We start from the raw sequence: 57,259 nt of genomic DNA on the forward strand, positions 1-57,259 counted from the left end.
TTGATAGAAACTGCTTTTCTTTTATCACATATACCTTGCATTATTGATCCATTTTTTCTTGTTTTTCACAATAAAATCCCTTTACATCTTTAAACGTTTTATAGTAGGATAGTCAGGTTGGAGGTGAAAGAAATGCTAAAAAGTTACTATTTTATTCATACTAAAAATGAACAGGGGCAGTTTGTTGTACATACAGAAGATTGTGCATTTTTAGGTGATGCTGCAAGCCGTACGTTGATTGGCCTGCACATGGATGGTAAAGGCGCCATTGATGAAGCCAAACAAATGACGAATGAAACCGACTTTAATGGTTGTTTTTATTGCGCTTATTCTATTCATACAAAATAATTCATCTTGAGAAACTACCCATTTTGATAAATAGGTAGTTATCACGAACTAATAGTTCACTTTGTTTATATTTCATTCAGTCAATTCTTCTTATCATTCCTTCTATTGTTCATCACCCATCCCACTCATTTTTCGGCTGATACAATGCCAAGAATAAAATCATATAGACAATACAAGCTGTCCCTATCCATTGGAAAAGTCCGAATGGCTCTTTTAACCAGAAAACAGTCGTGACGACTGCTGCAAGGGGCTCAACACTTCCAATTAAGCTCGACTCTTTTGGTGATAAGTATTGCAAACTTTCTATGTAAAACCAAAAAGCGATCATCGTTCCAAATATGACCACAAACAATAAATAGACATACGCTTCAAAAGGTAAATGAGTGAGATTGACCTTCCATGGAGGATGGATCAAGCTAAGGGCGCCTCCTCCTATAAGCATCGCCCAGCCTACAACCACTAGAGAGTCGAATTGTTTTAACAGGCTGATCGGATATAACGTATAAAACGAGAGCGCCACAGCCGATAGTATTCCCCAAATCACTGCCACAAATGGAACGGTTAATGTTGAAATAGAACCATTCGTCAATAAGAAAAACATACCCGCTAAAGCCAATACTACTGTAACCAAATCTCTTCTAGTGAAGATCGATTGCCTGCGAATGACCAAATACACGATAATCATGACAGGGGCTGTATACTGTAGCAGCGTTGCCACAGCAGCATTTCCATGTTGAATAGATGCCATATAAGTATATTGAACAGCCAGCATACCCATTAGCCCAAATAGAAGGACTTGCATCGCTGTCCTCTTCTTTTGCCACACACCGAAAAGATGTGTTTTTTCTTTTGTCATCACATGAACAAATAAAAGCAATCCCCCTGAAATGAGCAGCCGAACCGTCACAAGCCAATTGACATCAATCCCATATTGCTGAAACAATTTTTGTGAAATTGTTCCTCCTACTCCCCAGCAGATAGCGCCTATGAGTACAAGTATAATTCCCTTTCTCCTATTCATTTTCATTCTCCTCAATTCTCAACAAATCATGATAATATAGTTGATAGTAGTTCACTTTCTTACATATTGATATATCAATTGAACATAAAAATAAAAGAATATTGAGGAGAATTATGCACAATCATCATTTTCTGATTGACTACAACCTGAAAGAATTAACGGAGCATTCTACGACAACATGGCCTATTGCTATTTATCATACAAAAATTCGTCATCATAGAAGCGGCTATATCCCTCTTCACTGGCATGACGAGTTTCAATTTGTCTTTATTTTAGAGGGGGAAGCTGAATTTCATATCAATGAAGAGACATTATGTTTAAAGCAAGGAGATGGCATTTTCATCAATAGTGGCTGCCTGCACATGGCAAAAGATGCGAATGGGACGGCATGTACTTATGTTTGTTTAAATGTTTCTCCCTATTTCATCACAGCAAATGAATTATTCACAACATTTGTCCACCCTTATATGCATGCGAGCCAGACACCTTATATTTTATTCAACCGAAAAGATCACTGGCCAAAGCAGATCTATCAATGCATTCAAACCATTCAACAATTAATTGATAAAACTCCGGTATATTATGAACTTGAACTCAATATTCAGCTTATCACCATTTGGAAAAGCTTATTACAAAATGGCTTCCAAATGAAACATGATGCGCGTAAACACGATAAAAATGAACGGATGAAACATATGCTGAATTGGATTCACCAGCATTATTATGAAAAGATCCTTCTCGAAGATATTGCTCGTGCAGGACAGTTAAGCCGCTCAGAATGCTGCAGATCCTTCAAAGACATTTTAAAGAAATCACCCATGCATTATGTAAATGAATATAGAATTCAGCAAAGCCTCATCCTGCTCCAAGAAACGGATTTCAATATCACAGAAATCGCTTACCAAGTAGGCTTCAACAGCACAAGTTATTTTATCAATTTGTTTAAAAGAATAAAAAATACGACACCTTTAGCATATAGAAAATTAAAACAGCTGGATTCTCTCCAGATAAAACGGATAGAAGAAAAATAATGCAGAAGGCGTCTTAAATGGCTTTTGTAAATACAAACGATGAGAATGGCTACATTTCAATCGCCCTCGACTAATGCAGACTAGGGCGTTTTTTATTGCTGTTTTTGTTCTTTTAGTTTCTTAAAAATCACAAATTGATATACTCCGAATAGTACGGTGAGGATCATAATTGCTGTAAATAATTGATCGGCTGGAAGCAAGAAATATACGACAACAAAAGATAAAAGCAACACAAGATAACCTATATTGAACGCTTTTTTGAATGTCATGATATTACCTCCTTTCATTAATAACTTATATACATACTATATAATCAACAGATATAGAATCAGTTGAAGTTTTTTGGGGGAGATTGGGGGGATTCGAACACACAAAATTTTTAACCCTCCATAATCCCTTTATACCAAAGGTTTTCTTTTTACAATATCTCTATTTGCAATTTACTAATAAAAACGTATAATTTATACTAAGCACAGGAAGACGAAAGACAAAGGAGAGAAAAAATGGACGATTATGCTCATACTAAAGACATAGAACCTACAGCAGAAAACATCGCAAAAGCCATTTATACTGTTAACCGCCATGCTAAAACCGCACCAAACCCCAAGTTTCTTTATCTTTTGAAAAAACGCGCGCTGCAAAAACTATTGCAAGAAGGTAAAGGAAGAAAAGTGGGCCTACATTTCTCTAACAATCCCAAGTATAGTCAACAACAGTCCGACGTGCTGATTGAAATTGGAGATTATTATTTTCACCTGCCACCAACGAAAGAAGACTTCGAATTTTTGCCACACTTAGGAAATTTAAATCAATCATATCGCAACCCGAAAGCGAATATGTCATTAAACCGAGCAAAGCAAATACTTCAAACGTATGTCGGTTTAAAAGAAAAACCTGCCGCCACAAAACAAAAATCACATTACACAAAGCCCGTCTTCAAACGACTCGGGGAAAGTTATTTTTAAACAGAAAAAACCACTCATGCCGAGTGGTTTTTTGTTTAAATAATAAAATGATCGACTTTTTCAATCAGCTGATGAATTTCTGGTTTACTGATTTGATCATCTGCACCGATCGTTTCCCCTTTATGACGCAAATCTTCAGTGATTAACGAAGAGAAAATAAGAATCGGAATGGAATTTGTTAAAGGATTGTCCTTCAGCAGTTTTGTTAGCCGATGGCCATCCATTTTAGGCATTTCAATATCCGTAATAATCATATCAATTTCTTCTGTCACACTGATTCCTTTGCTGACAAGATCCATGACATGATCATATGCCTGTTTGCCATCTTCAAAGGTCACAATGTTTTTATAGCCTGCTTCGGTTAGTTCATTTGTTAATAAACGCATGAGAAGCGGAGAATCTTCAACGACATACAGCTTCTTCCCTGTTCTTCTCTCGTCTTTCTCACCGTCAAACATATGATACGTATCAACACCTGAAGCGGATTCAATATCATAAATGATTTTTTCGTAATCTGGAAGGAAAATCATTTTTTCATCAAGCTTAATGATGCCCGTTAAATGACGGTCCATCCCTTGATTCAGTGCAGTCGGCTTTTCAATCTCTTCCCAGCTGACGCGGTGAATTTGTGATACTGTTCCTGTATGGAACACAAATTTCCGTTGGTTGAATTCAGTCACAATATATTTCTCTTGTTCCGACTGATCTGACTCGACATTAAAAAAGGAAAATAGATTGATGACTGGTAAAATCTCGCCTCGTAAACTAATCATCCCTTCTACATCTTGGTGAGAGTGCGGTACAACCGTCACCTCAACCGGCTGAATGATTTCTCTTACTTTCATGACGTTAATGCCGAATTGATTTGCACCAATTTCAAACTTCACAATTTCCAATTCATTGGTACCAGAGTCAAGTAAAATTTCTTGTTTGTTTAAAGCCACGGAAATCCCTCTATTCTTCAATATAAGATTGTACTTTTTATATCGGCAGCATAGGTAAAAAGTTGACGTTTCTTTACGCTTTCTCTCGAACGAATTGATGAATCACAAGTCCTATCGCTGCAAGGATGAGTAAAGACCCTAGTGCAAGGCGGCTTGCGAGGTTTCCGTGCTCTGCAAACAGCAGGGTAACTGAGCCATAAATGATGGGCCCGATAATGGAAGACACCTTCCCTGAGAATGCAAAGAGGCCAAAAAACTGTCCTCGCTTTTCCTTCGGTGTCAGCTCAATAATCAAGATTCGTGATGCTCCCCAGCTTGCGCCAAGTGAAATACCGAATAAACTGCCCGCTATCCAGAAAACCCATTCGGTTGTTGCTGTCACAGCCAGAATCAATGCAGCAATTAAAATGACATACACGACTGTAATCGATCGCTTTGCCCCTATCGCTTTTGTGATGTATCCAAACAGAAAAGAGCCAATGATACTTGAAATGGTCGACACAAGATAGAGCAAAATAAATTGCCCAGCTGTAAAGCCAATAATGATTTTGGCATAAACAGCCATCATCGCAATTGCTGTTTGTAAGGCATCATTCATAAAAAAGAAAGCGATCATAAAGATAAAAGCTGGCTTGTACCTTTTCATCTCTTTAAACGTGTGAATAATCTCTTTATACCCGCTGAAAAAAGATGTCTTTTTCTCTTGCTGAGGCAGCGGATGAGGATCTTTTACAAAAAAGAGAAAGGGTAGAAAAAAGAGAAGGAATAAAAGGGCTGTTGGGATAAATGCTTCATGAAACTGGTCATTGCCGACAAGTAAATAAACAGAGAGTCCGACAAGTGTTCCTAAATAGCCAACGGCGATACCAAATCCAGAAATAAGCGGTATTTCATCCTTTGTCCCAAGATCGGGCAAAATGGTGTCATAGAAAACAAGACTAGAATGATAGAAAAACTTTGCGATCACAAACAAGATAACCACGACCAATAAAGAAACAGGCAGCCCAAACCATTCACTTGAGAAATCAATCCCAGCAAAAATCCCCATCAACACCGTACAAGCAATACATATGAACGTAAACACCGTAATGTAGCGTTTCTTTTTTCCTGTACGATCAATCAGCACTCCGTATAAAGGTGTAAAAATGACGAGGAAAAAGCTGGCTAATGCGTTTGCATAAGAAATAAAGGTACTGGCGATCTGGTCCATTCTCGCACTGTCCCCGATCGTTTCCTGCAAGTAAAACGGGAAGAAAATGGTGATCATATTTGATGAAAAGATCGTATTTGCAAAATCATACAACGCCCAGGCTAACACAGGTGCTGCCAAAAACAGCCCGAAGCCTGCCCCTTTTTTCTGTGCGGTCTTTTTTCCTGTTCTCAATCGATTGTCTCCCTTCCCTGCCTCATTTTTCACTATCATTCTATTTTATGTGCTGTTTCCCTCTTCCATACAAGCGATCTATGAAAAAAAACACGGGACTGACCCTCGTTTTTGAGACATGGATCAAAACACCTTTATACAGCCAATTGCCGAGAGTTGATCGGTGATTGGATTGGTGGTTTAGTTTCGTTTGAATACGAATGTTGTTACAATTCGTTGTACTTTTTTAAAACTTCATTCTGTTGACTCAGATAGCGATTTTCTGCCTGCAGTCTCTCTAATTCGGAAGAGTACTCGGAACCCTTTCCATAGGTATATTGTTTTCCAACAGACTGTTCGAACCGGTGTGTATCCCCAGCCTTATGCCACCTCACCCATGTCTGAACCTGCGTCTTATTCTTCATATTCAATCCCTGCATGACCTCTTTCATAGATACGCCTGCCGATCTCATGGCTACATCCTTCTGTTTGACTTCAACCGGATAACTGATCCTTGTCCCCATAGAAAAAACACCTCCACGTTTTATTTCGGATTACAACGATCCGTTTTCAAACTTGAAGGTGTTTTTTATTTATCTCACTTTATGGGGTCAGTCCCCGTATAGCAGAGGTGCTTTTTTCATTATCTCTTCACAACAATGGTACTTGCAATCAAATCGTGAAGTGCTTGTTTTTTTTCTGTGAAAAACGCAATGATGTAGCCAATACATAAGATTGGAGACAAAAAGCCTTTTGCAAAAAAGCGGCCTGTCGCGCGCCCGAATGTTATTTTTTCACCCGTTACTTTTGTCACTTTAATTCCAAGAGCCATCTTGCCAAGAGTTCCTTGCAGCTTTGATGATTCCATGATCGCATAATACAGCCAAGTCACCGCGATACCGACTAAGATCGTTACGCCATAGAAAAAGAAAAAGCCCATAATGACAGCCCATTCTTCATCCGTAATCACCGTTGAAGAATAGTAATAGCTATCATCATACATTAAAAATGCCGCCTCAGGGCTTGAGACAAAAAAGAGTGTTGCCAGAATAAATACAATGAATGAAAATGGTACACTAATAATGATACCGTCCAAAAGATGTGCAAGAAAACGATAGCCTACGCCTGCTAACTCAGGATGCTTCTTTTCTAGAATGTGTGGTTCTGTTATGTTGGTTTCCATCCTATTTCTCCTTTATTATGTATGTTTTCTATAAATTTCTTATAATCATTCGTTATTATATCCTATGAATATAGCAAGATCAATGCAGCTTTACACTTTTACATACATTTTAGATCAGTTTGATCTAAATGATTTATGTGAATAAATACTGAAAATTTGTGAAAATCATGGCACTTCTAGTTCTTTTACCTCCTGATTTTTTAACATTTTGTGATATTTTCGTCTTGTTTCCATTCTTCTGTTGACAATGATTCTTCAAATGGTACAATAGTCAAGGATTTTTTAAAGAAAGGTGTTCATGATGGGAACTGTCGTATTATTAAAGAACAACGAAATGACTGTAATTGAAGATATTTGCGAAGCTGATTATTTAGATATGAAGCATGGTTTGTCAAACGATGACACAGCTTATATCTCTTGGTACGAAGACTACGATACTGCTTATGGATATTGATTTCATTTCATAGATGAAGCGTAAAAAAAGGCGATACAACCAGAGAATAGGTTGATCGCCTTTTTTACGTTTGTAAACTTCTTTCACTTTCAGGTTCCACATGAATAAAGATTTGCGCATGCGTAAATTCGAGCTGAATCTTCTCTTCAATTCGATCACATAATTGGTGAACATCTTCAATGGTTGTCTTTCCATCTACAATCAAATGGAAATCAATATATTCCTCTGCACCAGACCGCCTTGTTCGAAAGTCATGATATTCAATGAATTCTTGACTGAATCCTTGAATGATCGCTTCAATTGATTGTTCTTCCTCTGGTGTTAAACGAGCATCAACAAGCGGCGGGAAGGCTTCCTTCATGAGTTTAAACGCTTCACGCATAATAAAGAGGGCCAGAATCATTCCAATGATCGGATCTAGGAAATACCAGTCGGTTAATGCTACAAGCAATAAACTGAATGCCACCCCTAGTGACGTATACACATCCGTTAAAAGGTGCAATGCATTTGATTTCATGGCGACTGAATGTACTCGCTCAGCCTCTTTGTTCACAATCCTCGATACAACAAAATTGATGAGCGCGCCTAGCAGCATGACCACAATGCCAAGCACGGGTAGCTTAACTGGCTCTGGATGCATTAATTTGTGAACACATTCGTATATAATCCAAATGCCAGCAACGAAAATCAGCAGGGTCTCAATCGTTCCAGAAATATTTTCGACTTTTCCATGTCCATAAGGATGTTTAGAATCTGCTGGCTTTCTTGAAATACGAACAGAAATAAATGCAATAAACGACGCCATTAAATCGAGAAACGAATGAATGGCTTCTGATAAAACCGCAACAGATCCGGTTAAGAGACCCACAATGATTTTTAAGATGACAACAAATGTGTTGCTCAGCACGGATAGAAACGCGATTTTCGATGTCTTCGCTGATTGTTCCATCTATCGTCCTCCTTTAGGAGATCGTATGTCTATGAAAGCAATTCCCATGACCATGATTCTCACGTTCTTTCAGTTTACGCAGTTTTGCCGTTTTCTAATCATTCTCATCACAGCCTGTATTTTCTCTTGAGGTTACGCTATAATAAATGTTGCTCTTTCTTTAATATATCACTCATGCGGTGATGGATAGGAGAATAGACTACATATAACGATATCCAGTGCCTTTCGCAGGTGACATTTATGCAGTGAATGGTAAAATAGGATAAAAACATAAATTTTTAAGGTGATGAGAAATGGAGCATTTGCTGAATCCAAGAGTAAAGGATATTGAAATTTCAGGCATTCGAACATTTTCAAATCTCGTATCGTCATATGAGGATGTCGTTTCATTGACGATAGGCCAGCCCGATTTTTATACGCCGCATCATGTCAAAACAGCTGCCAAAGCAGCCATTGACGAGAATTTCACCTCATACACTCACAATGCTGGTTTCCTAGAGCTAAGACAAGCGATTTCGCATTATATCAAGAAGAAAGTGAATCTTGATTATGATGCAGAGTCAGAAATCATTGTGACAACAGGTGCAAGTCAAGCAATTGATGCTGCGTTTCGAACCATTTTAACAGAAGGCGACGAGGTCATTTTACCTGGACCTGTATACCCCGGATATGAACCGATCATTCGAATGTGTGGTGCCATGCCCGTACATATTGACACAACGAATGCCGGCTTTAAATTGAATGCCAAGCTGATTGAGGATGCATTAACGGAAAAGACAAAGTGTGTGGTTCTTCCTTACCCTTCAAACCCGACTGGTGTCACGCTTTCAGAAGAAGAATTGAAAGAAATTGCCCAGCTCCTTGAAGGAAAAGACATCTTTATTTTATCCGATGAAATTTACAGTGAGCTGACATTTGACCGGCCGCATCATTCAATTGCCTCTTTCTTAAAAGAACAGACCATTGTCATCAATGGACTGTCTAAATCTCATAGCATGACTGGATGGAGAATTGGCTTTTTATTTGCTTCAGCTCCAATTGCTAAACATGTATTAAAAGTACATCAATATAACGTGTCTTGTGCCTCGGCTGTCTCACAAAAGGCGGCACTTGAAGCTGTGACAAATGGTGTGGATGATGCACTGATCATGAGAGAGCAATATAAGAAAAGACTCGATTATGTATATGATCGGCTCATTTCTATGGGGCTTCCGGTGATTAAACCTTCTGGCGCTTTTTATATTTTTCCATCCATTGAATCGTTTGGGATGAGTTCCTTTGATTTTTGCATGGAGCTGTTAGAAAGTACAAGACTTGCGGTCGTCCCAGGCTCTGCTTTCTCTCCACTCGGCGAAGGGTATGTGCGCCTGTCTTATGCTTATTCACTTGAAACGCTGAAAGAAGGACTTGACCGGCTAGAACAATTTGTACTTGAAAAACGTTCCATTCATTCGCTAGATTGAAACAACGGCTCTCTTGCCGTTGTTTTTATTTTGCAGGAAACGTGATGTGAAATACGGTGCCCTTTTCAGGCTGACTATCCACACGGATCGTCCCGTTATGATTTTCTAAAATATTAAATGTGACCATAAGGCCAAGTCCAGTTCCTTTTTCCTTTGTGGTTAAAAAGGGCTCTCCAATCCGTTTCATCACCGCTTCTGGAATGCCGACTCCTTCATCACGAATGGTGACAAGTATTCCATCACTTTCTGCTTTGGCCGTGATGTCTACCTTTCCTCCGTCCGGCATGGATTCTACGGCATTTTTGATTAAATTGATAAACACTTGCTTGAGCTGATTTTGATCCCCGTTCATCAGGAGACCTTCCTCTATCTCACTTGTGTTCATTAAAATGCCATTTAAGTTCGCTTGTGTTTCTAACAAAGCCGTGACTTCGCTGATGATTTTTTTCAAATCAAGCGTCTGCATTGAGGACGTTTGCTGCGGTTTCGCCAGCATTAGCAGTTCACTCAAGATAATTTCTATTCGGCTCAGCTCAGAGAAAACAATCTCGAAGTATTGATCGCGATCCTTTGTTTTCGGTTTAATGAGCTGTAAAAAGCCTTTGATGGCGGTCAATGGATTTCTGATTTCATGTGCAATGCCAGCCGCCAATTGACCTGCGATCGATAATTTTTCAGAGCGGAGCATGAGCTCTTCTGTCTGCTTACGTTCGGATATATCTCTTAAAATAATTTGAACCGCTGTTTCTCCAAAGAATGTAGTTGGGATACATACCATTTCTGTATAAATCAGCTTATGCTTAAACGTATGACAGCTCATCGTGACAATCTCGGAATCTGATGCTCTTTCAATAATACGAGATAAGCTCTTTTTGACCTTCTGCTGATCACAGGAATGAATTTGATGAAAGATATCCTTTCCTATTAATTTATCGTAATGCTCGGCTTCAAATAATTTAATACCTGATTCATTCATAAACACCCATTTGTGATCATGGATGACTGCAATCGTGTCAATGGAGTTTTGAATGAGCAGCTGATACCTTTCCCGGCTTTTTTGAAGAACAGTTTGGAATTTTTTACGGGATGAGATGTCTACGAGCAGCAAAAGCTCTGCCCGTTGATTTTGATAAATCGTCGGTGATGACTTTACCTCAATATGAATACTGCTCCCATCTTTACGCTTCCATATCTGTTCAATCATTCCGACTGGAAGACCTTGCTGCAGCCTTGTTATCCGGCTTCTGACAATATCATGGTACTCTTCAGCAATAAAATCAAACGCGGACTTGCCGATCATGTCATCTCTTGCACTTACCCCCATTAATTGCAGCATCGCATCATTCGCATACACAATTTTCCCTAAAGTCGTAATACATAACGGATTTGGCAGCATGGCAATCAATTGTTCAGCTTCACTGACATTTTGGAAAGCCGGCAGACTGCCTAGCGACTGTTCTACTACTTTTGATGCTTCTTGAAATGCTGCTTTTTGGGGCTTAGTATCCAGCACCCTCATTTTCAGGATCATTTCTCTACTTACTTCGTTGTCTAACCCATCACAAGCAACAAAATCAATGCTTGCTTCGACCCATACAGCTGTCAGATCACTTCTTAGCAGTCTAAAGTGGCAAACCTCTAGCATGTGCTGATTGTAAAAATAACTTTCGACGAGAAATTGATCTTCGGTATGAACAAAGTCTTTCAAAAAACACCCTAGTAAATCCTTTTGTTCATAGAGCAAAAGCTGCTTACAGTTGGAAGAAATGTAGAGAAAGCGGCCATTAGAAGAAAGAACGGCATGTAAATCGATGTTCGAATACAATTGATTCGAATCTTTCATTTGTTGTTCCATCGTCGTCCGACCCTCCTTTTCATTTTTTAGGGTTGTCCTTAGATTGATGTATAAAAAAGATTCGCTAGAAAACCCGTATTTTCCTTCTGTCATCGAGGGAAACGTCCATATTTTCAGCAAAAAGGGAGCACTTTCTGCTGCTGTGCTCCCTGCGGTTTATTGTTTTTCATATTTCTTTTGTAATTCAACGTACTTATCCACAATTTTACTTGGGATGTTTTTAATGACAGGATCTTTATCTGAAACATAAGGTGTCACGACACTAAACGCCACCTCTGGATTAGAAGAAGGATAATATCCTCCAAAGGTTAAATTGTACGTGGCATTCCCCCACCAGCTGCGGTTGGCGCCATAGTAGAAGGTTTGCGCTGTACCCGTTTTTCCTGCGACATCATGCTGACCAAACCGGCCAGCGGCAGTTCCGCCTGTTGATGTGACCATTTTCAGTCCTGTTTTTACGCGGTCAATATCCGCTTTCGAGTTGTTAATCGTGTTCAGCACCTTCGGCTCATATTTTTTTACGACTGGGCCTACTTCATCCTTCTTCGTTGGAAGGTGTACGCTTTTCACTACTCTTGGCTGAATACGGCTGCCTCCGTTGGCGATCGTCGACATATATTGCGCAACTTGAAGCGGGGTATACGTGTCATACTGACCAATTGCTTCATCAAGCAAGAGTCCGCCGACCGTCTTAGGATGCGTCTGCATCCCGCTTGATTCCTGCGGCAGATCGATCCCTGTTTTCACACCAAGACCGAATTGCGCATAATAGTTTCTCATTTTTTGTAAGTGCTCAGGCCTTGCAGGTAACGGACCATCCTTTTGATAGGTGATGCCCGCCATTCTCATCGCTACTTGGAACATGTAGACGTTGGAACTTTTTTGGAGTGCCTGAATGTCGTTAACCCATCCAAGAACTTTGTAGGACCTCTTCGGTTTCCCCCCACTCCCTGCAAAATAGAGCGGTGTATCCATATAAGCTTGGTTGTGTGACATGCCGTCTTGATAACCGCCAAGTACTGTGGCTCCTTTGACAACAGAGCCCATTTCATACTGAGTCGTAAATGTTCCGATCGCATAATCTGTGACGTCTCTGCCGTCCATTTTCTTGCCCGACATGGCGAGAACATCCCCTGTGTGTGGATCCATCATGACGACAAAGGCACGATCCATCATATAGTTTCTCGCGCTGGCCGATCTAAGCTCTGATTCAACGATTTTGTCGACTTCCTTTTGCAGCTCCATATCAAATGTCAGCGCAAGATCAAGTCCTCTTCGCCCTTCTGTCCGCTTGATTTCATCGAGCAGCTTCCCGCCAACCTGTGTATATTGAACGGTTGCTTTCTCAGGGTTTAGAAAATCCTCATATTGATATTCTAAATAGCTCTTCCCTACACGGTCATTTCGCGAGTAGCCTCTTGCCATATAGTAATCTTCACGTTCTTTAATGATTCCTTGCTCTGGTGTGGTCACACCGCCAAGTACATTATAAAGGGTCTTTTCATACGGATATTTTCTTGTCCAGTCGTTGATGACGTTCACACCAGGAAGTTCATCAAGATGCTCTGAGACAAGTGAAATCTCTTCATAGGTCAAGCTCATGGATGAAGTCTGTTTTGATTCTTTCGTTTCATCGAGTAAAGCAACTTTTTCGTCCCCTTTTTTCTCTTCGTTTGGGTCCATTGCCTTTACGATTTGAGGTTCAAAGGCATATCCGCCTGTAAATCTACGGTAGATCGCTGCAACAGCTTTTTCCTCCGCATCCTTTTCGATCGCTTTGACTTCTTTCTTTGGGACACGCTCTACTTGAAGCGGATAGACATCCTTTGCATCGATATCCTTTTTCTCCGCTTTTGAAATGAGCTTATCCGCTTCTTTCGGATGGCTCGCCAGCCAAAAATCCCGAATGTCACGCTCTCTCAAAAAATCAGTATCCATTTTTATATAAGTCGCAAGTTTTCTTGCTACCTTAATCTTATCCTTCGCTTTCACACCGCTTTCTGATGTATAAACGATGGCAGGTACACTTTCGTTATCAACGACGACTCTTCCTCTCGCGTCATACATTTTTCCTCTTGGAGACGGGTATGATGCCGTTTTGACCTCTGTTCGGTTGGCTTGCTTTTTATAATCTTCACCATTGACGATTTGCAGCACACCAAGCTTGATCACAAGTCCAGCAAATAAACTAAATACAGCGAAGAAAAAGAGATTAATCCTCCAGGCGTTCCGGCGCTTGATTCTTTTCTGCTCGGCAGCACCTTGATGCTGTTTCTCTCCCACTTATGTAGCTCCTCTCATCCTTTTCAATCTTTTACAATTACCACTCATTATTGTAACACTTTTGTAATAGTTGTTACAGCGAAACGAGTGAAAAAAAGCTGTCAATCCCTAATCTGCAAAAAAATATACTAACACTTTAAAATATTGGTATGTTTATGTCGTTTTCTTTAAATGGAAGGATACCCCACCCTTTGATATGAAGAGGCTCTTACTATGACTTTAACAAAAATGACAAACTGGCATTGTCAATGGAGGATGCTGGTACGTTTATAACAAAAAGTCCATGGTATGATTTTTTGTGAGAAAACAAAACAAAGATTTTAGGAGGAGTTACAATATGAAGAAGAAATCATTCTTTTTTTCAGCGCTGACAGCTGCTGCACTCATCACATTCACTGGGGGACATTCAGCTGATGCGAAGGAGCTTAACCTGAAACAAGTGATAAACGTACAGCATCAAGCCATTGATCTTCATACATTAGCAGCAAAATTACATATCTCTTCAGATGTAAACAAGCTAAGCAAGTCAAATCAAAAAGAGATCGAAGCTCTATTAAACAAGCTGATCAAAAGCGGTCAACCTGTTACTGGAACAAAAGTAGTAAAAGAAGTAAACAAAGCAAAACAAGAACAAAAACAAGAATCAGTGAAAAAACCAACTGCTTCTAAACCAAGCACTCCAGCAAAAGAAAACACAAACAGCAATAGCAACACAAAAGCTGACCAAAAAGACACAAATGCATCAAAAGTAGACAGCAGCTTAAATGCATTTGAAAAAGAAGTGGTCGAGCTTACAAATAAAGAGCGTGCAAAGCAAGGCTTAAAAGCACTTTCTGTTGATTCTAAATTAAGCAAATCTGCTCGCGCAAAATCTCAAGATATGAAAGATAAAAACTATTTCTCTCATACAAGCCCAACTTATGGATCTCCATTTGATCAAATGAAGCAATTCGGTATCACTTACAAATCAGCAGGTGAAAACATTGCCCAAGGTCAAAGATCTCCTCAAGAAGTTGTGACAGCATGGATGAACAGTGAAGGCCACAGAGCGAACATTTTAAACAAAAGCTATACACATATCGGTGTTGGTTATGTGAAATCTGGCAACTACTGGACGCAGCAATTCATCGGAAAATAATATCAAAAAAACCTGTCCTTATTTGGGACAGGTTTTTAATTTGTCTACTTTTTCAGCAATGCGAGGGCTTGTTTACACGCTGCAAACTGTTCCACATAGGCGGGGCAGTTTTTTATTTGACCCATAATTTATAGATACTTTGGGTCCCGCTGTTTTCTTCGCCCTGTTCGCTCAGCTTTTCATAAAGTGACTTCGCAAGTGAGAGCCCTGGCATTTCTTCCCCCATCAGCTCTGCTTCTTCAAGTGCAATGCCCATATCCTTGATAAAATGCTTTACATAAAACCCTGGCGCGAAATCGCCTTTCAGCATTCTTGGTGCAAGGTTTGACAAAGACCAGCTGCCAGCTGCACCTGTTGTGATGCTTTTGAGCACCTGCTCTGGATCAAGCCCTGATTTTTCCGCATATGCCATTGCCTCTGCGACACCGACCATCCCCGCTGCAATGGCAATTTGGTTACACATTTTTGTATGCTGACCGCTTCCTGCCGGTCCTTGATATTGAATGTTTTCACCCATTTGCTCAAATACCGGCAGGCAGGCTTCATAGGCAGACCTTTCTCCGCCGATCATAATGGCCAGCGTGCCATTTTGAGCGCCTATGTCTCCGCCTGATACAGGTGCATCTAATGCAAATACACCTCTTTCCTTCGCTTTCAACTCAATTTCTTTTGCAAGCTGAGGCTTCGAGGTCGTCATATCAATGAGATATGTTCCAGGCGCGGCATGTGCCACAAGCCCATCTTCACCTAAATAGATCTCTTCTACATCCGATGGATATCCCACCATTGTGATGACGGCATCTGCACTTTCTGCAATGTCCCTTACTGCCGGCTTCCATGACGCCCCTTTTTGAATCAATGCGTCTGCTTTTGCTTTCGTTCTTGTATAAACGAGAACTTCATAGCCTGCATCCATTAAATGTCCTGCCATACTGCGCCCCATTACACCGATTCCTATAAAACCAACCGTTTTGATTTGTGCCATCACTTGTTCCTCCTTAAAGAGACTTTGTCAAGCCACCATCAATGATCAGTGTTTGACCTGTCATATATGTATTGGCTTCAGATAAAAGAAAAGCTGCATATGCTGCAAATTCCTCTGGCTGTCCATAGCGGCCAAGCGGGATGGCTTGTTCAGCCTGTGCTTTGATTTCTTCAACCGTTCGATTCTCTCTTTGTGCGCGGTGCTTTTCCAGCTGTTTGACGCGGTCTGTTTCAATTTTTCCCGGTGCTAACGTATTGATCAAAATACCATCCTTTGCAAGCTCCTGAGCGGCTGTTTTTGTCCAGCCGGCTATAGCTGGTCTAAATGTATTCGACAGCATCAAGCCTGGGATCGGTTCTTTCACTGACATTGACGCAATGTTTAACACACGTGCACCGCGTTTTTTCAAATACGGTAATGCCTCTTTTAATAACCGAATATAGCTGAGTAAATGAAGTTGAAATGATTCGATCCAATCTTCATCTGTTAAGGTGTCAAGCGTTCCTGTTTTAGGCCCGCCTGTATTGTTCACAAGAATGTCTAGACGCTGCTCATCGCCAGCCGCCGCTTGAACAAGCGCCTTGATTTGACTGGCGTCAGATACGTCACATACTTGATAAGTCAGCTTTCCTTTGGCAAATGGAGACAGCTCGTTGACTGTTTCTTTCAGCGTTTGTTCATGTCTTCCCGAGAGCATTACATCCGCTCCCTCTTTTGCTAGAGCAAAGGCAATCGCTTTTCCGATACCTTGACTGCTTGCAGCGACCAATGCTTTTTTTCCAGTTAGTTTGACATCCATGTCAGCACCTCCTCTAGTTTTTATTTTATCATACAAAAAGAACCTTGCTCACGTCGCAAGGTTCCTTTCCGCGAATCACACCTTAAATCGGTCAACCGCCTGACGCAGTGCCTGGCTTGATTCGTTTAGCATTTCAGTTGAGGTTTTCGTTCTTTCTAACGCTTGAACTTGTTCATCTGTAGACGCATGCACTTCCTCAGCTGAGGCAGCAGATTCTTCTGAAATAGCAGCAATACTTTGAATGGATTCACTCATCTTCTGCTGTTCTTCTGTCATTTCATTGATCTGTGTATGAATGCTGTCGATTGAACCGACAAGTGCCTGCATTTCCATTGTGATGCTGCTTAGTGCCTCACCTGTTGCATTAATGGCGGCACCTTGTTCCTCATTCATTTTACTTGCTGTTGTCATCGCTTCCGCCGCTTTCTTCGATTCATCTTGAATGAGTTTGACGGTTTCGCTAATGTGTTTTGTTGACTGTGCAGATTGTTCAGCAAGCTTTCTGACTTCTTCTGCAACTACAGCAAATCCTCGTCCGCTTTCTCCTGCTCTCGCCGCTTCAATGCTTGCATTCAGTGCAAGTAAATTCGTTTGATCAGAGATTTCAGAGATAGCAGTCACGACGTTTTCAATATTTTTCGTTTTATGCTCAAGATCTAGCAGCATTTGCTCAACCTTTTTCGATTCATCGCTCGCTTGTGTTGATTTTTGGACGAGCACACCAAGTGCATCAAGCCCTTTATAGCTTGCATCTTCAGATGATTTTGAGTTGGTTTGCATTTGTGTGGCGAGCTCACCCATATGGCGCACTTTCTCATACAATTGCTCTGATTTCTCATTAATTGTTTCTGCATCTGATGCCTGCTTAGTCGCCCCTGTTGCCACCTCTTGAATGGCCGTTGCAATCTGTTCGCTAGACAGCAAGGTCTCATTTGAAATTTGGGTCACTTCATCCGCTGATTCCACAACTTGATCTGAAGCCCCTTTCACTTTTTCAATTAACTCCCTAATATCCTCAGTCATTTGATTAAAGCTTTTCGTAAGGAAACCAATTTCATCTTGGGACTTCGCTTCAAGCGTGCTTGTTAAATCGCCTTCTGACACCTTACGAGCGTGCTCTATTAGACGCTTGATTGGCGTTGTAATACTTCTTGCCAATAAGAAGCTGAGTATCATCGCAAGAATAATGGCAATAACGGATATAATGATGCTTGTCTGATTCATTTTTTCTGTAATCCAAAGCAGTTTACTTTTCTCAAAGCTGATACCAACCGTCCAACCGGCTTCTTTGATTTTAGATAAGACCGTCAGTTCTTTGCTGTCATCAATACCTGAGTTGTCAAGCGCTTTTTTCACAGAAGCGACCTTTGATATATTTTTTCCTTGCTCTGTTGGATGCGCCAAAAGGGTGCCTGTGCCATCAACTAAGAAAGCGGTCCCCTTATAAGGAATCTCTTGTTCATTGATATAGGACTGAATCGAGGACAGCTTCAAATCAAGTCCAGCGACCCCAATGACCTTTCCATCTTTGACAATCGCCTTCGTGGCTGAGACAATCACTTTTTTCGTTGCTTCATCAACATATGGATCTGTCCAAACAACCTGATCAGGCTTTTCGGCTGCTTGTTTAAACCAGCCTTGTTTAGATGGATCATAGCCTTCGCCAAGATCGAACTCTGGGAAGCCGAGCATTTTGCCATCAATTGTTCCAATATAGGTAAACGAAATGAGTTTATCCTGTTCCTGCAATTTTTTTAGTGCATCTGTTTCATAAGCTAATGTTTGTTTTGTTTGTTTTTGCGCAAATTCTTCAGTCATTGTACTTGTTGCCACTTTGTTAATGGTATTGCCGTAATTATCAAGCTTTTCTGTAATGATATCTTTCATGCTTTCTGCCGTTGCTGCTGCGGTGGTCTTTGCATCTCGTTCAATAAGTGGTCTTAACACTAAGTTAGAACCCACTTGAACAGCCACGACGGTTAAAATTAAAATAACTGAGATGAAAACAGCTATTCTCACTTGAAGTTTCTTAAACATCTCCTCACACCCCTACATCTACTTCACACCTTATTTTATATATCGGCAAAATGGATAAAGCATTCAATAGTTGTAAGAAAATTTAAATAGAAAAAAACAAGCCCTATAGGCTTGCTTTAAGTAAAATATTCAATTTTTGCGGAAGGAAAGTACTGATCAATATATGATTCTAACGTCTCTCTTAGTTCTTGTTCCTCATCTTTTTGGTAGATATATTTCCCAATCCCATATCTCCCCCACTTGTATCGTCTTTTTTCTTCATCCAATTCTAATTTAGATTTCGGGTAGTTTTTTTGAATCACACGCTTTGCTGGTTTTGTAAAGCGATGCTGAATCATCTCAAAGGTGATATCGTCTCTCACATCATCAGGAAGGGCTGCATCGAGCTTTTCAAAAAGAACTTTATAGCCTTCCTGCCAGCCTTCGTGGATGTAGATGGGGGCAATAATAAAGCCAAGAGGATAGCCTGCCTTTGCGACCTTAACAGCCGCTTCAATCCGCTGATCAAGCGGTGATGTACCAGGCTCGAAATATTTAATGACATAATCGGCATTGATACTAAAACGGAATCTTGTCCGGCCATTATGCTTTGCATCTAAAAGATGATCAACATGATGGAATTTCGTGACAAAGCGAAGCTTTCCTAGGTCGGTCTGCCCAAAGTATTCAATCGCTCGTTTGAGTGTATGTGTCAAATGGTCAATTCCTACGATGTCTGAAGTACATGATGCTTCAAATCTTGTGATATCTGGCGCTCGCTCGTTCATGTACTGCTCAGCCTGATCTAATATTTCTTCTACATTGACGTACGTTCGAATGTAAGGCTTACTTCCCATTGTTGTTTGCAAATAGCAATAATGACAATGTCCCATACATCCTGTTGCAAATGGGATCGCATACTCTGCAGATGGTTTAGAGGAGTCAAACTTCAATGTCTTTCTCACACCAATGACAAGCGTTGACTTTGCGTTACGATACTTTTGCAGGTCATTTTTTCCCGGAATATTTCTTACCTGGTTGTGTGAGGTCGTTTCTCTTATTTCGATTCCCATACCCTCGAACTTTTCCTTCAGCTCTCGTCCTAACGGGTACTCTAACGCCCGGGGTTCAATGTAAACAAGCTGGGGGACGAAAGGTTTGATCATATTAAGCACATCCTTACCTTTAACGTTTTTATACCGTTACTTTAACCGCACAGGATGGCTTTTATCCTTTCTAAAATCTCCCTTATTCAAACAAGTCTTGATAAAGGGCTTCTGCTTCTTCATATGTTGGAAAAACAGCATCATCAGGTGCTAGTGGATGATACGTTTCAAGTAAAAAGAGGGCAAGCTCTTCTTCGTTGTAAGGATGTGAAACAATTTCAGCTTCTTTAATTTGTGCTACGTTTGCAGCATGTGGATTTCGATAAATGACATATACTTGATCACCTGGTTTATAGTCTGAGAAAGGCAATCTGGTCACCTCCATTTTTTAATAATAGGGTGCCCTTCTCACTGCCCAATATGACTCAATATGATAAAATTCGACAAAAAAACCAGACAGTTTCACCTGTCTGGTTTTCATTCACTTAGTTCTGTTGAAATGTTTCCTTGACGAAATCAACCACTTCTTCTGTTGTGCTAAGTGATAAAATATGCTCTTTAAATGATGCAGCTTCTTCCTTAGATAGCTTGCTTAGCTGTGTTCTAGCTGGAAGAATGGATGTTGCACTCATTGAGAATTCATCTAATCCTAATCCAAGTAGAAGCGGGATTGCGATTTCATCTCCTGCCATCTCACCGCACATGCCGACCCATTTACCCTCTTTATGCGCTGCTTCAATCACAAGCGTAATGAGACGTAAAATTGCTGGGTTGTAAGGCTGGTAAAGATAAGACACTCGTTCGTTCATTCGATCAGCAGCCATTGTGTATTGAATCAAATCATTCGTTCCAATACTGAAGAAATCTACTTCTTTTGCAAATTGGTCTGCGATGACAGCCGTTGATGGAATTTCTACCATCATTCCGATTTCAATGGAATCAGAAACGTCTGTACCGGCGGCAACCAATGCTTCTTTTTCTTCAAGTAAAATGGCTTTTGCTTCTCTAAATTCTGATAATGTCGCGATCATAGGGAACATGATTTTCAAGTTTCCATATGTACTTGCACGAAGTAAGGCGCGTAGTTGAGTTCTGAAAATCTCCTGCTCTTCCAGGCAAAGGCGAATAGCTCTATAGCCAAGGAACGGGTTCATTTCTTTTGGAAGCTGCAAGTAAGGAAGTTCTTTATCGCCACCAATATCTAGTGTGCGAACAACCACTGCTTTCCCTTCCATCTTCTCTAGAACGGTTTTATACGCATCGAACTGCTCTTCTTCTGTAGGAAGCTGGTCTCTGCCCATGTATAAAAATTCAGTACGGTACAATCCGACTGCTTCGCCGCCATTTTCAAGTACACCTTTTACATCTTCAGGTGTTCCGATATTTGCAGCAAGCTCTACGTGAACGCCGTCTTTTGTAACCGTTGGCTGGTCAACAAGTTTCGCCCATTCCGCTTTTTGAGCTAAGTAGTCTTCATGCTTTTTTTGATACGCTTTCACTTCATCTTCAGAAGGCTGAATGATGACGTCTCCAGTAATACCATCCACAATGATTAGATCATCGTTTTTCACCGTTTTTGTTGCTTCTTTTGTCCCAACAACTGCTGGAATCTCCATAGATCTTGCCATGATCGCTGAGTGAGAAGTACGACCGCCGATATCTGTCGCAAAGCCTTTAACAAATTGTCTGTTCAGCTGAGCAGTATCAGAAGGTGTTAAATCTTCAGCTATAATGATGACTTCTTCAGAAATCATGCTTGGATTTGGAATGTCAACGCCTAGCAAATGTCCAATAACACGTTTTGTGACGTCGCGAATATCCGCTGCACGTTCCTTCATGTATTCGTTGTCCATTGCTTCGAACATTGTGACAAACATCGTCGCTGTTTCTTTTAAAGCAAATTCAGCATTTACTTTGTCAGCACTAATTTTATCCTTTACTGGGTTAAGCAGTTCAGGATCACTTAACACAAGAAGGTGGGCAGAAAAGATATCTGCTTTGTCTTGGCCAAGTTCTTTTAGCGCATGTTCTTTAATTGCTTCAAGTTCTTGTTTAGAAACATGAATTGCTTCTTCAAAACGCTTCACTTCTGTCTCTGGATCGTTGATGTCTTTTTGGTGAACTGTTAAATCTGGTTCTTCCAGACGATATGCTTTTGCAATTGCAACGCCTGCTGAAGCACCGATTCCTTTCAGTTGTTGCATTACTCGCCTAGGCCTTCACTTTTCATTGTGTCTTTAAGCGCAGCAAGTGCATCATTTTCATCAGAACCAGAAGCAGAGATTGTGATTGTAGCACCTTTCGCAATTCCTAGAGACATTACACCCATAATAGATTTCAGGTTCACTGTTTTACCATTATATTCTAAGTTGATATCAGCATCATATTTACTAGCAGTTTGTACAAGAACTGTTGCAGGACGTGCGTGAATTCCAGAATCTGCAGTTACTTTGAATGTTTGTTGAGCCATTTTTATCAATCTCCTTTTTATACAATTAATACATCCACAATATTATATCATACTGCCGAGCTTGTCATCTAACAAGAACGGCAGTTATGAAAATTATTTTGAAATTTTCATGATGTTTTCTTGTCCAGCTTTGATTTCACCGGATTCTTGAAGGTCAATAAATTGTCCTTCACTTAAGTTGGTAAATACAATTGGTGTCATCAAAGATGGTACTTCAGACTTAATTTTATCAATATCAACCTCTAAAAGTTTTTGACCGATTTCTACTTGATCTCCCTCTTGTACAAATGCTTCAAATCCTTCTCCTTTGAGGCCGACCGTATCAATTCCGAAGTGGATTAAAATTTCAAGTCCACCGTCAGATTGCAGGCCAATGGCGTGTTTCGTCGGGAACACATTTAAGATCTTCCCTCTTACCGGTGAAACAACCGTTCCATCTGTTGGCAAGATAGCGAAACCGTCACCCATCATTTTCCCTGAGAATACTTGATCTGGTACATCTGTAATTGGATGAAGCTCCCCTGTAATTGGTGAAGCAAAAATTTCTTCCCCTTGTTCATTTTGAAGCGGCTTTGCAATGACTTCTTCGACCTGCTGGCTGACTTCTTCTTTTGCAGAAGGGTCTTTCGCTGGACGAGGCGTGCGGCCTGCAATGATATCCTGCATTTGTGTTTTTAAATTATCAGAACGCGGGCCGAAAATTGCCTGGATGTTGTTCCCTACTTCGAGAACACCAGAAGCGCCAAGCTTTTTCAAGCGGTCTTTGTCCACTTTCTTCTGATCATTGACAGTAACACGTAAACGCGTGATACAAGCATCAAGGTGCTTAATGTTTTCTTGATCACCCATTGCTTCAAGGATTTCATAAGGCAAGTCATTCCCTTTTTCAGACTTTGCCTCACTTGCTCCGTCTGCTGCTTCATCCTCGCGGCCTGGCGTTTTCAGATTAAATTTGCGAATGGCGAATCTAAATCCGAAGTAGTAAATGACAGCAAGTACGAGACCTACTGGAATGACAAGCCACCAAGCGGTTCTATTCGGAAGGATACCAAATAGGAAGAAGTCGATTAACCCTCCTGAGAAGGTCATCCCGATTTTCACGTTTAGAATATCCATTATCATAAAGGATAATCCAGCAAATACACAGTGAATCGCAAATAATATCGGTGCTACAAACAAGAATGAGAATTCAAGCGGTTCAGTGATCCCTGTTAGGAAAGAAGTAAGGGCCGCTGATCCCATAATTCCTGCTACAAGCTTTTTATTCTTTGGTTTTGCTTCATGGTAAATCGCAAGAGCTGCTGCTGGAAGACCGAACATCATGAATGGATATTTCCCTGTCATGAATGTACCAGCTGTCAGCTGAACACCATCTTTGATTTGCGCCATGAAAATACGCTGGTCACCACGGATAATATCTCCTGATAAGCTCTTATAGCTAAAAAATTCATACCAGAATGGTGCGTAGAATATGTGATGCAGACCAAACGGAATTAATGAGCGTTCAATGACTCCGAATACAAAGGCAGCCAGCGGCTCATTCGCTGCAAGCAGTCCTGTTGAAAATGAGTTTAATGCACCTTGGATTGGCGGCCAAATGACTAGCATCAAAAGCCCTAAAATAAGTGCTGAAATAGAAGTGACGATTGGAACAAAACGCTTACCAGCAAAGAAACCAAGATATTGCGGGAGCTCAATTTTGTAAAATTTATTAAACATATAAGCGGCTAATACCCCGACGATAATCCCGCCAAAAACGCCGGTAGACAAGGTCGGTATACCGAGCATATTCACATATGCTGGATGGCTTTCCTTAAAGAACTTAGCCAATTTGATTGAATCGGATGGAATAGATCCGTTAGCCATTAATACGGCACTCATCGTTACGTTCATGACAAGGTAACCGATGATAGCGGCAATCCCTGCCACTCCGTCTCCATTGGCAAGACCGATGGCAACCCCTACAGCAAATAATAGCGGAAGATTCGAGAAGACGATGTTCCCCGCATTCTCCATGACACTTGCAACAAGCTGAATTGTATCATTGCTTAAAAATTGAGCTACATCAATCAGCTGCGGATTTTGCATCGCATTCCCAAGTGCTAGTAAAATACCGGCAGCAGGAAGGATCGCAACTGGAAGCATAAGAGCTCGTCCAATTTTTTGCAACACACCAAAAAGTGATTTAAACACTGGTTGAACCTCCTTTTGTTTTCGCTTACAACATACATTTGGGCTGCTCCCTGACGTACATTTCATAATTAACCGTTTACATTTCACTTTCAAACGCAAAAAAGGCATGGTGATATAAGGTTGCGCAAATAACAGGATCTTATCCTGTATTTACCTTAAGTCACTCATGCCTGATCGAATCAGTTACACGTTTCAAGGAAACTATGAAATTTTATTTGTCAATCTGTACAGATGAAGTGTCAGGTAGACAGCCTCAGCATCCTGTACAGGCTTTTTCAATGCATGCTGCAAAATTTTGATCATTTTCCAAGCAGTATTGTAGCATAAAGGATATTCATTTTTCAATAGATGAAGCAATTTTTCTGGCTCCTCTAAAGATTCTCCCCGTTTAATACGTTCAATTGAAAACGTAATATGTCGTAATAAGCGTAAATAATGAATACTTTCTCTGTCTACTTTCATATGAAATGAATCTTCTATGACTTGGACCATTTGTGTAATCAGCTGCGAATGACGGTTCACCTCAGATAAAGGCCGATTCGTCAAAGCTGAATGGATATGGAGCGCTATAAAGCCAATTTCCCCTTCTGGCAGCTTCGTTTTGACATCTGGCCGCTCGTTAATCAGTTCAACGACTTCCTTTGCGACCTCGTATTCTTTCGGGTATAGCGATTGCGTCTCAAGCATAAAAGGGTTCGTGATATCATAGCCTTGCTGCACCCGCTTAAAACTAAACGCAATATGGTCGGTCAGTGCAACATGAATATGCTCATTCAAGCGTTGTCCCATTTTTTCTCGTATATGATAAATGACGTCATTGGCAAGCTCGATCATGTTCTCATCAATATGATGAAGCAGTTGTTTATATTCTGTTTGTTCCTTCGTGTTTTTTAACACAAACATTTTTTCAAACACGTCTTGATCGAGAGCATCCCCCGATTTTTTACCGAAGCCAATTCCTTTCCCAATCAGAACCACTTCGCCCAAAGAAGGGTGCCTTGCGATGATGACATTATTATTTAACGCTTTATCAACGGTGAAGGATTCCATGAACATCCCCACCTCCTTCTTTTTCAATCCCTCTTATCGTACAAAACAGATGAAACGTGCGTCAACGATTGTTTTTCAAAACGGTTGTTGTTCGCTCAATCAGGCGAAATGGCAGCATTCTTTTTTCTGATTTCTCTCCCTTTAATGACCGGTCAAACAAGTCAAACGCTTCCTGCCCCATTTGTTTGAGGGGAATATGAATGCTGGAAATACCTAGCGCCTCACTCAATTGGTTATTTTGAAAGCTGAGTATGGCTGGTGATTCTCCTACTTTTATGTCATGACGCTGCGCCTCTAATAAAAAGCCTGCAGAGACTTCGTCATTTGTAATGAATAAAGCTGTAGGACGATTTTTCATTTTCTGCCATTCTGCAAATAAGTGCTTCCCATCAAGCAGGGATAACTTCCCTTCGATGATCCATTCCTCATCAATGGCCTGCCCGAGGGATTGCATCATATCTTGATAAGCTTGAAGGCGCGACTCGCTATTTGCTCCTTCTGTTCTCGCAAGAACGATCGCAATTCGTTGATGTCCGCATGCCGCCAAATGATGCAGGCCCTCCTTAAATGCTTGATCATGTGCAATCGACACGGTTGAGCACTTACCGTGCGGCGCAGGATGACAAAATATAATCGGTCCAGATTCCTGCCATTTTAAAATGTGCCTATCACTTAGCGCATTTGAACAAAATATTAAACCATCCACACGGCGCTCTTTTAAACTCATTAACGCTTCTTTTTCTTTTAATGGATCATATCCTGTTTGAAATAAAGCAAAATGCATGCCGCGCGCCTGTGCTTTTTCTGCAATACCTGTGACGAGTGCGCTGAAATAAGAATGTTCAATGTTTGGAAGGACGATGCCAAGCATATTCGAATAGCCCTTTGCTAAATGGACCGCCTGGATGTTTCTCGTATATTTGAGCTCTTTCATCGCTTGTAGAACACGTTCCCTTTTTTCTTCTTTAACATAAGGATGCTCATTCAACACACGTGATACGGTTGTCACAGATACACCCGCTCTTTTCGCAATCTCCCTTATGTTTGCCATTTTTTCTCCTACTTTCTCTTGATATGGTAAGCGTTTCATACTTTAAGATGTATGTGAGCTAAACAAATCACTGGATGGAAAGGGGAATTCAAGATGGGTTTCATCATATGGATTATATTATGTATGACTGTTTTGTTTTCTGCTCGTTTTGCATTACATCCTTTAGGAAAAGAACATAAAATCAAACCGTTTCAATCAATTGATGATTTTTTTGTTGATAAGGATCGAGAAGAGTGATAAAAAATCACGATGACGCTTCCAAGACCTGGACGTTCATCGTGATTTTTTTCATTATTTGATGATCGTCAGCTCTTTCGGATAATTGGTTAAAGTGACTGGACCATCTGCCGTAATGAGAACATCATCTTCAATTCTTACGCCGCCGACTCCCGGGACATAAATTCCTGGTTCAATCGTATACACCATACCTTCTTGCAGAAGGTCGTCATTTGCCTGACTCATAGAAGGAAACTCATGAACAGAAACCCCTAACCCATGTCCGAGGCGATGCGGGAAATATTCACCATATCCCGCTTCAGTGATCAGCCCGCGGGCTTTTAAGTCAAGATCACCGATTCTCACGCCGGACTTACTCATTTCAAGTGCTGCCATTTCTGCATTTAAGACCGTTTGATAAATGTCCTTTTGTTTTTCAGAAGCTTCCTGATAGATGAATGTTCTTGTGATGTCTGAGCAATATCCATCGACAATAACGCCAAGATCAAATAACACAAAATCGCCTTTTTTTAAGGCTGCCTGCCCCGGATTTCCATGAGGCTCGCCTGATTTTTCACCAAAGAGAACCATGGTAGAAAAGGACATGCCTTGAATGCCTTTTTTCTTTAGTTCATATTCAATGACAGCGAGAACTTCTGTTTCCGTGATTCCTTCTTTTAAGGCGTTAACCCCAATTTTTACACCTTCATCTGCTAATTGTGCCGCTTTTTTGAGTGTAGCAATTTCAGATTCATCTTTAATCAGTCTGAGCTGATTGAGCTCATTTTCAGCCCGGACGAAAGTTTCTGCCCCCGTGACAGCTTGGAGCTGCTCTGCTCTTTGAAGCGGTATCGATTCTTTTTCAATCGCAAGACGCTCGGCATGAACACCCCGTTTTTCTATCGCTGATTGAATGAAATCAAATGGATTCTCATGATCTTCATATCCAATGATATCGCCGGACCATCCTGCATTTTTTGCCTGCTCGACTTCCATTTTAGGCAAAATAAAAAATGGTTCTGCCTCTTGAAACACAAACAGCCCCATCACTCTTTCATGCGGCTCTGTGAAGTATCCAGATAGATAAAACACATTTTCCTTTGTATGTATAAATGCACCTTGAATGTCTTCTTTCTTAAGCCAGGAAGACAAGCTCTTCATTCGGTTCATCATGATCCTCCTCACACGTTTTACTACTGATCCATTGTATCAGTTTTTGCTGTATTTCGCACAAAAGCGCACTGGCATGGATCCAGTGCGCCCTGATGATTGAATTAAGATGCACGAAGCAGACGCAGACCATTTAAAATGACCAAAATCGTACTTCCTTCATGCCCGATGACGCCAAAAGGCAAATCAAGCACTTGTAAGAAATTCGCACAAATTAACAGACAGATCACCGTTAATGAGAAAACAATGTTTTGCTTAATGATTCGATTCATTTTTCTTGAAAGACGGATCATCTTTGTTAGGTTATTTAAATTGTTCTTCATTAAGATGAGATCCGCAGTCTCTAAAGCAACGTCTGTACCTCCGCCCATCGCAACCCCAACATCTGCTGTGGCGAGTGCTGGCGCATCATTGATTCCGTCTCCTACCATGATGATTGAATTACCTTGTTTTTTTAATTGATTGACCTCATGTACCTTTTCATCTGGAAGACATTCAGCCACGACAGCTTGGATACCGGCTTCCTGCGCAATCGCTTCAGCCGTTTTATGCTGATCTCCTGTCAGCATGACGGTTTGGATGCCTAAATCATTTAGTTCTTGAATCATTTTTTTGGCTTCAGGTCTGATTTGATCCTTAAGACCAAGACAGCCAACAACTTCTTCACCCTTTTGAACGTAGACCACTGTGTATCCTTGCGCTGAAAGGTCATCACCGGTCTCTTCCATCTCGCGGTCGATTGACGCCTTACCAGCGAAGTCTTTCTTCCCAATCCGCCACGTTTCCCCATTTAATTGTGCTTTCACACCAAATCCAGAGGTTTCTTCAATGGTGACATGGACTGATCTTTCTGTTTGGTGCTCTTTTGCCATATCAGAAATTGCTTTCGCTAATGGGTGGTTTGATTGGCTCTCAATTTGATAGAGTGCCTGATAAAAAGCAGATTCATCCTGCCCTTTAGCGATGACGACTTGTTCTACGGCTGGCTTCCCGCTTGTAATTGTCCCCGTTTTATCAAAAGCAATCATGCTGCTTGTGCCTAGTTTTTCTAAAAAGACACTACCTTTGACAAGCATTCCATTTCTCGCGCCATTTGAGATCAATGACAGTGCTGCCGGCATTATGGATGCAACTAGAGCACAAGGTGAAGCAACGACCATAAACACCATTGCTCGGTAGAAGGTTTCACTCATACTCCAGCCGAGTACAAAATGAGGCAGAACCATTAAAATCGCAACGGTGATCAGCACACCTTTTACATAGGCACCCTCGAATTTTTCAATAAATGCCTGGCTTGGCGAAACACTTTCTTGAGCGGATTCGACAAGTTTAATAATTTTATGGAAAAGCGTTTCTTCATTATGTTTAGTGACTTCCACTGTTAAGGAACCATTTAAGTTCACTGTTCCTGCAAAGACGTCTTCCCCCTGCCCTTTTTCCTGTGGAACAGATTCGCCTGTAAGTGCAGATTCGTCCACACTTGTTCTCCCGCTTAAAATCACACCATCTGCCGCAATGCGTTCCCCGGCTTTGATCATAATACGGTCACCTGGTGTTAATGATGAAGCGGCGATTTGAATGGTCGTACCATCTTCTTCAATTAAAGTTGCTTCATCTGGTGCAATGCTCATTAATGCTGTTAAATCTTTCTTGCTTTTATTTGACGTATACGTTTCTAGCGCACCACTCAGTGAGAAAATAAAAATTAAAATAGCGCCTTCTGCCCAATAGCCGATCAGAGCTGAGCCTATTGCTGCGAAAATCATTAAAAGTTCCACATTCAAGGTCTTAGACGAAATCGTTTCTTCAATTCCTTCTTTCGCCTTTGCAAAACCACCAATGACAAATGCCAGGATGAAAAGAGGAATGCTCCACATGCTCTCATCCTTTAGAATCCATCCAATTAAAATGAGAATCCCCGATATCCCTGCTGCAATTAATTCTCCGTGCTGTGCCCATTTATGTAAGGACCATTTCGATTCCTTTTGATTTGTCGTTTGGTAAAGTGCTGTATTCTCATTCATGATTGTTTTCTCCTCTCTAATTGATAATCGTTTTCACATTATCAATCGTTGCCCGTTTCTTATTCCATCTATATTTTCTGCTATTTCAAGCTTTTTATTGGTCTGTAACTCATTATAACAGGTTCTGAACAATTTTCAATTAATAATTATTATAATTTCTTTTTGATAATAATTATCATTATTGATATAGACCGTTCCTTCTTCTTCTGAGCACAGTGTATTCAGATGAAAAGCAAATGAACACAAAAAAGAACCAACAGAATTGGTTCTTTCACAGAAAGGATTGGTTCTACGAATTCGTCCACTCTTTGATTTGTTTTTTCGTCAGTGGACCTACATGATTTTTCACCACTTCCCCTTTTTCATTAATCAAAAAGGTCGTTGGAATGGTGATAATTTGATATTTCTTCATCATTTCTCCGTGTTCATCTAGTATGATCGGAAATGTAAACCTTCTGTCTTTCACAAATTGGGCAACAGCATGTTTACTTTGTTCAGCACCTAGTAAATTCACGGTCAATATGTCAACATCACTCTGATTTTCTTTCACAATCTGTTCAAATTCGGGCAGCTCCATTTTGCAGGACGGACACCATGTTGTCCAAAAATGCAAAATGGTCTTTTTCCCTTTTGCGGGAACCATCTGCATTTCTCCAGTTAATGTCGGTGCCTCTATTCTTGGCGCCATAATAGGCTCTTTTGCTTCCGCTGCTGCGCTCATTAGAAATAGCAGCATGGTCATCATTAGAAGACTGGCGGGTAGATGTTTACGATTCATCAGGATCTTCCTTCCCAGTTTTCTTATAGCTTGCCCTCTCGATGGCGATGACATTCAAGCTTTTTTCAATGTAAGAAACATTGAAACGCCGAGCTCCTTACAAATCGTCGCATAATGCAGAGCAGTCAAAAGCAGCATGCCTGTGTTCATCCCTAAAATAACCCCCATCATATTCAGGCTTTCCATTGAACCGAGGAAATACACCATAGAAAAAGAGACGACATGCACCCATATATTATGTAGGAACACATCTTTGATGAGCCCCATACCGATTAAACACGCTTGAAACGGCATCACAAACAGGTGGCATAAAAAGTATGGCCAAAGCAGCTGTAAATAGACAGCAGCTTGCGGTGAATCAAAAAAGAGCTGTGTGAGCGGGTAAGCAAAATAATACATGACCATCACTGCCGGCACCCCGTATCCAAACGTTATGAGAATCGCCTGTCTGACCCGTTTTTTCACAAGATCATACTGACCTAAAGCATAGGCTTCAGAGACACTCGGAATCATCACAATCATGATCGAATGAGCGATAAACGCTGGGAAAAAACCGATCGACATCGCGACACCAGCCAGCATGCCGTAATGATCAACAGCAAGTGTTCCAGAGATGCCTGCTGCAACGAGCGCTCCTTTGATTAAAAATGGTTCAACCGCATTAGCGATCGCATGAAAGATGCGCATGCCCGTTGTCGGTATGGAAACGGCTAATAGGCGCTTTCGCACATCAATCCCTCTTAATTCAACAGACCTGACATTCACAGCATTTTTCGCCATGACGTATTGGGAGTATAAATAAATAAAGACGACAAGATCACTCGCAACAATGACACCGATGGCGATGAGAACTGCTGTTTCAATATCAAACGAATACCAATGAAAAAACAAAAATAAGCAGATCAGCTGGATCGTTTTCTTCATCATATTGGCTAGAGCGATTCTGCCCATTTGCTGCTTTCCCATAAAGTAGCCGCGGGCAATGGAGGTAAACGCAATAATCGGGATAAGTGACAGCACTAGGCCCTTCATAAGCGGATGATACGACTGAAACACTGGAATGAAAGGCAGTACAATGGCTGCTATACCTGTTGTTGTACTTGTCACCACAAGCGTCATTTTAAAGGCATGACGGAGCATACTTTTGTGGAGACGCTCATGTGATTCTGCAATGAATTTAGAAATGGAGACTGGCAGCTCTAAGCTGGCGATCACAAGGACAAGCATGATGATTGGAAGGATACTCATATATAAACCCATTCCATGTTCTCCAAGCTCTCTCGCTAAAATCATATTGACTAAAAACTCGATACACTCCGCAATAAAAGCTGCGACAGATAGCAGAATGACCCCTTTTACAAATCGATTCATGTAGCCTCCCCTTGTCTAAAGCAAATTCTTTTCACATTCTATGAGACAAGTCCAAAAAATATTTTAATAATTGAAGACAAAAAAAGAGCAATCTCATTGATCGCTCTATGCATGTAAACAAACCCTCGCTATTGATGTCAGTCCCACGTGCTAGTGTTCACGAATGTCAAACTTGCTCCGCGCCAATACTCGTCCTTTCTAAAATTTAGGGATTTTCATATCACGATTAAGAAGACAAGGGGCTAAAATAAACAACATTTTAGTCCTTTGTCAACAATCTGAAGCAGGCTCTTACTGGAGCCTGCTTCTTTTTTAATATTTTTTTCCGAGTCGTGTTTGATGGCTAACCTTTTTTAGAAGTTTTTTGCGCTTTGAATCTTTGTAGACAGATAAGACAAATTTGTTGTTCCAGTAGCCGTTTTTCGGACTGTAGTACGTTTTGAATGTGTAATGAAAGACTTTTTGACCTGTTGATCCTGAAGCGGATGTTACTGCTGTAGCAATTATGGCTACTGCTTTCAGTGTCAAAACTGCGCCAGCTATAGCACCGGTCCCCGTTGGTAATGCTAAAATAGCACCTGTCACAAGAGCGACAATAGCAACAGTGATGTTGAATTTGTTTTTATAGTTTTTTACAAGTCTCCATTGGTAATCTTTGTTTAACTTTGTGCTAATCTCGCTGTCTTCATTGATTAATTCTTTTCCAGCTTCTTTAAATTCCTCTAACTCAACTAATTCATTGTTGATACGAAGTTCTTTTTTTTCTCGGTCAAAAGAGACGGTATCAACTCGTTCGCCATTATCAATCGTTATAGTTTGAGTGCTGCCTTTGGTCACAGAATTGAAAGTATGTACCTTACCTTCAATTTCGGTTTGATAAGATTCTTTAATTTCTTGAGGTTGATGGGTTACTGCGGCTACGGTTTGTAATGGAACTGTTAAAAATAGCGTCAGGCCTAAAAGCACGATTATGAACTTTTTCAATTTGGATATTTCCCCCTTGTTTTTTGTGCGATAATATACATATGGATAAAAAATGCTTTTCTTTTAAAAAAAGGTAATTAGGGAGTGGTTGATGTGTTTTGTAATTGGGTAGTAGGCATGATCGGGATAATCATAGGAGCTTGTATTTTTGCAACGGAGTTCGAAGATGCTACTTTCTTCACTCGCTTTATTTTCAAGCTTATTGCGATTTTACTTATTGTGTTTTCAGTGACTTTTATTAAGTGGCGGCGGAAAAATAAAACAGCATAAGTCATAGTTCTCCCTCCTTTTTTGACATGTTTTCATCCTATCATTGATTGATTTACATTTGGGAATTCATTGGAAAATTCCTTTTTGGGTTGCGGTGACCGCAATATAGGTTCTTTTATTTTGGGGGAGAATTTATGATGACTGTAGTACCAGTATTGATGATGTTAATCGGTGCTTCTTATTTTGCTGTTTATATGAAAAAACGTAAAAATAATAAAGAAAAAGAGATGGGGTATAAAGTTCTTTTTGCCGTTGTATTCTTTTTACTGAGTGTCCCTTTCATCAATATGGTCATCACTGGATAATAAAGAACAGGCTCTTCAGCCTGTTTTTTTGTTTCTTAAAATACATGGCGCCTATTTCAAAAACACCACCAATAGCGTTTATATTCGATTCTAAGCACGTTTATTTTTTTATAGTGTGACGCTTTAAGTGCGCTTATATGGGATTTAAAAACGTTTGCCATTTTAACTGCTACGATAGCATCTAAAAACAGATATACCTTGTGTCCTACTTGCTTAAAAAGTTATTGCGACATGCCGAAAATTTACACATAAATGGTTAAAAAGGGTTTTATTAGGAATTATTATGCTAACATTTATTAAAAATTGGTTTTCTAGGGGGGATTGTAGATGGCGTCTATACCGTCTCCAGTTGTAGCGATCAAGATCAATGATTGGTATAAGCATATAAAAAGATTCAATGTGAAAGAGGCCCATATGCTAAGAGAAGAGGTTAGAAAAGATATCGATGTCATGGAAGAAGATGAACAGGCGGTTCTTTATTTTCAGTTGATGGAATTCCGTCATCATTTGATGACAGACTATGTGCAGCCTTCTAAAGAACCACTTGAAAAGTCGGATTACTTGAAAGCTGTAGAAGGATAAGGAAAGAAAATGTCAGCCATTCTTGAATACTATTTTAATTTTTTTCAAGGAATGTATGAATTCAAAAATGGTGAGTTTATTAGAGCTATTGTGTTCTATAAGCGCGCGGAAAAGCGCTTGGAGCAAGTAGGAGATGAGTTAGAAAGAGCGGAATTTTATTACAAATTATCAGAAGTGTTTTATCACATGAAACAGACCCACGTGTCTATGTATTACGTTGGTCTTTCTTATGATACTTATAAGGCACATAAGAGCAATTCACTTTATATGATTCGAGAAATTAATTGTCTAACTGTTATGGCAGGTAATTTCATTGATTTTGAATGCAGAGAAAAGGCGCTTCCTCATTTATTGTCAGCTTTAGAAAAATCTAAGGCAATTTCTAATAAGCCAATGATTGTGAAGTCATTATTTAATATTGGTTGTTGTTATAAAGGATTAGGTGATTTTAATAGGGCACTAGCTTATTTTAATCAGGTGATTCTTGAAGGAGAGCCTATTCATGCTACAGAGTTGCTTTTGGTTTATTATGAATTATCGTTATTTCATTTGAGTCAAAAGGAATTTATTGAGGGAGAAAGATTTTTCAAAAGAGGCTTGGAAGAAGCGAAGAATAGAAAAAATGATCTGTTTTTATCGTTACTAATGGTATTGGAAATTATATTTTTAAAAACAGCAAACCTAAGTGAGGTCTTGAGCTCGTTGGAAAAATTAGAGAATGAGAGGGGTTATCCATACATGGAAGACCTAGCGCTCGAAGCGGCTCGGTACTATAATGAGAATGGGCGTATGGATGAATCTGTAAAAATGTATGAAAAAGTGATGTACGCCCGAAAACAAATCCAAAGGGGCGACTGTTCATATGAATTTTAAAACGGTTCTTACTGGTTTTTTGAGTGCTTCAGCATTGCTAGGTGTGATCTCTTTATCATCTGTCAATTTTGATGTGAATTCAAGAAATGCTACTTCTCCAGAATCAACTGATCTGACTGTAAGAAATGCTACAGGCAGTAGCGTTACTACTCAAGATTTTCCTCTTATAACTTTATCTCAACATGATAACGATTTTTCTGTAAGAAATGGAACACGTTCTAGTGTAAATCCGGATATTCGTTTTGGAACACGTGATTCTAGGTTATCTACTTGATGAATCAAACAGACCTTTAGGGTCTAAGACCGTAGTTAAGCCCCACCTTTACTTCGAGTAAAAGTGGGGTTTTCACTAATTTTGATTTCATGGCCGCGAAAGTAAGCATCGCTTGCATTGAAACTTTTTTCAGTCCTCGAAGTTTCGTCCATCGCATACCATGCTTTTTCTATTGCATCTGCAAAAACACGTTCTATTGTCTCTTTCCTTTTGCATAGATGTCCTTATTCATTTGTGTGAGTCTCAGATGGTCTGCTTCATCTAGATTGTCCTGCAAATAGATATTAGATCAAAACCATTTTAATGAGGACAACAATATCCACACTTGATCTGCCATTGTCTGAACTATAATGATCCTTTGACAAGATCATAAACGAAATCAAAATGAGCTTCAGGCACTAATTCATCTAAGGCAACTACTTCTAATTGATTTCTTCTTCACGTTTCGATAGCATATTCATCCCCCACAGAAATATGTTATTGCCCATATTATACAAAAAAGCGTGTAGGCTTTGTCTACACGCTGAGAGCAATCTCATTGATCGCTCTTTTTCTTTATACGGCAAATACGTGACGTCCGATGCGTTCTACAATTTTGCGGGAACGAATCCAATGATCTGTTGCCGTTTTTGGGTTATAAAAATAGATAGCCTTTGTTGTTCTGTCATGCTCTTTTACTACCTGCTTCACAGCTTTAATGGAATCTTGATCTGCCTTATCATGAATACTTCCATTCGATACTGGCTGGAAAGCATTTCGCTGATAGATCACACCTTTCACGCTGTCAGGAAAAGAACGATGCTCCACCCTGTTTAAGACAACGCTTGCCACCGCTTTTTTCCCTTCGTAAGATTCACCTTTCGCTTCAGCGTGTACCAATCGAGAAAGCAAGTCCATTTCTTCATTAGAATACTGTTTGCCGCTTGCCTTATTCGTCGTTTCAGATTTTACTCTTTTCTTTTGCTTCGGTTTTGAAGACTTTTCTTCTGTTGACGTACTTAGCATTTTCACTTTTGGCTGACGCTTCTCTTCAGAAAATGCTGGGATGACTTGATCGTGACCTTGATCTATATATGAAAGCTGATGTTTAACAGGTACTTGTGAAAGTTCGTGACTTAATGTGTCTTGATGCTCTTGTATATTGTCCATCTTCATTGCTGCAACGAGCATAAGGATGACAAAAAGAGCTGTATGAATTTTAATCATTCGCCTTTTTCCTCCTTTAATCAAAGTAGGCTGTAAGATACTTGTCCACTCTAACAAGACCTCATTCTATTTTCACGCACAAAGATTTACATGCCTGTCCAAATTCCGTCATTAAATGGCATGTCCTAGTTTTGCGCACATAAAATGGAATTGTTAGCGCTTAAAAAGGTCCCTTTTTCACCTATCATCATCCTTATGCTCCTGTTTATGGGTTATTACATTTTCTTTTCATATGTATCAAAGTGGTTTGAAGTGTGACAAAAGAACGAAAATAAAAAAGCTTTCTCTCATCAATGAGAAAAAGCTTTAGCTTCTTGCTTCTGTAAGATATTCAAAAATAACATCTCCACCATGTTTGGCGATTCCGCGAAAATGTTTAAAATCATCTTGATTCACCAAAACAGAACGAAACGTTAAAAAGTCATCTTTTTGGATGGTCACCTGTTTTTCCGTCCCATTCCGTAAAGATTCGATGATTGTGAGGATTTGTTCTTCAGTCAAAAAAACCGCTCCTTTTCAGCCATGATCAAATATTAAATATACCATTCGTTAGAAGAGCATACAACGAAAACAAAACAAAAACGTCTTTATCCTTTACATTGGTATGAAAATATTGCAAAATACTTTTTAATAGGGAATGAAATCTGTTTTTAAAGGAGAGGGATCGGTTGAAGATTGCAAAAATTGGAAATGTGATCGAATTTAGAAATGGTTTAACAGGTGTAGTTGAAAAAGTGAATGAAAACTCTGTCATTGTGGATGTCACCATTATGGACAACTATAGAGATTTAGAACTGGATTCACTAACAGTCGTTAATCATAAAAACTATAAAATCATCAAAGACTCCGTACATTAATTTGCAATCCTCAATACAGACGATCGGTACATACGTATATATATATCACGATTTGACCAAATGGTGATTTCTATTTCAATACCCTTCTTTTTCATTTTAAAAAAATGATAAGATGCCGTATTAGCTCTAGACAGGAGAAACTAATATGCAAAATTCCAATGATATCATTGTACGTTTTGGAAAAATGGAAGATGCTGAAATGACTTTAGAAATACAGAAATCAGTTATTGCTGAATCAGATTATCTACTTACATCACCTGAAGAAAACAAAAAAACCCTCATAGAACACAGGAAATGGATACAGAAAAGAATTGAAAATGAAAACGAGACTTACATAGTTGCTCAAACTGATGAGAAAGTCATTGGATGGTTAGCCTTTGAACATTCATCAAATAGAAAAAGAACTTCTCATACGGGATCATTCGGGCTGATGGTGCATAAGAGCTATAGAGGTTTAGGCGTAGGGGAAAAGTTACTAACAGCTTTATTACATTGGGCAGAAAAGAATCCTTCAATTGAAAAGGTTAGTTTAGCCGTTTTCTCTACAAATCAAAAGGCCATTTCTTTGTACAAAAAGATGGGGTTTATAGAAGAAGGACGTAAAATAAAAGAATTTAAAATAAATGATCATGAATACTGGGATGATGTTTTAATGTATAAGCTGGTTTAATGCTGTGAAAACGAATTGCAGAAGTAAGGACATAATATCAATTGAGTCATCAATTTGTTATGTCCTTTTCTTTTTCTCACCATACATCATATCAGTAAGCATCAGTCTTTTTGCGTATGAAAGGTTTGCATTTCCGCCTTCGTCTTGTACATGTCGACTTCCTCAGGGGTGATCACTCCTTTATCAATCAAGAGGGCAATCACTCCAAGCAATGTGGAGGCACTCCATTTATACCGTTCTTTGTTTTGATGTTCAAGCATTTGAAGCTCTTCTCTAAGCTCCATTAGCAGCTGCTCTGCCCGCTCTTCTTTGTTTGCCAAATCCAACGCCTCCATTTACCATTCAATACCCCTATTTTATCTTAAATCAAATGTGATAAGCAAAAAAAGCATGATTCATCTTTACAAACATACGTTCTGTCATGTATAATATATTTACGAGCTGGTAGCCCCCAGCCGTCCTAGCAAGTTCTATTCCCATTCGTATGAGAAGAGTGACATGACTCTTCTCTTTTTTTATGATTGAATCGCTACAATCCCATAAAAAAAAGACATGCATCCGTCATGTCTCAGATTGTTGACAAAGGGCTAAAATGCTTGATTTTAGCCCTTTGTCTTCATTTCAGCGTGATAGAAAACCTTTGCAGTCTAGGAAGGACGAGAACCGGAGCGGAGCGAATTTGACATTCGTGAGAACCGGAGCGCAGGACTGACAACGAATGCGAGGGTTTGTCTACACGCTGAAACATGCATCCGGCATGTCTTTTCCTATTTATTAGCGATTATCAATCGTTTCTGGATACATATCATGGTTCATCATACGATACGATGCCATTTCTTCATACTTTGTCCCAGGTTTCCCATAGTTCGTATACGGATCAATTGAAATACCGCCTCTTGGCGTAAATTTGCCCCAAACTTCAATATACCTTGGGTCCATCAATTCGATTAAGTCGTTCATAATAATGTTCATACAATCCTCATGGAAGTCACCATGGTTACGGAAGCTGAACAAATATAATTTTAGGGATTTACTTTCGACCATGATTTCATTTGGGATATAGCTGATATAAACTGTTGCAAAATCCGGTTGTCCTGTTTGCGGACATAGTGATGTAAATTCTGGGCAGTTGAATTTCACAAAGTAATCTCTATTTGTATGTTTATTTGGGAACGTTTCAAGCACTTGTGGTGCGTAATCAAACAAATAATTGGTTCCTTGGTTTCCTAGTAACGTGACACCTTCTAATTCTTCCGGTTTTCTTGTCGTCATGACATCTCTTCCTTTCTATACGCCTCGTTTATTTCCCCACAATAACGTGTGCAGCTGTGGCAGCACTCTTACGCGGTTTAAGTCTGGATCTTGTGCGACTTGATCTACAAGCGCTTCATATTTCTTTAATAAATGCGTCAATAAGTACGCATCATCACCTGTCGTCGTGTCGTCATTTCCTACCTGCAAATAAAAAGGAAGCTCAGGGTATTTCGTATGAACATCCTTCGCATAGGCTAGATCACGATCATCAAAGATCACGACCTTCAGGCTTGCATGCTGCAATCTATTTCCGTTTTTCAGCTCATCTATGATACGTGTTAGTTTCGTAAAATCTGTTTTCATATTCGAGCTTGGCGGCTTAGGGGAAATGGTTAAATCATCAATTTTCAAAAACCATTCCTGATACATCGTCCCTTGTGTTTCAAGCGCTGTATCAATCCCCTCTTCATGCAGTAAATCAATGAGGGATTCCATTTGTTTTAAAAGCGCCGGGTTTCCTCCTGAAATGGTGACATGAGAAAAAGCCTGTCCGCCTATTCTTTTTAATTCTTTGACAATGTCTTCTGCCTCAAGCCACTGAATATCATGCTTCGCTGAGCCGTCCCATGTAAAGGAGGAATCACACCAGCTGCAAGAGTAGTCACAGCCAGCCGTTCTGACAAACATCGTTTTTTGTCCAATCACCATTCCTTCTCCTTGAATGGTTGGACCAAAGATTTCTAATACAGGAATCGCTTTAGCCATTGATCTCAACTCGTTTCGGACGGTAAATGCAGTAGCTTGTTGGTGTTTCTCTGACAAAGACTTGAACACATGTTGGCTTGTTCGCTAAAGTCGATAAATACGCTGCGACTTTGTCATATACGGTCTTTGCCACCACCTCAGTGGTTGGCATCGCGTATCGATCGTTTGATGAGAATTCCTCGTGATCATTGAGCAGCGTGTGATCGTACTGCCCATGAATGAGCTTCTTCAATGTACTAAAATTGACAAGGAAACCCGATTCATCTAGGTCGTCGCCCGCAATTGTGATGTTGATGGTGTACGTATGACCATGAACACGGCTGCATGCGCCCGCATCTTCTCGTGGGATGAAATGGGCAGCCGATACATGCATGTCTTTATTCAATTCAAATGAAAATGGATGATCGGTTTGTGGATAGATTTGAGAAAGCATTTATTTTGCCTCCTTCATTTCCATATAAGTGTCATAGCCGTTTTTCCGCAGCTTACACGCAGGACATTCCCCGCAGCCATCAGAAATAATGCCGTTATAGCAAGTGAGCGTTTCATTTTTCACAAAATCCAGTGCATTGAGCTCATCTGCCAGCTTCCATGTTTCTGCTTTATTCAGCCACATCAGTGGTGTATGAATCACAAATGGTTTTTCCATTGCTAAATTCACTGTGACGTTGCAAGATTTCACAAACTCGTCACGGCAATCTGGATAGCCGCTAAAGTCTGTCTCACAAACACCAGTGATGATATGTCTTGCTCCAATTTGATACGCCAGAATAGAGGCAAAGGATAAGAACACTAAGTTTCTTCCTGGCACAAATGTGGAAGGAAGCTCCCCTTCTTTTTCCTCAATGTCAATGTCATCTCTTGTTAAAGCATTAGGTGCCAGTTGATTTAAAAGTGACATATCTAATAGATGATTCTTCACACCTAACTTGTCAGCAATTCTTTTGGCGACATCAATTTCTTCTTGATGACGCTGATTATAATGAAAGGTCACTGTTTCTACCTCTTCAAATTGTTGAAGTGCCCATAATAAACATGTCGTACTGTCCTGTCCCCCGCTAAAGACAACGACTGCTTTTTCATTTTTCATTTTCTGTTCTCCTCCTTTTGCAGATAAGTACAACCGTACAACACTGCATCTGAAAGGCTCCTATAAAACCCCTATTTTTCTCAAAAGAAAAGACACCTTTACATGTGTATGAGGTGTCCCAGCCATAAAAAATAAAAAATGCCACATCCAAGGATACGGCAAGTCCTTAGTTTTTTATAGAGGGTTTTGCTAGAACCTCTCCCGTCTTCACGGATTTTTGTTCAATTTTCACAGAGGATAGTGTACCACATATTTTTCATACAGGCTATCCCTTCTTTACTTATCAAGCGATGCAGGCACTTTTTTTAGACAAAGAAAGAGGATAAAAAAGATGCTGACATACCCAAAAACCGGATAAACCGTTGAAATCAGTGTACCGTAACCAATTTTACTGATCACATAGCAGCATATGAGAATAAGGGATATTGTATAGATGCTTTTCATTCGAATATATGCCCTTACTTGTCTCTCCAGCCCGTATAAATTGCCTATGACGGATGTAAAAACTTCACCGAAGATGACAAATAAATAAATGAGATGAATGGAGTTTGCAACTTGATACACTACCTGGGCCATTGGAATATCAAACGCCTCCAGCATATCTAATGAAGAAAGAGATAAAAAGCAAGCAAGCAAAATGAGTGTCAGCATGACGCCCCCAAGCACCGCTCCCTTTTTAATGACTGCTTCAGAGGTCATTTCATTTGCGACGGGTACTAACACTGCCTGTGACAGTGCTAAATTAAAGGCACCATAGGAGACTGCTGATAGTATCCACTCGCCCTCACCCATTTGCAGCGCAAGAACATAACTTTCACTGCTGCTAAAAACAAATGAATCAAGAAACACAATCAATGAAAAGAAAATCAGCATTGGAACGACAAGGACGTTAACACCAAATAGCCCTTTTGAACCTTTAAAGAGTACAATGACGCTCAGAATGATCGTCAAAAAGATCCCATACTCCTTCGATATGCCAAGCTGTTCTTCAAAAATAGCCCCTGCGCCTGAAATCATGACTGAGGTAACACCAAGTAAAATAAAAAACATCACAATATTAATATATCGACTCGCAGCTGTGCCAAATAAAAAACGGTTCATATCTTGATAAGATTCTGCTTTGATTCGTTTCGAAATCAGCATCATTTTTGCACCAAGGCCAGTAAAAATAACACCGCTAATCAGAATTCCTAATAGTCCAATCCAGCCAAAACGAACAAAAAATTCTACGATTTCTTTTCCTGTCGCAAACCCAGCTCCAACCACTGTTCCTACATATACAAAGGCAAGCTGAAAAGCGGATTCATTTGAACGTTTCATGTGACCCCTCCGCACCCATCACTTTCGATTGTCTCTTTTTTTATCCTATGAGACAAGTTCCTTGAAAAGAAGGACAAACCATGATTAAATGCAAAAAAGGATTTTTACTCGCCTTTGAGCAAAACAGTTGAAAGTCAAAATAGGTCAGAGTATACTATAGTCAAAGATGGTCAAACAACAGACCATTTTCTTTAACATTCATTGGTCAAATAAAGTCAAACTTTATTTTAAGGAGGTCATGGCAAATGCGTTGTCAACATTGTCAAGTAAATGAAGCAACTATTCGCCTGAATATGCAAGTGAATTCGTCCCGGAGCCAAATGGTTTTATGTGAAGACTGCTATACCTCTTTGATGGAGCAGTCAAAAATGAAAATGGGACCTCAGCTGTTTGGAGGAAGTTCATTCTTCTCTCAGGCAGCAGGACATGCCCCAAACATGGAGCAGCCAAAACAAAAAGGCTTACTTGATGAGCTTGGCCGTAACTTAACAGATGGAGCAAATGCTGGTTTAATTGATCCAGTCATTGGCCGTGATGAAGAAGTCGCAAGAGTCATTGAGATTTTAAATAGAAGAAATAAAAATAATCCTGTTCTTATTGGTGAACCAGGTGTTGGGAAAACAGCGATCGCAGAAGGACTCGCACTGAAAATTGCGAGCGGCGATGTGCCAAATAAATTAAAGAACAAACAAATTTATTTATTAGATGTCTCTTCACTTGTCGCAAACACAGGTGTACGCGGTCAATTCGAGGAAAGAATGAAGCAGTTAATCAAAGAACTGCAAAGCCGTAAAAATATCATCTTATTTGTAGATGAAATCCACCTTCTTGTGGGCGCAGGCTCTGCAGAAGGATCAATGGATGCTGGAAACATCTTAAAACCAGCCCTTGCAAGGGGCGAACTGCAGCTAGTAGGTGCGACAACTTTAAAAGAATATCGCCAAATTGAAAAAGACGCTGCACTCGAACGACGCTTCCAGCCCGTCATCGTGGATGAGCCAACACAAGATGAAGCGATCGACATCTTAAAAGGCATTCAAGATAAGTACGAGGCCTATCATGGTGTCACCTATTCAGATGAAGCGGTCAAAGCGTGCGTTCAATTATCTTCACGGTATATTCAAGACCGTCATTTGCCGGATAAAGCCATTGATTTAATGGATGAAGCTGGTTCAAAAGCGAACCTCTCCATTGATGCAGCAAGTGAAGATGAACTGACAAACCGATTAGCGCAAATTGCCGCAGAAAAACAAGCTGCGCTAAAAGAAGAACAATATGAAAAAGCAGCGAAGCTTCGTGATGAAGAAGAAGCCATTGAAGCAAGACTTCAAAACAAAACAACTGACAAAGAACATATCGTCACAGCAGAGGACATTCAGGCCATTGTGGAACAAAAAACAGGCATTCCTGTCGGTAAACTGCAAGCAGACGAACAAACCAAAATGAAAGAAATTGACGTCCGTCTAAAAGCACGAGTGATTGGGCAGGAACATGCAGTTGAAAAAGTAGCGAAAGCCGTGAAAAGAAGCAGAGCTGGTTTAAAATCGAAACATAGACCGACTGGCTCCTTCCTATTCGTTGGACCAACAGGTGTCGGGAAAACCGAATTGTCTAAAACGCTGGCTGAAGAATTATTTGGTTCAAGAGATGCGATCATTCGTTTAGATATGAGTGAGTACATGGAAAAACACTCTGTGTCCAAACTCATCGGTTCTCCTCCTGGTTATGTTGGACATGATGAAGCTGGCCAGCTGACTGAAAAAGTGCGCAGAAAACCATACAGCATCATTTTGCTGGATGAAATCGAAAAAGCACACCCAGATGTACAGCACATCTTCCTTCAAATCATGGAAGATGGCCGCTTAACAGACAGCCAAGGCAGAACAGTCAGCTTTAAAGATACAGTCATCATCATGACAAGTAACGCAGGCAGCGCAGATAAAACGGTCAAAGTGGGCTTCCAGTCTGATCAGGAAGAAGCGATTGAGGAACAATCACTCATTGATTCGCTCAGCAGCTACTTCAAACCAGAATTCTTGAACCGTTTTGACAGCATCATTCAGTTTGATTCATTAGACAGAAATGATTTAGTGAAGATTGTTGATCTTCTGCTCAATGAGCTGTCAGAGCAATTAAAAGAGCAGAATTTAACAGTCCATGTCACAAATGAAGCAAAAGAAAAAATCGCAGAGCTTGGATATCACCCTGCATTTGGTGCTCGTCCACTTCGAAGAACCATCCAAGAGCACGTTGAAGATCAAATGACGGAGATCTTGCTTGAAGAGGAGCAGCTTTCTGGATTTACTGTGGATGTTGAACATGACGAAATCGTCGTAAAAAAAGGATAACTACATCTTCAGGATGATATGCATCTCCATCATGTTGCGGCGTCTAAGTTCCATCTGAACACCGACGCTCCCCCGCCTCTTTTCCTTTACGATAAAAGAAAAAGAGGTGAATCACATGATGAATTGGAGCTACGATCTTGTCAAAATCATGTATGAAGAAAAATTAAAAGAGCTGCTTCATTTAGATGAACCAGCTCAAAACGATTAAATGGAGACTCCCTTTATATGAAAGGGAGTTTCTTTTTACGCTGATAGAAAGCGCTTTCGTCAAAAATTCTTCACAGAAACTGTCTTAATTTTATATTCTGACTAAAACCCTTCTGGAACACACCGATATTAACTATAGAAAAAGATAGTTAAAGGATTTGGTGAGATAATGGACAAAACATCGTTAATTGGTATTATTTTAGCATTTATTGCACTAGGTGTCGGTATGGTTTTGAAAGGTGTGAGTCTAACTGCTCTTCTCAACCCGGCGGCTATATTAATCATCATCGTTGGGACGGTTGCAGCTGTTGTCATCGCATTCCCTTCTAGTGAAATTAAGAAAACACCAAAATTGTTCGGCAAAATTTTCAAAGACAGCCAGCTTCCAACGATTCAAGAAATGATCCCTCTATTTTCAAACTGGGCACAAATTGCACGTCGTGAAGGTCTTTTGGCATTAGAAGCAAGTCTTGAGGAAGTCGATGATGATTTTCTAAAGAACGGTTTAAGCATGGCGGTTGACGGCCAAAGTGCTGAATTTATTCGAGACGTCTTGACAGAAGAAGTCGACGCAATGTCTGAACGACATCAGTCAGGCGCATTAATCTTTACACAAGCTGGTACATACGCTCCGACGCTAGGGGTACTTGGAGCCGTTGTCGGACTTATTGCCGCACTTGCAAACATGGGAGATATTGAAGCACTTGGACATGCGATCAGTGCTGCCTTCGTCGCCACACTGCTTGGGATTTTTACCGGATATGTGTTATGGCATCCATTTGCCAACAAGCTGAAGCGTAAATCAAAGGAAGAAGTAAAGCTTCGTCTGATTATGATCGAAGGTATTCTTTCTGTTCTTGAAGGTCAATCTCCAAAAGTCATTGAACAAAAACTTCTTATGTACTTACCAGCAAAAGAACGTGCAAATCTTGTCATTGAAGAAGGAGAAAATCAAAATGGCTAGGAAACGCAAAAACCATGATCATGAAGACCATGTAGATGAATCTTGGCTTATCCCTTATGCCGATCTTCTAACGCTTCTTCTCGCTCTCTTCATTGTGCTTTTTGCATCTAGTTCAATTGATGCGGCAAAATATGAACAGATGGCTAAGTCTTTTAATGTAGTTTTTACTGGCGGTACTGGTGTTATGGATCAATCCAGCATGCAAAGCACGGAAGAAACTGAAAATAGCAACCAGGTCAAAAAAGCAGCCGAGGAAGAGAAAGATGAAGAAGCCAAAGCAAAGGCTCGAGACCAAGCGGTTCTCACAAAGGTCAAACAGCAGGTCGATTCATTCATTGCAAATAAGAAACTTGGTTCCAAGCTCGAAACAAAGCTTACAGATGAAGGTCTTCTCATTACGATTGAGGACAGTATCTTCTTTGATTCTGGGCGGGCAGTTATTCGCTCTCAGGATGTCCCGTTAGCAAAAGAAATCTCAAAGCTTCTCGTCATTAATCCTGCTCGTGACATTGTCATTAGCGGACATACAGATAATGTACCGATCAGAAATTCAGAATTTGAATCAAACTGGTATTTAAGCGCCATTCGTGCTGTGAACTTTTTAAATATTCTTCTTGAAAACAGCAATCTAAACCAAGAGAACTTTAGTACAAAAGGATACGGCGAATTCAAACCGATTGCCTCAAATGATACAGCAGAAGGCAGAAGTAAAAACCGGCGTGTAGAAGTACTCATTTTACCGATTGAGAAAAAAGCGAAATAAAAAAGGAAGCCAGCGGCTTCCTTTCAGATTGTTGACAAAGGACTAAAATGATCTTTATTTTAGTCCTTTGTCTTCTTTTCAGCGTGATAGAAAACCTTTGCAGCCCTAGGAAGGACAGCTATCTTTGCGGAGCGAATTTGACATTCGTGAGCACCGGAGCGCAGGACTGACACCGAATGCGAGGGTTTGCCTGCACCCTGAAAAGGAAGCCAGCGGCTTCCTTTTTATTTATTCTTGATGATCATATAAATGCTTTGCACGCAGCCCTACATGTTTGAGCATATCGATGCAGGCATCTTTCTCTTCTTCGCTCAGGACACTGATCATCTCATGAATTTCTTTCGCATGATCTGGGAAGATGTCATCAAGCAAAGCTCGTCCCTGCTTAGTAATATGCGCAAATGTCACCCTGCGGTCTTCTGCACAAGCCTTCCGGCTGAGGAGTTCTTTCTTCTCCAATTTATCGACCACATACGTGATGCTGCCGCTTGCAAGTAAGATCTTATCACCGATTTGCTGAAGCGGCTGATCACCTTTATGATACAGCAATTCTAGCACAGCAAATTCAGTTGGATTCAGCCCGTGCTTCACAATATGTTTGTTCATGTGATGATTAATTGAGCGATAGGCACGTGATAATACAATAAATAATTTCAATGATTTTTCAACATTATGATTTTCCATTTTTTATCATCCTTTATGAAATGCAACCCACTAATGTGACATTAATAAACAATAAGTAAAATGTCAACATTTTGATCCATCTTTAGCACGAAAATGAGACCAGAACGAATCACCTAATTTTTTAAAAATCACACAAGTCATCGTAATAAAGATAGGTTCAATGCTATAATAAGTCTATTAGGTAATACGTTGGAGCGATGAATGATGAGTATACTCAAAGGGTTTTGGAAGAAGATCAGGCTTTACCTTATTTTGGTCATGCTTCCAACCCTAATCATTAGTTATTTTATCTACGAAAAAGAAACTGAAAAAATCGATTTAAAGAACAAACAAACCGCTACACTTATGTTAAATATTCACAAAAACCAAATGAATTATTTAATAAGTGAAACAGAAGCGAGATTAACTTCCCTTGCCATGGGATTTGACCAGCCGGTTGAGACGAAAAAAGTACAAAACATCCTAGAGAAAATCTATAAACAAGAACCTCGTTTTTCTGGTCTGTATCTCCTAGACAAAAAAGGAAATGTAACAGCAAGCACCACCCCGTTAAAGGAAAAAATCAACCTATCATTCAGAGATTACTTTAAACGCATTCAAGTGACCAAGCAGACCGTGATCACAGACAACTATGTGAGCCGAATTACAAAACAGCGGATCCTCTCCATTTGTGTGCCTGTTCTCGATGAAAATGAAGAGGTCACCAATGTGCTGATTGCCGCCATTCAAATTGATTATTTAAGAAATATTATGAATGTATTGAATCCTGATCTTCATTTTAAGATGCTGAATCAAAATGGACATGTCGTGTTTACAAGCGGTCCACAGCCAGTACCTGAGGGCGACAGCACCGTGTCTACATATTTAGATGAAAACAGCTGGAAGCTGGAGGTCTTTCCGCAGCGTGCTTCAACAAGTGAAGTGCTGTCTGTGATGCTCATCCCTTTATCCAGTGCGTTTATTTTATTAAATATTTTATTCACACTAGTCCAATATATCGTGTTAAGGCGGCAAACTCAGCAGGAGCGTCATCAAAATGAAGCGCAAAAGCTTGAATTGATCGGAACACTCGCAGCAAGTACAGCACACGAAATTCGTAACCCATTAACAGGGATTAGCGGCTTTATCCAGCTATTGCAAAAAAAGTATCATTCAGAAGAAGATCAGCTCTATTTTTCTGTCATCGAGGAAGAAATTAAACGGATCAACCAAATCGTCAGTGAATTTCTTGTATTAGGAAAACCAACGGCAGAAAAATGGCAGAATAACTCTGTTAAAGAAATTGTAAGTGAGATCATGCCGATCGTTTTCTCTGAGGCAAACCTTTATAATGTCGAAGTGGACTTACAAATCAATACGATTCAAGATGTGGGCGTGTATTGCACGAAGGATCATATTAAACAAGTGGTTTTAAATGTAGCAAAGAACTCTTTAGAAGCAATGCCAAACGGCGGTCATTTGAAGATTGTGATCGAAGCTGAAAAAGAACATGTCATCATTAAAGTAGCGGATACAGGTGAAGGCATACCAGAAGAGATGTTAAAGCACATCTTCCTCCCCTTTATTACGTCGAAGGAAAAAGGCACGGGTCTTGGACTTGTCGTGTGTAAACGAATCATTTCGATGTATGGCGGAACAATTGATATTCATAGCGAAGTGAATAAAGGAACGACTGTTATGATCATGCTTCCTTCTGCTCACTCAGCATAGCTGAAGATGTCAGCCGGTTTTGCTTATGCAAGACCGGTTTTTCATGTCAATAAGAGGGGCGGTTCACAGATAAAAGACTCATTTGAGACACAAGATCATGAAAGGAGGGGGCAGATTGTTTCTCATGAAAAAGAAGATGCTGATACTCATTCATCAGGTTGTCCAGTTCTTGACTATATTTAATTGTCATCTCACCAGTGTACCCTTCCACTTGAGCAGCTTCTACCATCTGTTTTCTCTTCTCATCAATGGACATCAGCAATTGTTCTTTCCTTACATAAATATTCATGATCTCAGCTCCCGCAATGATTTCGACTGTCTATGCTCAAAATGATCCGACACCAAAATTATACTTTATTTGTAAATTAAATTAAATATGCTTATTTTATTTAATTTTTTACAGCCTAAAGACCTTTTACCCAATCAAATTTGGGGGTAAACTTCAAATTTGGACAGGACTGTCACATTGATTAAACAGAATTTTATCCTATACAGAAGATCAAAATCAACTATTTTCTTTCACATTTTATGTCTAATTTCCTAAAAAAAAGCTGATCTTCCGCCTCATGCGGAATGATCAGCTCTATCATTAAACCGTTTCTTCCTCGTAAATTGGCACCCAGCCCTCAGTTGTGACAAATATGCGAACTGCGACCACTTTGCGATCCTCTTGAAGTGTAAAGTAATGACGGATGTTTGGCGGAACAGAAATTAAATCACCTGGGTTCAATCTCACATCAAAAAAGACGCCATCCTTGCCTTGAATAGCAAAGATTCCGTGCCCGCTCACAATAAAGCGTACTTCATCATCTGTATGGTGATGCTCACGTTTAAAGTTTTGGAGCAGCTCATCAAGATTTGGCGTGGCATCAGATAATGAAATCACATCCTGCGCTTTGTACCCTCTTTTTTCAGAAATACTTTGGATTTCCTTTTGGAAAACAGTCAAAATCTCTTCCTTTTCCTCATCGGTTAAATCATACTTTTCTGATAAACGGTTTGGCAGCTTTTCAATATCCCAATGCTCGTAAATAACCCCTTGGTTTTCTAAATATGATGCAACCTCTTGCTCGTTCTCAAGTAATGTGTTCTCTTCATTGTGAATCAAAATCGTCGCCATGTGCTTTTCCTCCTTTTTATCTTACCAGCTGCTGTTGATACAGCGCTAATTTTAAGTGATAGCTAAATAAAAATTCATATGCTTCTAATACTCGTTTTGCTTCAAAGGCTGTTTTTCCCCAGACCGTGATGCCATGATTGCGAATGAGTACAGCACCAGATGACGCCTCTAGTGTCAGATGTTTTGCAAATTGCTCTGCAAGATGCGGAATATGAGCTGGATTTTCAATAATCGGAATCGACACTTCTGCATCCTCTTCCCAATAACCAAGCGCTTTGATGATTTCGTTGCCTTTAAAACGAATCTCTCCCTTATCCCCATACAGCTCTGACATCACATTATTATCAATGGTGTGGACATGGAGGCAGCAGCCTGCTTTCGTCCGTTCATACACGTACGTATGAAGCAGTGTTTCAGCTGATGGTCTAAGCGTCTCGTTCGGATCATGTGGCTGGCCTGCCGCGTTTACTAGCACAAAATCTTCGTTTGTTTCTTTTCGTTTATCTTTGCCGCTTGCCGTCACCAAAAACGTGATTGGATCATCCGACACCTTGATCGATAAATTACCGCTTGTTCCGAAAAACCAGTCTCTTTGGGCCAGTTCACGTTTAACGTCTGCTAGCTCCTGCCAGCATTTGCTCTTTGCGTCTGCCATTCCTTCACTTCCTTTATTTGAACAAATTGCGCGTGTAGATCAATAAATGTGTCAAACTCCTTATGTACGAGCCCGAGCTCTTGACATTCATTGAGCAAGTAGTCGCGCGCAAACGTAAGATCTGCATGTTTCGCCGCCTCCACATCAGTCACTGAATCTCCGATCATGATGATGAAATCATCCTCATGAGTCAGGTTTCGAATGATTGAGGGCTTACAGCATCCGCACCCATTTTGACATTGCGTATCGCAGGCATGCGGCCATTCAATCTGAATATGGTCTTCCCCAAATGATGCATGATTGCAATAAATATCGTCTCGATCGACAATGCCTTCGAGGATGGGGTAGACAAAAAAGTCCATCCCCCCACTAAGTACATAGAAAGGAATGTCCGCTTTTTTTACCTCATCCACAAATTGCTTAAATCCTTCACGAATCTCTGTATCCTCTAAAATAAATGATTGAATGGCTTCCTTTTGATCACTTGTCAGTAATTGAAACATCTGCCCGACGCCTTCTTGAATGGTAATTTCCTTTGACAGGACACCATCCTTCAGCTTCGTCCATTCACTTGGTGCAAACTGTTTCATGATGCGGATGATATTATCATTTTTTGTAATTGTTCCATCAAAATCACAACACACAATTGGTTTATTCATTATTCTGCTACCCTTCCCCAAAGATCAAGTGCCGCTTTTAAGTCTTGGCAGGAAGCCGCCTTATCTTGGATAGACTCTTCATGTATCACGGCATCAATGATCGAACGAAATGCCTTCCCTCCGCCGATGGCTCCCCGCGGATGTCCGTGAATGCCTCCGCCTGCGTTAATCACATGATCAATTCCAAAATCTTTGATCAATACTGGAACCATTCCTGGGTGAATGCCTGCTGACGGGACAGGGAATGTTTTTTGAACCGTATCCTCTTTCACGCAAGCTTCATAGATTCCAAGGGCATCCTTTTTCGGAAGTGCAACCGACCCATAAGGTGAGGGAAAGAGGCTCAAATCAGCGCCAGCATATCGATTTAATTTGCCTAAAAGAAGAGAATGCGAGAATCCATATTCAGGAGAGGATGTCAATGCACCGCTCACTGCGGGATGCGCCATAATAGGCAGTGGAATATCTGGATCCTCAGCTAAGCTTTGCATGACATCAAGGCCGTAAGCAAAGACATTGAATAAGAGCGCATCTGCTCCAAGTTCAGCGGCCTTTCTCGCTCGATCCCTCAGGTCAAAGGTTCTGCCCGTTAAATTGACAGCATACAGCGTGCGGTGTCCTGTCTCTTCATAGGTTTCTTTTAAAATCTCTTTTCCTTCTTTGATTCGCTCTTCAAAAGGAGCTAATGGACTTTCAAATAAAATTTCATCGTCTTTGATGAGGTCAACCCCGCCTAATGCCTGTAAACGGAGCTGCTCTTTTAAATCCTGCATATCACGGCCGATAACACCTTTAAAAATACTCATCAATAATGGACGATCAAATACATTTACCTTATTTCGTATGCCATCAATTCCAAATACCGGTCCTGGCAGGCTTTTTTTAAATTCTTCAGAAAATTGGATATCGACTAGCTTCACTTTTCCGTCTAGTGAAAGCTTTCCAAAAATCGTCGCGAAAACAGCTGGTAAATCTGCTGAAAAGTTTGCCTCAGGATAAGCAATGGTCACCTCTGATTGATAAAGGCCATTTTCGACTGGAGCAGCCTTTTCTAATACTTTTTCAACTCGGCCTTTATGCTTTTGAAGCTGCTCCTTTTTGAGCTGCGGCAAATCCGTCCATGATCCAACTGTTAAACCCAGCGCGATCTGCTCCGCTTTTCGATTTATTTGTTCATCCTCTCGATGTGTTAATACGTATGTTGCCAGTAATTCACTCACTAGGAATCCCCTTTCGATTGCATCATGCATATGTTCAATAAAAAAACCTCTTCAAGTGCTTCTTGAGCGCCTTAAAGAGGTTGTTTCGTGTCATTCATCCGAATCTTATCTCTCAGCGCTTGCTGCAAGAATTAGCACCGTGCTTCATGGAAGTCGGTTGCCGGGCTTCATTGGGCTAGTCCCTCTGCCTACTCTTGATAAGAATATTCAATTTTCTTAAATATTGCCTGAATTATCGCACCATTTTTTTATGTTGTCAATGGCTTTTTTTCAAACAGCTTCAAGGCAGCGATGCGCTGAGCAGCTTCTTGTAACCGCTCCTCGCTTGTTAGAAGCCCTACTCTCACGTACCCTTCACCGTGAGCACCAAAGCCATTACCTGGCGCTACAACAACATGCGCTTTTTCTAATAATAAATCAGAAAAGGCTTCAGATGAATATCCTTCTGGCACCTTTAACCAAGCAAAAAATGATCCCTTTGGTGCACTGACTTCCCAGCCAATTTCTTTGCAGGCAGCTATCCACACATTCCGCCTTTTCTCATATCGGTCATTTTGCACCCGCACGCACGTTTGATCGCTTAATAGGGCTTCCGCTGCTGCATCCTGCGTGGCTTTAAACAACGAGACAAACAAATGATCCTGATAAAGCTCAATCGCTTCAATAACAGACGGATTCCCTGCCGCAAATCCTACTCTCCACCCTGCCATATTGTACGTTTTAGACAATGTGTAAATTTCTATTCCCGTCTCTTTCGCTCCATCTACTTGCAGAAAGCTGATCGGCTTTTCCCCATCAAATCCAATGCCGCCATATGCAAAATCATGAACAACACAAAGCTTGTGATCTTTCGCAAATGTAACGGTTTCTTCAAAAAATGAACGGCTTGCCGTAGCCCCCGTCGGATTGTTGGGGTAATTTAAATACATTAATTTTGCCTTTTTCTTATCATCCTCAGGCAGCAAATCGTAGTCAGGTAAAAAATCATTTTTTTCAAGAAGTGGCATGGTCACCATATGCGCTCCAGCAAGTACAGCACCTGACCAATAATCAGGATAACCAGGGTCAGGGACTAAAAGCGTATCACCCGGATTCAGCAGGCATTGAGGCAGCTCAACAAGCCCTGCTTTCCCGCCAAATAAAATCGCAATTTCCGTCTTTGGATCAAGCGTAACGCCATATTCTCTTTCATAAAAAGCGGCAGCGGCCTTTTTTAATTTCGCTGTTCCACGGAATGAGGAGTATTGATGATTTTCAGGTTTTGCTACCGCTTCCTGCATGGCTTTTACAATGTGCGGAGGAGTTGGCTGATCAGGATTTCCCTGCCCCAAATTAATGATATCTGCCCCTTCCTGCACTTTTTTCTGCACCTTTTGGACAAGAGACGCAAAAAATTGTTTCGGTAATTGTTTCAACACATCTGATTGCTGGAATTCCATTTCTTCACCTTCTATTCAAGTTACGTGACAATACAATCACTGTAATGGATTGTTTTATGAATTGTAAAGCAATTTTGAAAAAAGATTGACATGTAAAGCGCAGCTCTGATAATATCTTGAATTAAGAAATGCAAACAGACACGAAACAATTACATATTGATTTCTCTTATCGAGAGTTGGGCGAGGGATTTGGCCTTTTGACCCCAACAGCAACCGACCGTTAATACCACTGTGAAGTGGGGCGCAGCAAGTAACGCGCCAAGACAATTGTCTTATAGGGCACGGTGCTAATTCCATCAGACGTATGTGCTGAGAGATAAGAGAGGCTTTGAGCATACACACCATCAAGCCTCTTTCTCTCAGGAGAAAGAGGCTTTTTTATATGATTTGGAGGGGAAGCAATTGGTTACACTTACGGCATCATATGAAGAACTAACAGAAAGCTCGGCAGTTGCACTCGCAATTAGACTTGGCTTAATCCAAGAAAGCAGTCATTTGACTTGTACTGAAATCGGCGACGGGAATTTAAATTACGTCTTTCATATTTATGATCACAAACAAGAAAAAGGATTGATCATCAAGCAGGCGCTACCTTATGCAAAGGTGGTTGGTGAGAGCTGGCCTCTTACATTAGACCGGGCAAGAATTGAAAGTGCTGCCCTGATCAAACAGTCAGAATATGCTCCGCATCTCGTACCAGCGGTCTATTACTCGGATACAGCTCTTGCAGTGACAGCCATGGAGGATCTCTCACACTTAGAAATCGTCAGAAAAGGGCTAATTGCCGGAAAACAATATCCGCATTTATCTGATCATGTTGGAGAATTTTTAGGAAAAACACTTTTTTACACATCTGACTTTGCGACAAATCCTAAAATCAAAAAACAATTTGTGAAGCAATTTACGAACCCTGACCTGTGTGATATCACAGAAAAACTCGTCTTCACAGACCCTTTCTTTGATAGTGAAACAAATGACTTCGAAGAAGAATTAAGAGAATCAGCAGAAGCGCTTTGGGCAGATCTTGAAGTGCAGGCCAAAGCAGCAGAATTGAAGCGTATATTCCTGACATCAGCTGAAACATTGGTTCATGGAGATCTTCATACAGGCAGTATTTTTGCAAATGAGACTGAAACGAAAATCATTGATCCAGAATTCGCGTTTTACGGTCCCTTTGGATTCGATATCGGCCACTTTATCGCCAATCTGTTCCTGAATGCTTTATCTCGCGAGAATGAACACGAGCAGCAGCACCTTTTTGACCATGTCGTCAATGTATGGGCAACATTCAAAGAAGTGTTCACAAAAGCTTGGAAAGAGGACAGCATTGAAGCATTTAGTGTATCGGACAGCTTTTTAGAAACAACGTTTGACCGGATTTTAAAAGAAGCGACAGGCTTTGCCGGCTGTGAGCTTGTCCGCCGAACAATTGGTCTTGCTCATGCCGCTGATCTTGATGCGATTCCATCACCAACTAGACGGATTCAACAGAAAAAAGCAGCACTGACACTTGGAAAAACATTTATCAAACAATATCATGCAGTGGAAACAGCGTCTGACCTCGTCGCATTATTCCAGCCATCTGTAAAGGAGTGACGGGTTTTGTCAAAAGAATTTGAAGTCCCCCGTTCTGTCGAATGGGAAGAAAACCGTATTAACATTTTAAATCAGCAAAAATTACCGACCGAAACCGTCTTTGAGCATTTATATACGAAAGAAGATGTGTATGATGCAATTGTGACATTAAAAGTACGCGGAGCACCTGCGATTGGCATTACAGCAGCATTTGGATTGGCGCTTAGTGCGCAAGCCATTGAGACAGAAGAAATCGATGTTTTTAAACAAGAAGTGATTCGAATCAAAGAATATTTAAACAGTGCTCGTCCAACCGCTGTGAACCTTGCCTGGGCTTTAGACCGGCTGCTGCAGCGCATTCAGCGTGCAGCGTCAGTGAATGCAGCTAAAACAGATCTTGTCCATGAAGCCATTCAAATTCAAATAGAAGATGAAGAAACATGCAGACAAATCGGTCAAAATGCACTTCAGCTCTTTAAATCAGGTGACCGTATCATGACCATTTGTAATGCAGGTTCCATCGCAACGAGCCGGTACGGAACAGCCCTTGCTCCTTTTTATTTAGCCAAAAAGAAAAATCTTGACCTTCACATTTATGCATGTGAAACACGCCCTGTTCTTCAAGGCGCTCGTCTGACAACATGGGAGCTTATGCAAGGCGGCGTGGATGTGACACTCATTACAGATAACATGGCCGCCCATACGATGAAAGAAAAGCAAATTTCTGCTGTCATTGTTGGAGCTGACCGTATCGCCCGTAATGGAGATACAGCGAATAAGATTGGAACGTTAGGTCTTGCCGTTCTAGCCAAACATTTTCACATTCCGTTTTTTGTAGCAGCACCGCTTTCCACTTTTGATGTATCCACCCATGACGGGTCAGATATCCCAATTGAAGAGCGCGACCCGCTGGAAGTAAAGGAATTAAACGGTGTCCCCATTGCACCGCCCGATGTTCAAGTATTCAATCCCGCCTTTGATGTCACTCCTCATCATCTCATTTCAGGCATCATTACAGAAAAGGGAATTATCACATCGAACTATGCAGAAGAGATTGATGCTCTTTTCGCCGAAAGCATCTCCCAATAATCGCAAAAAAGCGCCGTGTTCTTGTCATTTAAGAGCACCGCGCTTTTTTGTTTCTTGATTCGTTTTCGTTAAAATTTCTTCTTTCTGTTCTTCCGTCAAAACGTTCATTTTGACACATAGTGACGTAACTGCATACACTTTACCTTTTTT

59 protein-coding genes, 2 pseudogenes and 3 riboswitches (1 of these 64 only partly in view) are annotated in these 57,259 nt (G+C 40.5%); of the genes and pseudogenes, 19 read left to right on the forward strand and 42 right to left on the reverse strand.

The annotated features are described in order from the left end of the window. Positions 1-132 precede the first annotated feature (132 nt). Positions 133-348 (forward strand): hypothetical protein, encoded by a 216-nt coding sequence (locus QSJ46_RS11705; RefSeq protein ID WP_047203675.1) that lies wholly within the window; start codon positions 133-135, stop codon positions 346-348. Between the two features lie 112 nt (positions 349-460). On the opposite strand, the gene QSJ46_RS11710 is transcribed toward QSJ46_RS11705, so the two are convergent. Then, the gene (locus tag QSJ46_RS11710; protein ID WP_285604739.1) at positions 461-1,369 is read right to left on the reverse strand and encodes a DMT family transporter; all 909 of its coding nucleotides are present in this window, start codon (positions 1,367-1,369) and stop codon (positions 461-463) included. 113 nt (positions 1,370-1,482) lie between these two features. On the opposite strand from QSJ46_RS11710, the gene QSJ46_RS11715 reads away from it, so the two are divergent. Continuing rightward, positions 1,483-2,400 carry an AraC family transcriptional regulator gene (locus QSJ46_RS11715; RefSeq protein WP_047203673.1) on the forward strand — a complete coding sequence of 306 codons (918 nt, stop codon included), beginning with the start codon at positions 1,483-1,485 and terminating at the stop codon, positions 2,398-2,400. Between the two features lie 92 nt (positions 2,401-2,492). Here QSJ46_RS11715 and QSJ46_RS11720 read toward each other — a convergent pair whose 3' ends face one another. Beyond that, positions 2,493-2,669 (reverse strand): hypothetical protein, encoded by a 177-nt coding sequence (locus QSJ46_RS11720; protein WP_180272404.1) that lies wholly within the window; start codon positions 2,667-2,669, stop codon positions 2,493-2,495. Positions 2,670-2,903: 234 nt separating this feature from the next. Here QSJ46_RS11720 and QSJ46_RS11725 point away from each other — a divergent pair, with 234 nt between their 5' ends. Then, entirely contained in the window at positions 2,904-3,365 is a 462-nt protein-coding gene (locus tag QSJ46_RS11725; RefSeq protein ID WP_008356877.1) for a YkyB family protein, read from the forward strand. A 35-nt stretch (positions 3,366-3,400) separates the two neighbouring features. Here QSJ46_RS11725 and QSJ46_RS11730 read toward each other — a convergent pair whose 3' ends face one another. From QSJ46_RS11730 to QSJ46_RS11745, 4 genes and pseudogenes are all read right to left on the reverse strand, one after another. Continuing rightward, entirely contained in the window at positions 3,401-4,309 is a 909-nt protein-coding gene (locus QSJ46_RS11730; protein ID WP_024424709.1) for a chemotaxis protein, read from the reverse strand. Positions 4,310-4,382: 73 nt separating this feature from the next. Continuing rightward, a complete protein-coding gene (locus QSJ46_RS11735) occupies positions 4,383-5,693 on the reverse strand; it encodes an MFS transporter (RefSeq protein WP_212039766.1) in 1,311 nt (436 codons plus the stop codon). A 209-nt stretch (positions 5,694-5,902) separates the two neighbouring features. After that, positions 5,903-6,196: pseudogene (locus QSJ46_RS11740) on the reverse strand (IS3 family transposase); the annotation flags it as partial. Between the two features lie 119 nt (positions 6,197-6,315). Further along, complete coding sequence (locus QSJ46_RS11745) at positions 6,316-6,855, reverse strand: RDD family protein (RefSeq protein WP_047203070.1); 540 nt, start codon at positions 6,853-6,855, stop codon at positions 6,316-6,318. Positions 6,856-7,156: 301 nt separating this feature from the next. On the opposite strand from QSJ46_RS11745, the gene QSJ46_RS11750 reads away from it, so the two are divergent. Continuing rightward, positions 7,157-7,309, forward strand: a complete 153-nt coding sequence (locus QSJ46_RS11750) for a hypothetical protein (RefSeq protein WP_180272403.1) — start codon at positions 7,157-7,159, stop codon at positions 7,307-7,309. 64 nt (positions 7,310-7,373) lie between these two features. On the opposite strand, the gene QSJ46_RS11755 is transcribed toward QSJ46_RS11750, so the two are convergent. Continuing rightward, on the reverse strand, positions 7,374-8,258 hold the full coding sequence (locus tag QSJ46_RS11755) for a cation diffusion facilitator family transporter (protein ID WP_047203069.1): 885 nt from the start codon (positions 8,256-8,258) through the stop codon (positions 7,374-7,376). Positions 8,259-8,551: 293 nt separating this feature from the next. On the opposite strand from QSJ46_RS11755, the gene QSJ46_RS11760 reads away from it, so the two are divergent. Continuing rightward, positions 8,552-9,721, forward strand: coding sequence for an aminotransferase A (locus QSJ46_RS11760; RefSeq protein WP_047203068.1), 1,170 nt, complete (start codon positions 8,552-8,554; stop codon positions 9,719-9,721). A 25-nt stretch (positions 9,722-9,746) separates the two neighbouring features. On the opposite strand, the gene QSJ46_RS11765 is transcribed toward QSJ46_RS11760, so the two are convergent. Further along, positions 9,747-11,576 (reverse strand): PAS domain-containing sensor histidine kinase, encoded by a 1,830-nt coding sequence (locus QSJ46_RS11765; RefSeq protein ID WP_107163573.1) that lies wholly within the window; start codon positions 11,574-11,576, stop codon positions 9,747-9,749. A 156-nt stretch (positions 11,577-11,732) separates the two neighbouring features. Next, the gene (locus QSJ46_RS11770; RefSeq protein ID WP_285604740.1) at positions 11,733-13,859 is read right to left on the reverse strand and encodes a peptidoglycan D,D-transpeptidase FtsI family protein; all 2,127 of its coding nucleotides are present in this window, start codon (positions 13,857-13,859) and stop codon (positions 11,733-11,735) included. Positions 13,860-14,196: 337 nt separating this feature from the next. On the opposite strand from QSJ46_RS11770, the gene QSJ46_RS11775 reads away from it, so the two are divergent. After that, the gene (locus QSJ46_RS11775) at positions 14,197-14,997 is read left to right on the forward strand and encodes a CAP domain-containing protein (RefSeq protein ID WP_107163571.1); all 801 of its coding nucleotides are present in this window, start codon (positions 14,197-14,199) and stop codon (positions 14,995-14,997) included. A 112-nt stretch (positions 14,998-15,109) separates the two neighbouring features. On the opposite strand, the gene QSJ46_RS11780 is transcribed toward QSJ46_RS11775, so the two are convergent. From QSJ46_RS11780 to QSJ46_RS11825, 10 genes are all read right to left on the reverse strand, one after another. Next, on the reverse strand, positions 15,110-15,982 hold the full coding sequence (locus QSJ46_RS11780; RefSeq protein WP_047203064.1) for an NAD(P)-dependent oxidoreductase: 873 nt from the start codon (positions 15,980-15,982) through the stop codon (positions 15,110-15,112). Positions 15,983-15,995: 13 nt separating this feature from the next. Then, positions 15,996-16,781: an SDR family oxidoreductase gene (locus QSJ46_RS11785; RefSeq protein WP_047203063.1), complete on the reverse strand. Its 786-nt coding sequence runs from the start codon at positions 16,779-16,781 to the stop codon at positions 15,996-15,998. A gap of 75 nt (positions 16,782-16,856) precedes the next feature. Next, positions 16,857-18,818 carry a methyl-accepting chemotaxis protein gene (locus tag QSJ46_RS11790; protein ID WP_285604741.1) on the reverse strand — a complete coding sequence of 654 codons (1,962 nt, stop codon included), beginning with the start codon at positions 18,816-18,818 and terminating at the stop codon, positions 16,857-16,859. Positions 18,819-18,934: 116 nt separating this feature from the next. Beyond that, the gene (gene splB / locus QSJ46_RS11795; RefSeq protein WP_047203061.1) at positions 18,935-19,963 is read right to left on the reverse strand and encodes a spore photoproduct lyase; all 1,029 of its coding nucleotides are present in this window, start codon (positions 19,961-19,963) and stop codon (positions 18,935-18,937) included. A gap of 82 nt (positions 19,964-20,045) precedes the next feature. Further along, positions 20,046-20,273 carry a transcriptional regulator SplA domain-containing protein gene (locus QSJ46_RS11800; protein WP_003211490.1) on the reverse strand — a complete coding sequence of 76 codons (228 nt, stop codon included), beginning with the start codon at positions 20,271-20,273 and terminating at the stop codon, positions 20,046-20,048. Positions 20,274-20,388: 115 nt separating this feature from the next. After that, a complete protein-coding gene (ptsP, locus tag QSJ46_RS11805) occupies positions 20,389-22,107 on the reverse strand; it encodes a phosphoenolpyruvate--protein phosphotransferase (RefSeq protein WP_107163569.1) in 1,719 nt (572 codons plus the stop codon). Beyond that, on the reverse strand, positions 22,107-22,373 hold the full coding sequence (locus QSJ46_RS11810) for a phosphocarrier protein HPr (RefSeq protein ID WP_003211078.1): 267 nt from the start codon (positions 22,371-22,373) through the stop codon (positions 22,107-22,109). Before QSJ46_RS11810 ends, ptsP begins: the two co-directional genes overlap by 1 nt. Positions 22,374-22,466: 93 nt before the next feature. Then, positions 22,467-24,566 (reverse strand): glucose-specific PTS transporter subunit IIBC, encoded by a 2,100-nt coding sequence (gene ptsG, locus QSJ46_RS11815; RefSeq protein WP_039178107.1) that lies wholly within the window; start codon positions 24,564-24,566, stop codon positions 22,467-22,469. 201 nt (positions 24,567-24,767) lie between these two features. Further along, positions 24,768-25,622 carry a glucose PTS transporter transcription antiterminator GlcT gene (gene glcT, locus QSJ46_RS11820; RefSeq protein WP_047203060.1) on the reverse strand — a complete coding sequence of 285 codons (855 nt, stop codon included), beginning with the start codon at positions 25,620-25,622 and terminating at the stop codon, positions 24,768-24,770. Between the two features lie 55 nt (positions 25,623-25,677). Further along, positions 25,678-26,667 (reverse strand): LacI family DNA-binding transcriptional regulator, encoded by a 990-nt coding sequence (locus QSJ46_RS11825; protein ID WP_285604742.1) that lies wholly within the window; start codon positions 26,665-26,667, stop codon positions 25,678-25,680. A 93-nt stretch (positions 26,668-26,760) separates the two neighbouring features. Between QSJ46_RS11825 and QSJ46_RS11830 the strand changes: the two genes are divergently transcribed. Then, entirely contained in the window at positions 26,761-26,904 is a 144-nt protein-coding gene (locus QSJ46_RS11830; RefSeq protein WP_162842493.1) for a hypothetical protein, read from the forward strand. A 54-nt stretch (positions 26,905-26,958) separates the two neighbouring features. Here the strand turns inward: QSJ46_RS11830 and QSJ46_RS11835 are convergent, their stop codons facing one another. The 6 genes from QSJ46_RS11835 to QSJ46_RS11860 form a co-directional block, all read right to left on the reverse strand. Continuing rightward, entirely contained in the window at positions 26,959-28,053 is a 1,095-nt protein-coding gene (locus tag QSJ46_RS11835) for a M24 family metallopeptidase (protein WP_285604743.1), read from the reverse strand. A gap of 104 nt (positions 28,054-28,157) precedes the next feature. Further along, on the reverse strand, positions 28,158-30,077 hold the full coding sequence (locus QSJ46_RS11840; protein WP_285604744.1) for a heavy metal translocating P-type ATPase: 1,920 nt from the start codon (positions 30,075-30,077) through the stop codon (positions 28,158-28,160). Positions 30,078-30,366: 289 nt separating this feature from the next. Beyond that, entirely contained in the window at positions 30,367-30,855 is a 489-nt protein-coding gene (stoA, locus tag QSJ46_RS11845; RefSeq protein WP_285604745.1) for an endospore biogenesis thiol-disulfide oxidoreductase StoA, read from the reverse strand. Positions 30,856-30,909: 54 nt separating this feature from the next. Next, complete coding sequence (locus QSJ46_RS11850) at positions 30,910-32,226, reverse strand: polysaccharide biosynthesis protein (protein ID WP_039178095.1); 1,317 nt, start codon at positions 32,224-32,226, stop codon at positions 30,910-30,912. Positions 32,227-32,538: 312 nt separating this feature from the next. After that, positions 32,539-33,210 (reverse strand): hypothetical protein, encoded by a 672-nt coding sequence (locus QSJ46_RS11855; protein ID WP_285604746.1) that lies wholly within the window; start codon positions 33,208-33,210, stop codon positions 32,539-32,541. 77 nt (positions 33,211-33,287) lie between these two features. Next, positions 33,288-33,485, reverse strand: a complete 198-nt coding sequence (locus tag QSJ46_RS11860) for a hypothetical protein (protein ID WP_285604747.1) — start codon at positions 33,483-33,485, stop codon at positions 33,288-33,290. Between the two features lie 129 nt (positions 33,486-33,614). On the opposite strand from QSJ46_RS11860, the gene QSJ46_RS11865 reads away from it, so the two are divergent. From QSJ46_RS11865 to QSJ46_RS11880, 4 genes are all read left to right on the forward strand, one after another. Beyond that, positions 33,615-33,785 (forward strand): hypothetical protein, encoded by a 171-nt coding sequence (locus QSJ46_RS11865; RefSeq protein ID WP_269773457.1) that lies wholly within the window; start codon positions 33,615-33,617, stop codon positions 33,783-33,785. Between the two features lie 327 nt (positions 33,786-34,112). Beyond that, positions 34,113-34,367 (forward strand): response regulator aspartate phosphatase, encoded by a 255-nt coding sequence (locus QSJ46_RS11870; RefSeq protein ID WP_285604748.1) that lies wholly within the window; start codon positions 34,113-34,115, stop codon positions 34,365-34,367. A gap of 9 nt (positions 34,368-34,376) precedes the next feature. Continuing rightward, positions 34,377-35,240 (forward strand): tetratricopeptide repeat protein, encoded by an 864-nt coding sequence (locus QSJ46_RS11875; RefSeq protein WP_285604749.1) that lies wholly within the window; start codon positions 34,377-34,379, stop codon positions 35,238-35,240. Further along, positions 35,230-35,514: a hypothetical protein gene (locus tag QSJ46_RS11880; RefSeq protein ID WP_047203052.1), complete on the forward strand. Its 285-nt coding sequence runs from the start codon at positions 35,230-35,232 to the stop codon at positions 35,512-35,514. The genes QSJ46_RS11875 and QSJ46_RS11880 overlap by 11 nt, the downstream gene beginning before the upstream one ends. Before the next feature lie 16 nt (positions 35,515-35,530). Here QSJ46_RS11880 and QSJ46_RS11885 read toward each other — a convergent pair. The 3 genes and pseudogenes from QSJ46_RS11885 to QSJ46_RS11895 all read right to left on the reverse strand — a co-directional run. Further along, positions 35,531-35,788, reverse strand: a pseudogene (locus QSJ46_RS11885) (transposase); the annotation flags it as partial. A gap of 281 nt (positions 35,789-36,069) precedes the next feature. After that, the gene (locus tag QSJ46_RS11890) at positions 36,070-36,720 is read right to left on the reverse strand and encodes a cell wall hydrolase (RefSeq protein ID WP_285604750.1); all 651 of its coding nucleotides are present in this window, start codon (positions 36,718-36,720) and stop codon (positions 36,070-36,072) included. 306 nt (positions 36,721-37,026) lie between these two features. Next, positions 37,027-37,221: a hypothetical protein gene (locus tag QSJ46_RS11895; RefSeq protein ID WP_039178090.1), complete on the reverse strand. Its 195-nt coding sequence runs from the start codon at positions 37,219-37,221 to the stop codon at positions 37,027-37,029. Positions 37,222-37,388: 167 nt separating this feature from the next. Here QSJ46_RS11895 and QSJ46_RS11900 point away from each other — a divergent pair, with 167 nt between their 5' ends. Together QSJ46_RS11900 and QSJ46_RS11905 are read left to right on the forward strand one after the other, a co-directional pair. Beyond that, positions 37,389-37,577: a YkvS family protein gene (locus tag QSJ46_RS11900; protein WP_003211747.1), complete on the forward strand. Its 189-nt coding sequence runs from the start codon at positions 37,389-37,391 to the stop codon at positions 37,575-37,577. Positions 37,578-37,722: 145 nt separating this feature from the next. Continuing rightward, the gene (locus QSJ46_RS11905) at positions 37,723-38,247 is read left to right on the forward strand and encodes a GNAT family N-acetyltransferase (RefSeq protein WP_047203050.1); all 525 of its coding nucleotides are present in this window, start codon (positions 37,723-37,725) and stop codon (positions 38,245-38,247) included. Positions 38,248-38,348: 101 nt separating this feature from the next. Here the strand turns inward: QSJ46_RS11905 and QSJ46_RS11910 are convergent, their stop codons facing one another. The 6 genes from QSJ46_RS11910 to QSJ46_RS11935 form a co-directional block, all read right to left on the reverse strand. After that, a complete protein-coding gene (locus QSJ46_RS11910) occupies positions 38,349-38,567 on the reverse strand; it encodes a hypothetical protein (protein WP_285604751.1) in 219 nt (72 codons plus the stop codon). 454 nt (positions 38,568-39,021) lie between these two features. Beyond that, positions 39,022-39,519 (reverse strand): preQ(1) synthase, encoded by a 498-nt coding sequence (gene queF, locus QSJ46_RS11915; RefSeq protein WP_003211403.1) that lies wholly within the window; start codon positions 39,517-39,519, stop codon positions 39,022-39,024. A 15-nt stretch (positions 39,520-39,534) separates the two neighbouring features. Beyond that, complete coding sequence (queE, locus tag QSJ46_RS11920; protein WP_285604752.1) at positions 39,535-40,266, reverse strand: 7-carboxy-7-deazaguanine synthase QueE; 732 nt, start codon at positions 40,264-40,266, stop codon at positions 39,535-39,537. Next, positions 40,259-40,699 carry a 6-carboxytetrahydropterin synthase QueD gene (gene queD, locus QSJ46_RS11925; RefSeq protein WP_047202222.1) on the reverse strand — a complete coding sequence of 147 codons (441 nt, stop codon included), beginning with the start codon at positions 40,697-40,699 and terminating at the stop codon, positions 40,259-40,261. The genes queE and queD overlap by 8 nt, the downstream gene beginning before the upstream one ends. Further along, positions 40,700-41,356, reverse strand: coding sequence for a 7-cyano-7-deazaguanine synthase QueC (gene queC / locus QSJ46_RS11930; protein ID WP_024424683.1), 657 nt, complete (start codon positions 41,354-41,356; stop codon positions 40,700-40,702). It abuts the gene before it with no gap. A gap of 160 nt (positions 41,357-41,516) precedes the next feature. Further along, positions 41,517-41,561, reverse strand: a riboswitch (PreQ1 riboswitch). A gap of 71 nt (positions 41,562-41,632) precedes the next feature. After that, a complete protein-coding gene (locus QSJ46_RS11935; RefSeq protein WP_285604753.1) occupies positions 41,633-42,676 on the reverse strand; it encodes a YkvI family membrane protein in 1,044 nt (347 codons plus the stop codon). A gap of 245 nt (positions 42,677-42,921) precedes the next feature. Here QSJ46_RS11935 and QSJ46_RS11940 point away from each other — a divergent pair, with 245 nt between their 5' ends. The 3 genes from QSJ46_RS11940 (at position 42,922) to motB (ending at position 46,958) form a co-directional block, all read left to right on the forward strand. After that, the gene (locus QSJ46_RS11940; protein WP_285604754.1) at positions 42,922-45,024 is read left to right on the forward strand and encodes an ATP-dependent Clp protease ATP-binding subunit; all 2,103 of its coding nucleotides are present in this window, start codon (positions 42,922-42,924) and stop codon (positions 45,022-45,024) included. A 376-nt stretch (positions 45,025-45,400) separates the two neighbouring features. Next, the gene (gene motA, locus QSJ46_RS11945) at positions 45,401-46,195 is read left to right on the forward strand and encodes a flagellar motor stator protein MotA (RefSeq protein WP_024424680.1); all 795 of its coding nucleotides are present in this window, start codon (positions 45,401-45,403) and stop codon (positions 46,193-46,195) included. Next, positions 46,188-46,958 (forward strand): flagellar motor protein MotB, encoded by a 771-nt coding sequence (gene motB, locus QSJ46_RS11950; RefSeq protein WP_048238725.1) that lies wholly within the window; start codon positions 46,188-46,190, stop codon positions 46,956-46,958. The genes motA and motB overlap by 8 nt, the downstream gene beginning before the upstream one ends. 228 nt (positions 46,959-47,186) lie before the next feature. Here the strand turns inward: motB and mhqR are convergent, their stop codons facing one another. Then, positions 47,187-47,642, reverse strand: a complete 456-nt coding sequence (gene mhqR / locus QSJ46_RS11955; protein ID WP_034281539.1) for a MarR family transcriptional regulator MhqR — start codon at positions 47,640-47,642, stop codon at positions 47,187-47,189. Positions 47,643-47,846: 204 nt separating this feature from the next. On the opposite strand from mhqR, the gene QSJ46_RS11960 reads away from it, so the two are divergent. Next, the gene (locus QSJ46_RS11960) at positions 47,847-49,352 is read left to right on the forward strand and encodes a sporulation kinase KinD (RefSeq protein ID WP_047202787.1); all 1,506 of its coding nucleotides are present in this window, start codon (positions 47,847-47,849) and stop codon (positions 49,350-49,352) included. 46 nt (positions 49,353-49,398) lie between these two features. Here QSJ46_RS11960 and QSJ46_RS11965 read toward each other — a convergent pair whose 3' ends face one another. The 6 genes from QSJ46_RS11965 to QSJ46_RS11990 form a co-directional block, all read right to left on the reverse strand. Beyond that, a complete protein-coding gene (locus QSJ46_RS11965; RefSeq protein WP_039178071.1) occupies positions 49,399-49,641 on the reverse strand; it encodes an aspartyl-phosphate phosphatase Spo0E family protein in 243 nt (80 codons plus the stop codon). Positions 49,642-49,941: 300 nt separating this feature from the next. Beyond that, complete coding sequence (locus QSJ46_RS11970) at positions 49,942-50,472, reverse strand: 1,2-dihydroxy-3-keto-5-methylthiopentene dioxygenase (RefSeq protein WP_024426834.1); 531 nt, start codon at positions 50,470-50,472, stop codon at positions 49,942-49,944. A gap of 16 nt (positions 50,473-50,488) precedes the next feature. Next, on the reverse strand, positions 50,489-51,127 hold the full coding sequence (locus tag QSJ46_RS11975; RefSeq protein WP_047202786.1) for a methylthioribulose 1-phosphate dehydratase: 639 nt from the start codon (positions 51,125-51,127) through the stop codon (positions 50,489-50,491). Continuing rightward, positions 51,091-51,786 (reverse strand): 2-hydroxy-3-keto-5-methylthiopentenyl-1-phosphate phosphatase, encoded by a 696-nt coding sequence (locus QSJ46_RS11980; RefSeq protein ID WP_285604755.1) that lies wholly within the window; start codon positions 51,784-51,786, stop codon positions 51,091-51,093. The genes QSJ46_RS11975 and QSJ46_RS11980 overlap by 37 nt, the downstream gene beginning before the upstream one ends. Continuing rightward, positions 51,786-53,006, reverse strand: a complete 1,221-nt coding sequence (gene mtnW, locus QSJ46_RS11985) for a 2,3-diketo-5-methylthiopentyl-1-phosphate enolase (protein ID WP_285604756.1) — start codon at positions 53,004-53,006, stop codon at positions 51,786-51,788. The genes QSJ46_RS11980 and mtnW overlap by 1 nt, the downstream gene beginning before the upstream one ends. Before the next feature lie 102 nt (positions 53,007-53,108). Beyond that, positions 53,109-53,210: riboswitch (SAM riboswitch) on the reverse strand. Between the two features lie 44 nt (positions 53,211-53,254). After that, positions 53,255-54,445 carry a pyridoxal phosphate-dependent aminotransferase gene (locus tag QSJ46_RS11990; RefSeq protein ID WP_285604757.1) on the reverse strand — a complete coding sequence of 397 codons (1,191 nt, stop codon included), beginning with the start codon at positions 54,443-54,445 and terminating at the stop codon, positions 53,255-53,257. A gap of 164 nt (positions 54,446-54,609) precedes the next feature. After that, positions 54,610-54,767: riboswitch (SAM riboswitch) on the forward strand. Positions 54,768-54,847: 80 nt separating this feature from the next. On the opposite strand from QSJ46_RS11990, the gene mtnK reads away from it, so the two are divergent. Together mtnK and mtnA are read left to right on the forward strand one after the other, a co-directional pair. After that, positions 54,848-56,041, forward strand: coding sequence for an S-methyl-5-thioribose kinase (mtnK, locus tag QSJ46_RS11995; protein ID WP_039178063.1), 1,194 nt, complete (start codon positions 54,848-54,850; stop codon positions 56,039-56,041). A 6-nt stretch (positions 56,042-56,047) separates the two neighbouring features. Further along, positions 56,048-57,109, forward strand: a complete 1,062-nt coding sequence (gene mtnA / locus QSJ46_RS12000; protein WP_047202782.1) for an S-methyl-5-thioribose-1-phosphate isomerase — start codon at positions 56,048-56,050, stop codon at positions 57,107-57,109. Between the two features lie 24 nt (positions 57,110-57,133). Here the strand turns inward: mtnA and QSJ46_RS12005 are convergent, their stop codons facing one another. Continuing rightward, positions 57,134-57,259, reverse strand: partial view of a hypothetical protein gene (locus tag QSJ46_RS12005; protein WP_180272401.1) — the 3' portion only. Its footprint extends 12 nt past the window's final position; only the last 126 of its 138 coding nucleotides appear in the window; its start codon lies beyond the right edge, outside the window; the stop codon is at positions 57,134-57,136.

Origin of the sequence: Bacillus sp. YKCMOAS1 (genome assembly GCF_030268125.1) — a bacterium.
Lineage (GTDB): Bacteria > Bacillota > Bacilli > Bacillales > Bacillaceae > Bacillus > Bacillus safensis.

Bases quoted from the DNA above. Each gene is read 5' to 3' on its own strand.
- QSJ46_RS11705 (WP_047203675.1), top strand. From the start codon at position 133: ATGCTAAAAAGTTACTATTTTATTCATACTAAAAATGAACAGGGGCAG.
- QSJ46_RS11710 (WP_285604739.1), bottom strand. From the start codon at position 1,369: ATGAATAGGAGAAAGGGAATTATACTTGTACTCATAGGCGCTATCTGC.
- QSJ46_RS11715 (WP_047203673.1), top strand. From the start codon at position 1,483: ATGCACAATCATCATTTTCTGATTGACTACAACCTGAAAGAATTAACG.
- QSJ46_RS11720 (WP_180272404.1), bottom strand. From the start codon at position 2,669: ATGACATTCAAAAAAGCGTTCAATATAGGTTATCTTGTGTTGCTTTTA.
- QSJ46_RS11725 (WP_008356877.1), top strand. From the start codon at position 2,904: ATGGACGATTATGCTCATACTAAAGACATAGAACCTACAGCAGAAAAC.
- QSJ46_RS11745 (WP_047203070.1), bottom strand. From the start codon at position 6,855: ATGGAAACCAACATAACAGAACCACACATTCTAGAAAAGAAGCATCCT.
- QSJ46_RS11750 (WP_180272403.1), top strand. From the start codon at position 7,157: ATGGGAACTGTCGTATTATTAAAGAACAACGAAATGACTGTAATTGAA.
- QSJ46_RS11755 (WP_047203069.1), bottom strand. From the start codon at position 8,258: ATGGAACAATCAGCGAAGACATCGAAAATCGCGTTTCTATCCGTGCTG.
- QSJ46_RS11760 (WP_047203068.1), top strand. From the start codon at position 8,552: ATGGAGCATTTGCTGAATCCAAGAGTAAAGGATATTGAAATTTCAGGC.
- QSJ46_RS11765 (WP_107163573.1), bottom strand. From the start codon at position 11,576: ATGGAACAACAAATGAAAGATTCGAATCAATTGTATTCGAACATCGAT.
- QSJ46_RS11775 (WP_107163571.1), top strand. From the start codon at position 14,197: ATGAAGAAGAAATCATTCTTTTTTTCAGCGCTGACAGCTGCTGCACTC.
- QSJ46_RS11780 (WP_047203064.1), bottom strand. From the start codon at position 15,982: ATGGCACAAATCAAAACGGTTGGTTTTATAGGAATCGGTGTAATGGGG.
- QSJ46_RS11785 (WP_047203063.1), bottom strand. From the start codon at position 16,781: ATGGATGTCAAACTAACTGGAAAAAAAGCATTGGTCGCTGCAAGCAGT.
- QSJ46_RS11790 (WP_285604741.1), bottom strand. From the start codon at position 18,818: ATGTTTAAGAAACTTCAAGTGAGAATAGCTGTTTTCATCTCAGTTATT.
- splB (WP_047203061.1), bottom strand. From the start codon at position 19,963: ATGATCAAACCTTTCGTCCCCCAGCTTGTTTACATTGAACCCCGGGCG.
- ptsP (WP_107163569.1), bottom strand. From the start codon at position 22,107: ATGCAACAACTGAAAGGAATCGGTGCTTCAGCAGGCGTTGCAATTGCA.
- QSJ46_RS11810 (WP_003211078.1), bottom strand. From the start codon at position 22,373: ATGGCTCAACAAACATTCAAAGTAACTGCAGATTCTGGAATTCACGCA.
- glcT (WP_047203060.1), bottom strand. From the start codon at position 25,622: ATGTTCATGGAATCCTTCACCGTTGATAAAGCGTTAAATAATAATGTC.
- QSJ46_RS11825 (WP_285604742.1), bottom strand. From the start codon at position 26,667: ATGGCAAACATAAGGGAGATTGCGAAAAGAGCGGGTGTATCTGTGACA.
- QSJ46_RS11830 (WP_162842493.1), top strand. From the start codon at position 26,761: ATGGGTTTCATCATATGGATTATATTATGTATGACTGTTTTGTTTTCT.
- QSJ46_RS11835 (WP_285604743.1), bottom strand. From the start codon at position 28,053: ATGAACCGAATGAAGAGCTTGTCTTCCTGGCTTAAGAAAGAAGACATT.
- QSJ46_RS11840 (WP_285604744.1), bottom strand. From the start codon at position 30,077: ATGAATGAGAATACAGCACTTTACCAAACGACAAATCAAAAGGAATCG.
- stoA (WP_285604745.1), bottom strand. From the start codon at position 30,855: ATGAATCGTAAACATCTACCCGCCAGTCTTCTAATGATGACCATGCTG.
- QSJ46_RS11850 (WP_039178095.1), bottom strand. From the start codon at position 32,226: ATGAATCGATTTGTAAAAGGGGTCATTCTGCTATCTGTCGCAGCTTTT.
- QSJ46_RS11860 (WP_285604747.1), bottom strand. From the start codon at position 33,485: ATGACTTATGCTGTTTTATTTTTCCGCCGCCACTTAATAAAAGTCACT.
- QSJ46_RS11865 (WP_269773457.1), top strand. From the start codon at position 33,615: ATGATGACTGTAGTACCAGTATTGATGATGTTAATCGGTGCTTCTTAT.
- QSJ46_RS11870 (WP_285604748.1), top strand. From the start codon at position 34,113: ATGGCGTCTATACCGTCTCCAGTTGTAGCGATCAAGATCAATGATTGG.
- QSJ46_RS11875 (WP_285604749.1), top strand. From the start codon at position 34,377: ATGTCAGCCATTCTTGAATACTATTTTAATTTTTTTCAAGGAATGTAT.
- QSJ46_RS11880 (WP_047203052.1), top strand. From the start codon at position 35,230: ATGAATTTTAAAACGGTTCTTACTGGTTTTTTGAGTGCTTCAGCATTG.
- QSJ46_RS11890 (WP_285604750.1), bottom strand. From the start codon at position 36,720: ATGATTAAAATTCATACAGCTCTTTTTGTCATCCTTATGCTCGTTGCA.
- QSJ46_RS11905 (WP_047203050.1), top strand. From the start codon at position 37,723: ATGCAAAATTCCAATGATATCATTGTACGTTTTGGAAAAATGGAAGAT.
- queF (WP_003211403.1), bottom strand. From the start codon at position 39,519: ATGACGACAAGAAAACCGGAAGAATTAGAAGGTGTCACGTTACTAGGA.
- queE (WP_285604752.1), bottom strand. From the start codon at position 40,266: ATGGCTAAAGCGATTCCTGTATTAGAAATCTTTGGTCCAACCATTCAA.
- queD (WP_047202222.1), bottom strand. From the start codon at position 40,699: ATGCTTTCTCAAATCTATCCACAAACCGATCATCCATTTTCATTTGAA.
- queC (WP_024424683.1), bottom strand. From the start codon at position 41,356: ATGAAAAATGAAAAAGCAGTCGTTGTCTTTAGCGGGGGACAGGACAGT.
- QSJ46_RS11935 (WP_285604753.1), bottom strand. From the start codon at position 42,676: ATGAAACGTTCAAATGAATCCGCTTTTCAGCTTGCCTTTGTATATGTA.
- QSJ46_RS11940 (WP_285604754.1), top strand. From the start codon at position 42,922: ATGCGTTGTCAACATTGTCAAGTAAATGAAGCAACTATTCGCCTGAAT.
- motA (WP_024424680.1), top strand. From the start codon at position 45,401: ATGGACAAAACATCGTTAATTGGTATTATTTTAGCATTTATTGCACTA.
- motB (WP_048238725.1), top strand. From the start codon at position 46,188: ATGGCTAGGAAACGCAAAAACCATGATCATGAAGACCATGTAGATGAA.
- mhqR (WP_034281539.1), bottom strand. From the start codon at position 47,642: ATGGAAAATCATAATGTTGAAAAATCATTGAAATTATTTATTGTATTA.
- QSJ46_RS11960 (WP_047202787.1), top strand. From the start codon at position 47,847: ATGAGTATACTCAAAGGGTTTTGGAAGAAGATCAGGCTTTACCTTATT.
- QSJ46_RS11965 (WP_039178071.1), bottom strand. From the start codon at position 49,641: ATGAATATTTATGTAAGGAAAGAACAATTGCTGATGTCCATTGATGAG.
- QSJ46_RS11970 (WP_024426834.1), bottom strand. From the start codon at position 50,472: ATGGCGACGATTTTGATTCACAATGAAGAGAACACATTACTTGAGAAC.
- QSJ46_RS11975 (WP_047202786.1), bottom strand. From the start codon at position 51,127: ATGGCAGACGCAAAGAGCAAATGCTGGCAGGAGCTAGCAGACGTTAAA.
- QSJ46_RS11980 (WP_285604755.1), bottom strand. From the start codon at position 51,786: ATGAATAAACCAATTGTGTGTTGTGATTTTGATGGAACAATTACAAAA.
- QSJ46_RS11990 (WP_285604757.1), bottom strand. From the start codon at position 54,445: ATGGAATTCCAGCAATCAGATGTGTTGAAACAATTACCGAAACAATTT.